Raw genomic sequence first — 47,485 nt, 5'->3', positions numbered from 1 at the left:
TTGAGTCATAATGTCAAAACCTCATAACTGGGCAATTTTCAAATTGGAATGTAGAAAATCAACTAATGATGTTATTTCTCTATAATGTTCACATTGCATAACTATGAATGCTCTTATAAGAGCATGGTGGGAATATCCTTTAGGACCTAATTTAGATTGTATGAATTCAGGAATATCTGATAAATCAATATTATCAAATAGATTTTCATAAAAATTAATTATTGGTTGTACAGTGAATAAATCAATTATGTTTAATAATTCTTATCTTATCATTTGTAAACCTCCGTTTAGTAAAACTAATTAGTATGTCCATTAATATTAGTATTATCCAAACGGACATAGATAATTCAGGAAAATTTGAGTGATAAAGAAATCTTGGCTCTGTAGAGCCTTGATATATAAGGGCTAAGAATTATGCTTAACCCTATTATAATTATATTGGGGGGAAGATTTATATGTATGACAGTTTTGATTCTGACATATACTTTTTTTCAAGCGAGGTTACTTTTTTACTAGAGAAAAAAGATCTAAATGGTCTTATTGAACTTACAAAGAAAAAACACCAAGAAGAACTCAAAGAAAATATTGATATTCAGGTAAAAAGAGATGATCTAATGATGTGGAATATTGTTTTTGCGCGAGAAACAATAAGGAATGGCTCTTTAAAAAAATATCTTCATCCTGTATACAATAAGTATTATACAAGTATTAAATCATGTGATACATTACAAAAACTTCAGACTATAGAGTTGGACATGATTAACTCATATATCGATATACTCATAAATGGAATTGAACTAACTGATAATTTAATTATTAATAAAGTCATAGGTTATCTTCATGTTCATACTGAAAATCAGGTAAAACTTAAAGAAGTCGCAGATAGATTCAATATATCTGTGGGATATCTTTCAACAATATTCAAAAAAGTTACAGGTATGTCTGTTATGCAATACTTGAAAAGAATAAAAATAGAGAGAGCAAAAACTCTTCTCACTACTACTGATATGAGTCTTATAGAAATCTCTACACTTTTATGTTTTTGTAATCAAGGTAATTTTACAAAAACATTTAAACGTATAACAGGTATGACTCCAACGGAATATCGAAATACTAACCCATAAATACATATTCAATATGTTGTATAGTTATCAACAATATCCACAAGATATTGTTGATAACTATTTTTTATATCGAATATATATCTGAAAATTCAATGGCACATTTCTCAACACTATTGTTTAGAATACCTGTATTCACCATGTCTTTATCATAATTTTTGTATATAGGAATTGTAAAAATAAATTCACAGTTCTTTTTTTCATTAGTATTAAACCACAAATCTCCATCCTGAAGCTGTGCAAGGGATCTAGCAAGACACAGACCAAGGCCACTTCCTTCAGCATCCCTACTTAGCACTGAACCTAACCTGGTAAATTTCTCAAATATAAATTCAGCATACTTTTCATCAATAGTTTTTCCATCATTTTTTACAGATACAACGATATTTTTATTATCGTTGCTCCTCTTTACAGTTACGCTTATAAGATTATTGGAATCTGTATTTTTTACTGCATTTGACAAAAGGTTAAGCATGACTTTTTCAATACTATCATAATCGCACATGCTAATTATCTCCTCTTCCTTTGTATCAAATACTATTTTTCGTCTTCCTCCAAGATATTTAACCACTGTCATAGTAATATTCTCAATTATGCTCACTACATTGTATAGTTGTAAATTCAATTCATAATAGCCCTTATCTATATTTGTAATATCAAATAGATTATTAACCATCTTTAATAATCTATATGAATTGCTTATTATATAATTATTATATTTATTTATGCTATCCTTGTATGTATCCTTATTATCAGCAAGCGTTGTATTAATCATCTTTGAAGCTGCTAATAGTATATTTATAGGTGTCTTAAATTCATGTGACAAATTTGCAAGAAAATCTGTTTTTAAATTCTCAAAAGCAATTATTTTTTCCAACTCTAACTTTTTATCTATTTCTGATTTTAATTGATTTGTTAACATCCTGTTTTTAATAAGTAGTCCTATTTTATAAGTTGCAGATTCTATGAAGTCATTTTGTAAAACTGTAGGATATTTCTCTTCTGCATAGTACACATTTAATAGTCCAATAAGTTCATTTCCATATTTAATACTTATTGAATTTATATATCCGCTAGCATCTGCTTTGACCCTCGCAATATTTTCAATATTATTTCGTACATCATTAATTCTCAAAAATTCTCTATATTTATCATTTAAAAAGTCATATTCCATCTTATCATCTATCTTTATTTGCAAATGTGAAGGAAGTTGTTCTTCATCAAAGCATGTCTTTAAAAATAGCTTAAGTTTCTTCTCTTGTTTTTCATATATAAATATATTAATTCCTGTTGCTTTAAGATTATTTTGAAGTTCTTTTATTATCATTAATATTCTATCATTGTAATCATCAATTGCCCCTACTTTATTTTTTCTATTTTGTTCTAAGTTATCTGCTGCATTAAATATCTTATTTGAAATATTATTAAATTCATACTCAATACTATCATCTAACCTTTTATATAAAGTGGTATTCCTTGCTATTGCCATAATCCATCCTGTATATTCTCCATTTATATAAAACTTCTGTTTAAATGTCTCAAAATATAAACATTTATTTATTGATTTTATTTCTACCTTATCTTCAGATAAAATTGGTAAACCGCTTTCGCGTACCCTATTATCACTTGTTTCAAACTGATTTGCTATTTTTTCATTGCCAAAATCAAAATCAGTCTTTCCGATAAAAAACTCCTTTTTTACATTCAATACATCTGCAAATGCCTTATTTACATATCTATATACACCATTACCATCCTTTATCCAAATATAATATGGAATTAAGTCTAACGCTTTTTCAATATCTTTTAAATTATACTGATTATCCATTTATTTGTCCTCCCATAAAAATACACATTTGTGCATACACCCCATATATAATTATAGTTTTAAATTTTTCAGTTATCAATATGTAAATACATATATTTTTTTACATAATTAACCTAAATTCACATGGTTCTTGCTTACAACTCAAAACAAACACCCCTCCAGACAGCAAAAAATCTACTTATCTAGAGAGGTGTTAAATCTATACTTTCTTATTTAATTTTTATATTGTAATTATGCTCAAGCGGTCCACTTCCTTTTCCTAAATTAAGCCCAGCTTTAAGCGCTCCCGTTATATAACTTTTAGCATTTCTTATACTATCTTCAATAGAATAACCATCTGCTAGATTACATGCTATAGCTGAAGATAAAGTGCATCCTGTTCCATGAGTGTTTTCGTTATATATCTTCTCCTGCTTATACCATACTTCTTTTCCATCTATATATAAAAGGTCATCAGCCGTATTACTAAAATGTCCTCCTTTTATAAGAACTCCGCCTTTAATACTTGTAGCTATTTTTTTTGCTGCCCTAAGCATATCATCTTGTTCATTTATTTTAAATCCACAAAGTATTTCAGCTTCAGGAATATTAGGTGTTATAACAGTTCCCATTGGAAGAAGTTCATTTATTAATGTACTCATTGCTTCTTTTTCTAACAGCGGGCTTCCACTTGTTGCAACCATAACAGGATCAACGACAATACTTTCAGCATTGTACTTCTTAAGCTTTTCTACAATCACCTTTATTATCTTGCTACTCGATACCATTCCTATTTTTACTGCGTCTGGCCTAATATCATTAAAAATACAGTCAATCTGCTGACCTACAAATTCCGGCGTTGCTTCCTGTACACCATAAACGCCTGTTGTATTTTGAGCTGTAAGTGCTGTTATAGCACTCATAGCATACATCTTATGACATGTTATAGTTTTTATATCAGCTTGAATCCCAGCTCCACCGCTGCTGTCAGAACCAGCTATTGTTAATACCTTTTTAATCATAATATTTTCCCACCTTTTAATACTTTAGCTCGAAACTCCCAAAAGGAGTTTAATCCGATTCTCTGCTCTCTTAGTTCCGATCTCTTATCTAACAGATAGCGTCATTTCTTCTGATAATTTGCGCAAGTCTTCAGTTGCTTTTCTTATGTCTTTTTGTGCAAATAATGCTGAAATTACAGCTACTCCGTCAACTCCTGTACCTTTAAGTTCTAATATGTTATCGTGGCTTATACCTCCTATTGCAACTACTGGGATTGATACAGCATTACATATTTCACTTAGTGTTTCTGCTGACACATCACATGCATCAAGCTTAGTTGTTGTAGAAAAGACAGCTCCTACCCCTAAGTAATCTGCTCCTCTCTTTTCTGCCCTCACTGCTTCCTCAACAGTATGTGCAGAAACTCCAAGTATCTTATCTGGCCCAATTTTTGCTCTTACATCTCCTGCTTCCATGTCGCTTTGTCCAACATGAATGCCATCAGCATCACATTTTATAGCTGCATCTACATCATCATCAATGACAAATGGAACATTATACTTTCTGCACAAATCCTTAATAATAAATGCTTCCTTAAGCAGACTTGCTTGGTCCATATTCTTTTCTCTAAGCTGGATGAATGTTGCTCCTCCCTTTAGGCATTCCTCAACATCATGTTCTAAAGTCCTACCGGTAAGCCATTTTCTATCAGTAACTGCATATAGTTGCATATATTTTTTATCTAATTTCATATCTAGCACACTCCTCTAAAGTTTTGCCATCAAGATTATAAATTTCATCTATTATATAATTTCTATAAGTTGAGTTTCCGCCATGTTTCTTCTGAATCTTATCAAAAGCTCTTTCTCCACAAACTCCCATAGCACATATGCTGGCAGCAACAGCTTCAAGTGAATTGTCCTGATTAGCTGCAATGTAGGCAGCAGTCATAGCAGTAAGCATACATCCGCTTCCTGTTATCTTGCCCATCATTGTGTTTCCATTACGTAAAACGTAAGCCTTTTTGTCATCTGCAACTATGTCTATAACACCTGTTATAGCGATAATAGCTCCTGTCTTCTTTGCAAACTCCTTTGTAAACTTGATAACTGAATCAAGGTTTTCTTCAGTAACCTTATCAGCCACATCAGCATCAACGCCTTTAGTTGTGCCATTTCCCCTAGCAAGAGTCTTTATTTCTGAAATGTTTCCTCTTATTACTGTAAACTTAATTTCATCTATTAATTTCTGTGCAGTTTCTGTTCTAAGTTTTGAAGCTCCAGCTCCAACTGGATCAAGAATTATTGGATGATGAAGCTCATTTGCTTTCTTTCCTGCTAAGAACATTGAAGGTATTGTATTCTTGTTAAGTGTTCCTATGTTAATGTTAAGAGCACTGCATATTGAAGTAATATCTTCAACTTCTTCACTATCATCAGCCATTATTGGTGATGCGCCACATGCTAAAAGTATATTGGCACAGTCATTTACTGTCACATAATTTGTTATGTTATGTACTAACGGCGTATTCTTCCTTAAATTTTCTAATCTTTCACTAAACATCTTTTTCTCCTCCAAAAATTTTATTAATTATGATACATACTATTATTACTACAGCCATATCAGGCAGTGTATTGCCTACTAGTATATCTACTTTCATTAAGCATCTGTATAAAGCAAATCCAGCTGCCCATATAATTAAATTTTTAATAATAAATTGTTTTTCTATATAACTTTTCTTAATAACAAAGTAATCTGTAATCTGAATTGCAATCATAGGAGCAAATACAGATCCTATTAGGTATAAGAAATCTTCAAACTTTGTTATTGGTGTAAAAATAGCAAGTGCTGTTCCTATAACAGTTACGATTATTGCTGCTTTCTTTTCGTCAATCTTCTTTGAGATACTTACAGAACTTACTCCTGCAGAATATGCATCAAGAAAAGTAGTTGTAACTGTGGAAAATACGATTATCACAAGTGCTACAATACCAAGACCTGCACTTACCATGATTTTTGCAACATCACTTTCTCCAGTGAAGATTGCAGCTCCCATTCCTATGACATACATATAGCAACTTGCAAAAAAGTAAACTATTGCGCTCACAAACGCTGTCTTCTTTTTCCTTTCTGCAGTTCTTGTATAATCTGATATAAGTGGCAGCCATGAAAGCGGCATTGCTACTGCAAGTTCAACTGCAGCTCCAAAGCTGATACCATCTCCAGAAACAGGTTTTGCAACATTTCCTTTAAAAACTACTACGCTTAATACTATTGTCAGAATAAATAATCCAGTCATAGCTACTGCGTTGACTTTGTCAAGATTCTTTATCCCAATCATTATCCAGACGATTATAAGTGCTCCTATTATGACACTCCATATCCATTCATTGCTGATACTAAAAGCAGTCTGTGCAGCAATTGCACCATTAAAAATCATCACTGCAGTCCAACCCACAAGCTGCAAGACATTAAGAAATGAAAATAAAAATGATCCTTTCTGTCCAAATGACATCTTTACAGTTTCCATAGAGCTTCTTTCAGTCTCAGCTCCGATTACTCCTGCAAAATATAAAAGTATACATCCGATAAGATGTCCAATTATAATTGCTGCAAGTCCTTTAGTAAATCCTAATGGTGCAAGTAGTGTACCTGTCAATATTTCAGCTATTGATACAGCTGCTCCAAACCAAATAAGGCCGTTAGATAATACTGATGTTTTTTTCTCTTCCAAAATGAAATCCCCCATATTCTAAGTATTTTTTATAATGATAAGGAAATTCCGCAGGATCTTTTTACTTAATTAAGTGAATATTATTCTACTAAGACTCTATATAATAATTATTTAATTTAAAATCTAAATTTTAAATTACATATAAGTCTTAGTAGAATAAAAAATAGCAGCCAAAACCAAATAGGTCATGCTGCTATAAACATCACTTTTACTTATTCCTACGTTGGCATTATCCAAATCAGGTATAAGGGTCGAAACTCTAGTTTCCTCTCAGCCTGTTCACATACAAGCTCCCCTGTTAATATTAACTTTTCTTTTTTTAAAATAACATAGTTTTACTTTTATGTCAATTTAATTTATGTAAATGTTTTATTGTATATTTACATGTGATAATAATACGAATAATAAACAACGCTATAAATACAATTAAATACTCTAACTTCGTTAAATCATTATATTTTTGTATGAAAAAAAGACTCCGGAAACTCCGAAGTCTTTAGCTTGGTACGACAGGAGGGATTCGAACCCCCGACCTACTGGTTCGTAGCCAGCCACTCTATCCAACTGAGCTACTATCGCATATTCTTTTACCATCAATATGATATCATACTTATTTTAATAAATCAACGTATACATTAACTTAATTTAAAAGAGTTATTACAATTATATTTTAAATGTCCTTAACTATTAGTTATTTATTAAATTAGTTATCACTACCATATATCATGCTATTTATAGTATAGTTTATACCATTTAACAAATACTATATTATAAATTGACTTTAGGAGGTTAAATATATGAAAAATTTGAAAGGAACAAAAACTGCTGAATGTCTTGCTAGAGCTTTTGCAGGTGAATCTCAGGCAAGAAACAGATATACTTTTTTCTATGAAATAGCAACTCAGCAAAAACAGGATTATATTGCTCATGTCTTTGATGAAACTGCAAAAAATGAAAAAGCTCATGCTAAAGTATTTTATGATTTTCTTATTAAAGGACTTGGTTCATGTGACATACATGTAGATGCTCATTATCCAATAGAACTTGGCACAATAGAAGAAAACTTAAAAGCTGCAGCCGACGGAGAACATGACGAGTGGAGTTCCGCTTATAAGGAATTCTCTGAAATAGCTGCCTCAGAAGGCTTTCCTGAAATTTCAACAGCTTTTAAAAATATAGCCTCAATAGAAAAAACTCATGAAGAAAGATTTTTAGATGTATATGACAAAATGAAGAGCAGTACACTTTTTACTTCAGATACACCAAAGCTGTGGAAGTGTAGAAACTGTGGCTACATATTAGAATCAAAATCAGCGCCAGCTGTGTGTCCAGTCTGCAAGTACCCACAAGGCTTTTACGAAGTACACTCTCAAGATAACTAAAAAACGGCTTAATAAGCCGTTTTTTAGTTATCTAATTTATAATTTAAAATGTATAATATATAATTCAGGACAAATCAGCCTGCTGATTTTTTCATTCTAATGGAGGCTCGAGCCTATAAATAATTTTGTGTAAAGTGAATAAAAACAACTTCTTCTTGTCAATAATTAAGATAACAAATTATTACAGAAGGAGTTGTTTTTTATGTCAAATTTGTCGAAGGATTTATTAAGAGAATACATTAAAGAGCAGGATTTTAAGAGTGCAGATGATATTTTAGCTGGTTTAAAAGATATGTTTAAGGATGTTTTACAGGAAGCATTAGAAGCAGAAATGGATGAAGCATTAGGCTATCAGAAGTCTGATTCCACTGAAAAAGGAACAACAAATAGAAGAAATGGCTATTCTAAAAAGACCGTAAAAACTGAATTAGGCCCAGTACAAATTGATGTCCCTAGAGATAGAAACGGTGAATTTGAACCTCAGATAATTCCTAAACATCAACGTACCGTTGATGGAATCGAAGATAAAATATTAAAGCTATATGCAACTGGCATGACAACAAGAGATATCTCTGAACAGGTAAAAGAACTTTACGGAGTTGATATTAGCGCAGATACAGTATCCAACATTACTAACAGAATTCTTCCGTTAGTTTACGACTGGCAGAATAGACCCTTAGAAAAAACTTATGCTTTTATGTTTATGGATGCTATTCATTACAAAGTAAGAGAAGATAAACAAATTGTAAAGAAGGCTGCTTATGTTGTTATTGGAGTTAATATGGATGGGCAGAAAGAAGTTTTAGGTATATGGATAGGTGTAAATGAAAGCAGTAAATTCTGGCTATCAGTATTAAATGATCTTAAGAATAGAGGCGTTCAAAATGTACTTATATTCTGTGTAGATGGCCTTAAAGGCTTTAAGGAAGCCATAGAAGCTGCTTATCCATCATCAAAGATACAAACTTGTATAATACATCAAATAAGAAATAGTATGAAATATATTCCGTACAAAGATCGTAAGGCTTTCGCCGCCGACCTTAAGACAGTATATGCTGCTGTAAATGAGGAAACTGCTATGAATAATTTGATAGATATGAAAGAACAATGGTCTGGTAAATATCCAAATGCAATTAAGAGCTGGGAGGATAATTGGGATACTATAAGTACTTTCTTTGCATTTCCTGATTATATAAGAAAGATAATTTATACTACTAACGCTATAGAAAGTCTTAACAGTCAATTTAGAAAAGTAACAAAGACAAAGCTAATCTTTCCGACTGATGAAAGTCTTTTGAAAATGCTATACCTAGCCGTTCAACGCATTTCGAAGAAATGGACCAGAAACTATCCTGATTGGGATTTAGTTGTAAATCAACTTAACATACTTTATGCTGATGTTCTCAAAAAAGAAGCATAAAAAAAGTTTTACTGCGAGTTAAGCAATAAAGCTTCAATAAATGTTCCTTAACTGCATATTATAACCACTTTATGGAGATAATATGCAGTATAGAATTAACAAATATACTACAGAATATCACAAAATATTCTATATTATTACATTATATTTTTAACTAGTGATATCTTAATATTTCAAGAAGAAATAGTAAATACACAAATTATTTTACAGCCTCAAGATTAAAAAATGTGTGTACTTTATTGACATAGGTTCAAAAGAGAAGATATGCACCTTTCCTTTTACTAGTAATTTAATCTATAAATATTATATTTAAGACTATTATTTTTACTTTGTTGTCTATACCATATTGACAACAGTTTCTCATCTAGTAAAGTCTTAATCATTTGTTTAACTATTTCTTGAACAACTCCAAGCTCTTTTGCCAGATTATTTTGATTTATCTGAAATGAGCTACCTATTAAAACTTATTCATTTTCTCGAAAGTTTATACTAGATTTCTTGTGCTATTTAAGTTTATAGTATTTTATTAATTTTATGGTTTTATCAAGTGCATCATTTGAATCAACTAATAAGTCTGGTTCAAAACCTTTGCCTTCAAAATCAATTCCAAACGGAGTCATATACAGTATGGTTCCAATATAAACATTTATTGATGAGTTTGATAGTTTATAATATTTGGGATCACCGCTTAGTAATGCACCCTTAGTATTTGTTCCTACTAACACAATGTTATCTATATTTGAAAGTGATTCGATAAATTTTTCTGAAGCTGATGCTGTAGCATTATCCATTAATATAAAAAGAATATTTTTATTTTTTACTATTTTAGATTTATGTCCAGGAAATTCCTTAAATAATTCATCATAAGACGTCTGATTTAGGGATTTTATCAAAGACGAATGAAGCTCCATGGTTGCTCCCCTAGAATAAATATTCTGCTTATCATTAAGAACTCCAAAATAATTAATTATCCATTGCTGGGCAATATCGTCATATCCACCTGTATTACCACGCAAATCTAAAATAGCAACAGGAGAACTTTTAATTTGTGAAGCAGAATCAATAAAATCGTTTAGGTCAGTTTCCGATTGAGACACATTATAAAACCTTGAAAGTTTTACTATAGGAATGCCTGATTGCTCTGTATATTCATATGAAGTGTTATAATTAGCAGTAAAAAATTTCAAGCTTAAATCTATGGTTTCACTTGTTTCCTGTCCATTTTTAGATTTTAACGTTATTTTACGTGAAAGTTTCATATCGTTAGTAAAGTCATTCATTATAGCAATATTATATATTATATTACCTTTCTTACCTATGGTTTTATGAATAAAGTCAGAGGTTTTATTGTTTCCGTCCATTGACTGTATATAGTATCTTTTTAAATGTTTAATTTCATAGTAGCCAGTTGAATCTTTATATATAGGCTCATCATAAATATAATAATATTTACCTTTAAAGCTTGGACGATTATTTTTATCAAGAATATCAAAATGTTGATCATTAATAAAAGATAAATTAGAAACAAGAATATTTCTGAAATTATCAACTGTAAATGATTTATCTTTTGGCAAGGAAGAAAGCACTTTTTCTTTTACATCATTAAATTTTGAATCTCCTCCGTAATATCCATATGCACTATAACCATATTTGAATAAATTAAAAAGCCTATCTGTATCTTTTTTTGCTTTATCATATGTTAGCAGCTTATTTTCATCGTATTCATCAGAATTACTTTTAATGATATTATTGTCAAAGGAATTTTGAAATTGATTTGCATAAACGCTTATGTCATCTAGTTCTTTCTCCGTAAAAGGTAATTTATCATCTTTTAACCAATTTTGGTATTCAGGTTTTAAGTTAGTGGTTGTATTTCTTACATCTGATTTAGAGTTATTCACATCACTTATAAATGAGTTAAAATCTTTTGTATTTTGTTTGCTTTTTGTTTTTAGTGATTTAGTAATTAAAATAGCTGTAGTAATAACTGTTATAACCCCAATTACAGCTAATATTCTAGAATTTTTTTTATTAATCATAAATATACATTCTCCTAATATTTATAATAGTTAAAAATAATTTACTTTACTAAAATGTTAACATATTATATAAAAAAATCAATATATGTTAAAAATTAATATAAAATTATTTTATATTAAAGTATTGACTTTATTTTTTAATATACCAATATATTCATTGTGAGGTAAATTTGCTTTAATATGTAAAAAGTAGGGAATGTTATGGCGGACGTAATAAATAAAAAGACTAATTTTGTCTGGAATACTAAGCCAATTACTGCTCAATATGGTATATCAGTTTCTAAACCTGATAGTGCTGTCAAAATTGGTGACGGTAGTGGTTATGGACAAGGCGGTTATGGCAATATACCTAGTTGCATGCCAACTTGTAATAATTGCAGTGCATGCTGTCTTTCTGGAAGCAGTAACTTAGTTCAAGATATTGAAGAAATCATACTTTAATAGTTACTATTCTATGAGAAACTGAACAATAAATTTTATTTCACAAATTCAGTATATATGAAAATATATACTGAATTTACTAGTTTAGGAGGGTTTAAATGTATAATTTATATCCATTTATAATTACTAATTATGAAGATACAAGTATTTTACAGAATTCATTTACGACAATAATACTAAAAGATAGAGAACTAATTAAGTTCTTAAATTGGATAGATATCAACGAAGTTTATGAAGTATCAAATGAAGAAATTGAGTCCCTTTTAGGAAAAAAGCATGAAGAAATACTAGATTTTATGATAAACAATAAAATAATACACGAATGCATTAAACCTAAGTTGGCATTTAAAGACATTATAGTAATATCAAATGATAAGCTATTTTTAGATAATATGCAGTATATTTCTCAGGGCATTGAATCTAAGTTAAAATCTATATTTTTTGATAAAAATTTAGATAATATAGAAATAAAGAAAGATAATTTATATCTTGTTTTTTTAAATCCATTTAATATCACATTGTATACTAATATTTCTGATATTTTACATAATAAAAATGTAATTTATAGAATTGCTTTTTATTACAATAATTATATTTTTGTATCAAATTACCATAAAAAAGAGTGGGTAAACCCATGCCCAATTTGTTTTTATCATAATGTTGAGTCTAGTTTAAAAGCTAAATATAATTCTATGGGTACAACTTCTTTTCAATCTATTCTTGATATTATTTATAAGAGACATCCAGATTTTAATGTTGAAAATAAGTTTACTAACTACAGTATAAAAGGTCTTGTTAATTTACTATTAGATCAAATAGATATTAAAAATAATGCTGTTATCAATAATGTCTATAGCATTGATTTTATAAATAATATAGTTTCAGTTGATGAGGCTATGCATTGGGAGTTATGTGATTGTTATGAATAGAAAATTTTTTTGCCAAATGCCATATAATGAATTAATTAAAAATCCAATAGAAGACGTTCTAAAATTTTATCAAACTACTGTTAAGATTAACGAATTTTTAGATACAAAAAAAAATGAATCAAATAATATTATAAACGAATATTGGGAACTGCCAGATGGGTATTTAAAATCTTATAAATTTAATGAATTTCCAGAAAATTTCAAGTTAATATTAGAAAATTTCAAACTATTTTTATGTGAAAAAGATGACATATATTTTTGTCCTATTTTTATATTTAAAGATATAACTAATATTGAAAATGGTATATATAGTCTAGACTTTATGTCTAATACTGCTTATAAGTTTAAGGAAATAGATTCCACTCTTGAAGAAACTATGTATCTAAAGTGTACTTATAATATGGGAATAGTGTATTTTCTTAAATTGGAATATTCAATTGGTAAAGAACTTCAACAAGGATTTATAGATGGTCTTTTACAAATTGGTGGAATTTATGATAGAGTCCAAAATTGTCTCGATAAAAGTTCTTTTACTTCAGAAAGCATAACCGTACCACAACAACAATTCACAAAGATGGTTGGAGTATCTTGTAGGGAACAACTGCTTATTGCAAATCAAATGATAAAGGAGAAATAATAATGTTTTCATATAATAATTATAGTTATACTGTAATAAAAAGTAGTTATCTTCATGATTTAAAAATGGGAGGTGGTCAATTTTCTACAATAAAAATTAAAGATAAAATTTCTCCTTATAAAAGTACCGCAATAGATTATAATAAAAGAATTTTATTTAAAAAAATACATCAAGAATTTCTAGAGAGATATAGAATCGCTGTTAATAATATAGCAATATCAAATGCAATCTTATGCCAAGATATAATTAATCAAAGAATTATTAAAACAGATAGGGACAATCTTGGATATGGGTATAATGATTTATACGGTAATATGGATACTACCGGAACTGCTTCAGGTTTAAATTCACAACGAATAATTAACAAGGCTATATTAGAATTAATTGAAAAAAATGATGCAATGCTTTTATGGTATAAAGGCTTAGGATATTCTCTTGCGATAGATAGTAATATAAGTAAATTAATAAAAAAAATAGGCTTTTCTTCTGATAAAATATTTATATTTGTTTCAAATAACTTATCAAACTGTAACACATTTACTGTAGTATGTTTTAAAAATAAAAAATTAGCTGCTAGTGGAGTTAATTCTGATATGAGTTCATATAAAGCATTATTTAATGCGTTAACTGAAGCAAAACTGATTGAAGCTCTATTTAATGATCAAGAAGCAAATGTTTATAAAAACTTTACATTAGCTGATCATATTCAAATCTATGAAAGAGTAAATAATTTTAAAAAACACATGAAAAAATATCATATGTGTAATTCACAAGTTACAACTATAAAATTTCCACAATGGCTAAAGTCATTAGAAATAGGTGTACTTAATACAAAATTATCACAAGATTTTATATCAATAAGATGTTTTTCTAAAGATTTGATAAATTCCATTCCTTTAAAGTCAAATATACTAAATGAGTTGGATAAAACTATATTTAATGTATTTAATATAGATTACAAAACTATTAAACAATTACCAGATTGCATTATTATTTAAATAGGGAGTTATACGATAATGAAAAAAGCAACTATTAATGAAATAAGTATAAATATAAAAAAATCAACATATCTAAATGATTATAGGTACTGTATTTTCAATGATGTTATTAATAATCTGACTATTGGTTCAGGAATAAGTAACCAATCAATTAAAAAAGCTATTTTAATAGCTTTGGGGGAATTTTTCGAAAGAGAGAGTCTTTTTTATATGTGTGATGAAGTTCCAATAATAAATTCAGAATTAATATTAGGATATTCATTGGCACAAAAAAAGATAATTAAAATAGATAAAAAATATAAAAACTATATTTTTTCAGATTCATGCGGAGATGCAAGCCATAGTAAATCTTCTTTTTGTGAAAAAAATGCTTTAAGGGAATTTATTGAGAGACAAAGTTTAATTTATAATTATTTATCAAAAGCTAAAGGAAAAAGAATTATTCTTAATAAAGATATTCAAATTAAAAATATTTTGAATGAATTCAAGAATGTATATATATATAATGTTTCTTTAATTGATAATTTCTACGTGATTTTAGCTACAGCTGATTATAATGATAAATTTTTAATTGGTGCTAATTCTTCAAGTAATAAAGATGAAGCTATAAATGGTGCTATAAAAGAAATGTATGCTTGTAAAATATCTTGTAACTCAAATATGGATACACAAAATAAAAAAAATCTTGATTATTGTGATTTATATACAAGCATTCCTACTGAAAAACTAAGAGCAGCCTATTCATATCTTAAAGAAAAATCTGATATATGCTATTATGATGAATTAAATTCATATGAATTTGATGTTAAATCTATGTGTAGAGAACTATATGATGAATATAAAATTAATCCAATATTATTTTATATGCCATCAACAAGAAATATAGGCAATCTAAAAGTGGCGAAATTTTTCGACTTTAATTGGTTCCCAAGTTTGAATCCAAATCAATTCACACCTGAAATATATGATTTTGTTGAGCAGGCAACCGACACTGAATTAGATAGAAAATGTAATTTTATTCCATTCCCGTAAAATGAATAGAATTCGAGGTATTATTATGATTGATAACAACCGAATAATAAAAATTAAAGATTACCTAGATATTATAGAATTAACTTCATCAAGAGTAGTATTATCTAATGCTACCAAAACTTTTACTGTTAAGGGGTATAATTACACAAAATATATTTATCCCATAATAGACTTATTATGTAAACCTGTATCTATTTCATTTTTAATTAAAAATATCCAAGAACGACAAATATTAAATGATATTAATATTGACGATTTTGTTAATATGCTTTTAACTCTAATTGATAAAGGAATCTTGGAAGATTATAAAAATATTGATTATGGTGAAAAAATAGTTACATCAAAAAATAAAAAGATTATAGTTCTCAGCTATCTAGATAAGTTAAGTTGCAAATATATTTTAGAGAATTTAATTACTTATAGAGAAATGAACATATCCTTAATTGATTTTGGATCAAATGTTAAGGTAACAGATTTTAACGATAACATACGATCAAAGATCAGTATAGTGAATATGTTATCGTTAAATTATGATAATTTAGAACAGTATGTTAATGGAGATTATTTTATAATTGTTATGCAATCTGCTAGAAATAAGAAATTAAATTTAACCCTCAATGCTTTCTTTTATAAACATAATAAATGTTGGATTAACTGTGTTATAAATGATTTAATTATAGAACTAGGTCCACTTATAATTCCTGGTAAAACAGCATGCCTACAATGTAGTGTACCTAATTTATATGATTATATGAATAAAACATTAGTAAGACAATATAAAATCACTAATATTGTCAACTTGATAATTTTTGTAGGTTTAATCTTAGAGGAAATTGATAATTATTTTAGTATGAAAAGTTCTTCTAGTTTGCCTAATACTATTAATAATATAATTAAATTTTCTTCTATAAACGATGAATTTGTAATAAAAAGAATATTGAAAAATCCTCAATGTAAAATATGTTCTAAATTCAAAAATGAAAGTAGGTGTACAAATGATTTCAGATGATTTTCGTGGCAAATATAAATATCATTACCTAAATGGCATACCATTATTTGAATTATATCATACTAATACTGAGTTGAATTGTATCAATTTTTTAACTTTAAATAGAATGGTAAATAATGCTGTATGTGATGATTGGTTTAATAAAAAAATAAAAAAAGGCGTAACCTTATATAATGAAATTGAGTGTATTAAACTTCCTGCACCTAATCCTACTCTTGAAAAATATAGTTTTTTTGAAACAGTTTCTAGAAGAAGAAGTATACGAAATTATTCAAAAATTCCGTTATCTTTAGAAGAACTATCTACTATATTGTTTTATAGTGCTGGTATAAGTGGTAAATATGATGAAACTGAACAACATCCACGTCAATTGCTTCGAACATACCCATCAGCAGGAGCATTGTTTCCTATAAATTTATACTTATTTATAAATAATGTTGAAGGACTTGATAAAGGTATTTATTATTATGATGCTATAAACAATAATATAAAATGTTTGAATAAGTACTGTAATATAGATACTTTATGTGAAGTATTAAGCTATGATGGAATTAGTCTTCAAGGAGCTTGCGCAATATTTATGTTGGCAAACATGGAGTTGGTTGGATACAAATATGGAGAACGAGGATATAGATTTATTAATATTGAAGCTGGACATATTGCTCAAAATTTCTATTTAGTATCTACAGCTATAGGCATAGGTACTGTCGCATTAGGAGGTTTTTTAGATGAAGAACTACTTGAGCTATTGCCATTGGATAGAGAAAAGTATTTTATGCTATATCAATTAGTAATTGGAAATATTAATTTTAATTCTGATTATTGGTTTCCACCTTCCAAATAATGAAATAAGGTGTGTGTTAATCTATGAAAGAGTACTATAAATATTTCAAAAATTATATAGGTTTACTAGTTATATTCTTTGCGCTTACGATATTTAACTGGATAATATCCTTTATACAACCCATCTTTTTAAATAAATTTATTGATGCTTTAATTGCTAAGGATTCCAAAGTACATATGTTCATTATTGATATAATTGTATTAGGAATATTCTCAATAATTATTGGTTATGTCTTAGAACAAGTGTCAGTTTATTTAATCAATAATATTTCTTTTAAGTATATTTTATTTATAATAGAACATTATCACAAATCTGTACTTGAAAAAGCAAATCAATTCAGTCCCGTATATCTTAGCCAAAGAATTAAAAATGATGTTGCTATACTTATACAATTTTATATAAAAGATGTGCTTAATTTAATACTTAATATAATATGTCTATTTGTCTCTTGTTTTTTGTTGATTCATATGGAAACTATTTTTATTTATTTAATTTTACTCTTTATACCGTTCTATTTCTTAATGTATGTGTTGATTAAAACGCCTTTATATAAAGCCAGTTATAATGCAAAAAATACTGATGATAAATTTACTGAAACATTAACAAATCAAGTATCATTAATAAAATTAATAAAGATTAAAGGTACATTTATTAATAGTAGTACTCATTTGAAAGAATCCTTTAATACTATGTATCAAGCTGTAAAGAAGTATTCAATAATAGCCTATTTATTTTCTTCAATAGATAATATTATAACCGTGTGTTTTCAAGCTATAGTTTTTTTTATATTATCAAACAAAGTAATAAATAATCAGTTGTCTGTTGGTAATTTTATTTTAATTAATACCTATTTTAATTTTATTATGAATTCTATCAAATATTTTATTGATTTCTATAGTACTTATCAAAATATGTATGTAAGTAAGAATAGAATTAATGAAATATTAGATATAAATTTGGAGAATAATGGATACAAAGTATTGGATTATATAGATAGCATACAACTTAAAAACTTGAGTTTTTCTTATAAAGATGCAATCGGAAAAAGGAAAGTCCTTGATAATGTAAATTTGAGTTTCTCAAAGAATAATTTATATGTTATTAAAGGAAGAAATGGTACAGGGAAGTCAACTTTATTTAATATAATATTAGGATTATATATTGATTCCATTGATTCAGGTGTCATCACGTATAATAATTATTCAATATCATTATTGGATATGTATAAAATAAGAAATGAATATATTGGATTCATTGAACAAAATAATATTAGTAGTAATCAAACAGTTTTTGAATATTTGTTAGGCAATTCTAACTATCATAACTATTGTAGAGAGGAGGTTTTAGGTATATTCAGTAAACTTATAGATAAATATGATTATGGTAATTTTTTCAAAGATGACGAGTTTAACTTAAACAATGTTATGAATAAAAAGGTAGCTACTTTATCAGGAGGACAACAGCAAAAAATAAAAATTTTTAGAGAACTAATCAAATGTCCTGAAGTAATGTTTTTTGATGAGCCTACGACAGCTTTAGATCAAAAAAGTATCCATCAATTCAAATCAATGATTAATAATATAAAAAAGGATAAAATAATACTACTTATAAGCCACAATAATTTTTTTGATGACATTACCGATGAAGAAATATTATTAGATTAAATGTAAACTATAAATAATGAGTATCTGTACAAAAAACTGCCATTTAGCAGTTTTTTGACCATGGCGGAAGTTCATCTAAAAATTCTAAGTTTTTTTATCATACATATGTTCTGGTATATCAATAAATAAAGATTCAAAATAATTATATGCTTTCCAATGCAGAAGCCATTGATGCTTCCTTCGGCTGCGTTATTATCCAGTGGAACATATCCATCCTGAAGAAATACTTTCAAATACTTCTCCTGATTGAGGCAATAATAAAATCCTCCCCTGTCTGTGATTTAGGAAGGACAGATTCTTTATACTTTTTTACCAACTCAAGAAAGCCTCAAATATAGACTTCATTTGCAAATTTTTCCGCATCTGACGTTCCTCTGGTGGGAGTTCACTTAAAGAACCTTCTATCTTATAGATAGCGGCTATTTGTTTTAAAGCATCATATGCAAGATTGCTTTTAGACTTTTCTTTGCCAAGAACTTTTACAATATTAGAAAATCTGTGTCTTGCATGATTCCAGCATCCTGCAGATTTCAAGTCTTTACGCTCATTTTCTAAAGTATGATAAACCTGATATCCATCTATAACTACGGTGCCCGAGAAGTCTTTTAAAAACTCGCGTGAATGACTGGAATTACGTGTTTTCTGATACTCATATAATACGATAGCAGCATCAGTATACATTTTACCAGTATGATAAACCCACATATAACTTTGCACGTCCCTTTACTTACCAAGACAGGTGATTCATCTTATGAATAGTTTTGAGTTATGTAAAGTAATCAAATATATTCCTTATTATTTAAAAGAATCTTATAGATTAAAAGCAACAAAAAAATGGATGAAGGAGGCTTGAACCACTTTTACAGATTTTCCACATTTTGATGGCTGATTTTTTAGTGATAATTTGGTCTCCTTCGTAAGTATAAAATACACTAGTACCATGTAATATAAGATAATATATGATATTAAAATATAATACTTTGTAATATAAAGTATTACTTTTTAATACAAAAATAAAGGTGCTAGAATTTAGCACCTACAACTATCTTAAGATAGTTGTTTTTTACTTATGGCAGCATTTAAAGATTATCATATTCTCCTGCTCTATACTTTTCAATTAAAATCTTTACAGCCTCGAGGCTCTGCCTCCAAACCTCTGAATTACTTAATTGATATTACAAGAAATTTTAAAAAGGATCTTGATTCCTCTTTTTTAAGCGAACATCCCAAATCTTTGATTTGGGATGTTCGCTTATGCATCGGCTGAAACCTCCGCAAGAAGTTTCATCCTTAATTTTTAATTTAAAATTATTGTAAAATCAACTTCAGTGAACTGCCTGTTACGTCTTTAGTTACTTCTATTCTTGTGCCTATCCTGTCTTTCAGTGATTGTACGTGTGAGATTATTCCTACAAGCCTTCCACCTGACTGCAAATCTAACAGACACTCGATTGCATTTTCAAGTGAATCATCATCAAGAGTTCCAAACCCTTCATCTACAAACATTGTATTCATTTCTACACCACCGGCATATGACTGGATAACATCTGATAATCCAAGTGCCAGTGCTAAAGATGCCTTGAAGCTTTCGCCGCCTGATAAAGTCTTTACTGGTCTCGATTTGCCTGTATAGTAATCATACACATTCATTTCAAGTCCTTCTTTTCTCTTTCTGCCATCTAAAGTTTCTTCACTTCTGCTTAGGAAGAATCTACCGTCAGCAAGCTTATCAAGTCTTACATTAGCTGCTTTTATAACATCATCAAAATAAGCTGCCAGTACATATCTTTCAAAACTAATCTTATTTGAATTATTACCAAGTGCCATATTAGAAACTTTTGCAAGAACCTTATATTTTTCTTCTTTGCTGCTTATCTTCGCTGTTATCTCAGTAATATTATCTAGAGTCTTTTTATTATTATTAACTCTATTATTCAATTTCATCTGGCTTTCTGCAAGAGCCTTTTCTTCTTCCCTTAATGCAGAAATCATTTCATCGAACTTACTTATATCCTGAACTTCAAAATCCTTAGTCTTCTTTGCAAGGTTATCAAAAAGATTAGAGATAACAGCAAGATCTTCATGAAACTTTCTGATTCTTCTATCAAGTTCATCTATCTGCTCTTCCTGCATTATTGAACTGCTGTAATCCTCATGGCTGGTGAAACCTTGTTCTGTAATAACATTATTCACCTGTACTTTAAGTTCTTCAGTATCCTTCTCAAACTTCTCAATATTGCTTATCTTAGTCAGCTTTGTAGTTTTCTCTGCTGTAAGCTTCATGTTAAGATCATTATTAACTTTTCTTGCACTTTCAAGTGCTTTTTTCATCTCTTCAAGGATATTCTCCTTCTCCTTAATCTTTGCCAGCAGTGATAAAGTTGAACGTATTTCCTCGGGAATATCTGCTTCAAGAGACTTAACTTCTGCCTCAAAGGCTGAAGTTACTCGCAGTAACTCTGTATATTTCTCATTTGCAGACTTAATTGTATTCTCATCTTTTTCACATTCATTCTTACTGTTTTCAAGGTTACTTTTGACATTCTGCTCTTTATCAATTTCCGCTTTAAGCTGCTTTCCATGATTTATGATTTTGGTCCTTATAGCCTTAAGCTCATATAATGATTCTTCCATATTTTTCTCTACATCAAATTTATATGATGCTTCTTCAAGCTGTTTTTTCAAATTAACTTTTATATCATTAAGCTGATCGTCAAACATCTTTATTTCAGCATTAAGCTTCTGCACTTCATTATATTTTTCATTTTTTGCTTTATCTGCTTCTTCATAAATTTTCTTCTGCTTCTTAATCTGATCCTCAGAATATATTGTTCCACCTACTTTAGCAGGTTGAGGATGACTTACTGATCCACATACAGGACATGGTGTTCCTTCTTCAAGGTTAAGTGCCAGAATTCCTGCCTGTTCCCTCTTATAGCATTCATCCATGTATTCATACTGATGCTTCTCACGTTCTGCTTCCTTCTGCTTTTCTATATATAATGCAGACTGTTCTTTATGAATAACGAACTTATCATTCTTAAGTTTAATCTTACTCTGATATTCTTCAATAACCTTTATAATGTTGTTTACTTCATTATATTGTTGAAGCTTCTTTTCTCTTTCAACTTTTGCCTTCTGAACTTCTTCATTTTCTTTTTCAAGTGCTAAGATATTCTTCTTAAGCTCTTCAACGCGCTTAGTGCATGTAATTCTTGAGTTATCAAGAGCTGTAAGTTGTTGCTTATTCTTAAGTATCTCATTCTTTTTTGCTTCATAACCTTTGATTCTATCAAGATATTTCTTTAAATCAGCTATTTCATTAGCAGTCTTTACTCTTAAATCCTCTTTAGATTCTTCAGACTTTAAGTCTTCTATACTCTTTTTAAACTGTTCTTCAGTTACAGCGATTTTTTTAGTTATTTCAGAAAGCTCATTTTTCTCATTTTCTACTAATTTAATTTTTTCATTAAGCTTTTCTTCAACAGGTAGAACCTTTAAAGCTTTCTTTGCTCTGTTTAAGTGATGTTCTTTTTCCTTAACTACAGAAATCTTAGACTCCATTTCTTTTTTCTGTTCTTCAACTTTATTCTTCTGCTCAATATTCTTGTTGACTTCTTCAGCCTTAGCTTTATCATTATTTACTTTTAGCATTTCTTCTTTTTTCTTATTAATGCTCTCAGTAATTTCTGCTAACTTCTGTTCCTCATCTCTTATCTGAATCTTTGCCTTTTCAATAATAAAATCTACATCTTTGTCTTCTCTGTTAATCAGCTCATAAAGCTTTGAATCTTCATCGCATTCAATATTACTGATGTTAGTATTACGCTGCTCAACCATAGATTTTATATCTACATACATACTCTTAGACTTATTCTTAAGATACTCCTGGATGTTGTTGAACTTTTCAGTGTTAAAGACTTTTCTGAATATCTTTTCCTTTTCTTCACTGCTTGATTCCAGCATCTTTTTAAATTCGCCCTGTGGTAGCATTACTATCTGCTTAAATTGGTCCTTATCTATGCCTAATATCTCTTTTATCTTGTTGTTAACATCAGTTTTCTTTGTAAAAACAGTTTTATCTGGCATTACAAGCTCAACCTTATCTCTTACCTTTAAAGTACCTTCACCCTTTAACTTTTTTCTTAAGTATTCTGGATTTCTCTTTATTCTATATCTTTGATTTTTCACTTCAAAAATAAGGTCCACATATGTGTCCATGGTTTCATCAGCATAATCACTTCTAACTGTCTTACTATCTCTTGAATTTCCACTTGCAGTATCAAATAAAGCATATGCAATAGCATCAAATATTGTTGTCTTACCAGCCCCAGTAGGTCCTGTAATAACAAATATATTTTTGCCATCAAGTTTTTCAAAATCTACTGCCTGCTTTTTTGCATATGCCCCAAAACCAGCCAATTCTAAATATATAGGTTTCACTTATACCACCTCATCTTTCAAAGCTTCTTTTACAGCTTCTTCAAGAATGTCACATTGTTCCTGTGTCATATCCTCTTCACACATACTCTTATAAAATTCCTTAAATAGCTCCACTTCAGACTTTTCTTTAAATCCTTTAGATGCAGCAGTCTTATTGTCATTAAGATTTAATCTTACTTCTCTTTCAAGCTCCATTATGTTTGGATAAATGGCTCTTAGCCTGCTTAATGGATCAATAAGTTCATCTTTATCTTGAAGAATTACTTTTATATAATCATCAGTATCTACACCATCACTATCATAGACTTCTTTCTTTATAAGGTCCTCTAAAGGTCCCTTGATTATTCTCATGTCATGAAGAAGCTGCACAGGAATAAGTTCAATGCTTACTTCTCCCTTATCATCTAAATCTACAAGAGTAAAAACCTTTTTCTGAGTCACCTCAGAAAAAGAGTATTTTATAAGTGAACCGCCATATCTCATCTTATCGCTGCCAACCTTCTGTGCTCCATGAAGATGGCCTAGAGCAGTATAATTAAATTCCTCAAAATATTTCGCTGATACAATATCAGTTCCACCTATAGATAAAGGTCTTTCTGAATCAGATACCTCTAGATGGCACCCATCTTCTCCATCCTTCATGTATGTTATAAATCCATGGGCTACTGCCACGTTTCTCTCATCAGAATTAAACTCTTTATTTATCTTAGAAATAATTAATTTCATAGCATCATCATGAGTCTTAATGCTATCATCACTATATAATTCACGTACTTCTGCTGGATCTGCATATGGGATCATATAAAAATTCACATTTCCACTGCTATCTTTAAGTGTTACTTTTTTAACTTTTTTTCTTAAGCTTCCTTCTATATATAATCCTTGTTTTTCAAGAAGTGAATTTGCAAAATCAAGCCTTATACCACTGTCATGATTTCCTGCAATAGCTATAACAGGAGTCTTTAATTCAAGTATGACTTTACTGAAAAATTCATTTACACAGCTTACAGCCTCAACTGGAGGTACAGACCTATCATATAAGTCACCAGCAATTACAACTACATCTGGCTTCCTTTCTTCAATAACCTGTACAGCCTGCTCAAGAACATATCTCTGATCTTCAATCAAATTAAATTCCTTTACTTTTTTACCAATATGCAAATCTGATAAATGTAATATCTTCAAAAAACCACTTCCTTTACTTTTATAATCCTTTATAAATTATAAACCAAAAAACTAATTATTAGTTACATGTTTATTTAAGAAGTTCTTTATTGTTCCCCAATATAAATCAGGATCTACTGAAGATGATTTTGCATGCCCAGCTCCCTTTACAACTAGTTTTTCTTTTTCACATGAAGCCGCATTATATACTTCATCAAGCATTGAAAAAGGAACAAATGTATCTTTATCACCATGAATGAATAATGCTGGTTTCTTAAGCTTCTTTACTTGATTTATTGCACTAGCTTCCTTAAAATTATATCCAGCTTTAATATCTGTAATAAGTGATGCTGCATTTAATAGTGGAAATGATGGCAGATTAAATGCAGTTTTAAGTTCTTTCTTAAATTCTGCTTCAACTGATGTATATCCACAATCCTCAATAATAGCCTTAACCTGTTGAGGCATTTTTTCTCCTGATGCCATCATTACCGTAGCAGCTCCCATAGATACTCCAAATAAAACAACCTTTGCATTTTCATTTTTTTCTATAATAGAGTTTGTCCATTTTAAAACATCAAGCCTGTCATGCCATCCCATGCCAATATAATTACCTTCACTTTTTCCATGAGCTCTTAAATCAGGTACAACTAAATTAAACCCCATATCATAAAATCTCTTTGCATATGATGACATTTTAAGTCCGTTACCTTTATATCCATGAACTATCACTGCATATAAATCAGACTTCTTTTTCTGTTGTACCTGATATGCATGAAGTTTTAAACCATCATTACTATTCATATATTCTTCTGTGGAATTCTCTTTTAACCAATCCGGATTTTCCTTTGCCTTACCACTTGTTTCACTTCTGCTTACAGCAGTTGAATCCTTAGTAAATACATCCTTCATATTTTTAGGATTAATAGCAAAATTATAAAGATATAATGCAACTAAAAATATCCCTGCAACTGCTAAAACTATAAATACTAAAACAGTTGAAATTATTATTTTCGTTCTTTTTTTCATATATATATCCCCTTATACATTTTACCTTTTTCAATGTAATTTCCTATACTATAAAAAAGGCGTAATTATCATCGACTAAGTATTACTCCTTAACTAATAATAATTACGCCCTATCTTTTTACTTTTATATCTTATTAGTTTTCTTCAGCGTAAGCTTTGATTATGTTTAAGATAACCTGAACAGTCTTCTTCATAGTATCTACTGAAACATACTCAAATTTACCGTGGAAGTTTTCTCCGCCTGTAAATAAGTTAGGTGTCGGAAGTCCCATAAATGAAAGCTTCGCTCCATCAGTACCTCCTCTTATTGGTACAATTGTTGGAGTAACTCCTGTATCTGCTATTGCCTTCTTAGCAACATCAACTATGTGCATTACAGGTTCAACTTTTGATTTCATATTTCTATACTGTTCCTTAAGTTCAACCTGAACAGTTCCCTCACCATATTTAGCATTAAGTTTATCAGCTATAGTCTGCATATTCTTCATTCTTGCATCATATCCATCATCGAAGAAATCTCTGATGATGTAAGCTAAAGTTGTTTCTTCAACTTCACCCTTCATATCTATTAAATGATAGAATCCTTCATACTTTTCAGTAGTTTCTGGTCTTTCATTTTCAGGAAGCATTGAAATATATTCGTTAGCTATTAGCATTGAATTAACCATTTTATCCTTTGCACTACCTGGATGAACATTTCTTCCATGGATAGTTATTTTAGCAGAACCTGCATTAAAGTTTTCATACTCTAATTCTCCTTCAGTACCACCATCAACTGTATATGCGAAGTCAGCATCAAAGCGCTTAACATCAAAATGATCTGCACCTTCTCCTATTTCTTCATCAGGAGTAAATCCTATCTTTATATCACCATGCTTAATTTCTGGATGTTCTATAATATATTCAACAGCTGTAACTATTTCAGCAATACCAGCCTTATCATCTGCTCCTAAAAGAGTAGTTCCATCGGTAGTTATAAGAGTATGTCCCTTATATCTTGCCATTCCTTCAAATGTCTTTGGAGATAAAACTAAATCTAGTTCTTTATTTAAAACTATATCTCCTCCATCATAATTTTCAACGATTTGAGGCTTAACATTTTCTCCACTCATATCTGGAGAAGTATCCATATGTGCTATAAAACCTATCTTAGGAACCTTTTTGTCAACATTTGATGGTACAACACCATAAACATATCCAAACTCACTTATTGTGACATCTTTAACTCCTATAGACTTTAATTCTTCAGCTAAAATCTTTCCAAGTTCAAGCTGTCCGTCAGTACTCGGAGTTTTTCTAGTTGTTTCATCAGATTTTGTGTTGATTTTTACATAATCTAAAAATCTATTTTTTACATCTTTCATAATCTTCAACCTCTTTTCTTTTATCACATATTAAAATTATATATTTTTCCTTATAATTTTCATAGTAGATACATTCAATGTTTGTAAAAAATATTTTCTTTCTCGTTTTATTTTTTTATTTATATCGTTTCTAATTTACATTATAATAGAAATTGGAGGGAATATGCTATGTATTTAAACAAATTGAGAAATTTTATTAAAAATATCTTTGAAAACTGCAACTATATTGTGTGTATTTTTGCTATTTTAATGTGCACTTCAATTATATATATATCAACGATAACTAACCACAAAAAGTATATATCAGATTTATCACAGCTTCTTTATAAAAACAACTTAAGTGCTTTCAATAGTATTATTGTGTCTGATAAGAAACTTACTAGTTCTGATTTAATTGATATTTATAATCATTATATTCGAAAAAACTATATAGACTTCACTAATAATAAAATTGATGAAAATACTTATATAAATAACTTAAAAAGAATAAAAGATTTAAAGAGCGTATCAAAAGATACTCTTATATCATACTTATTAAGAAGTAAAGAATATCAAAAATCGCAATTAGATTATAGTAAAGCTATAACTTTGATGGACAATAAGAATTATAAAGCTGCTTTCAACATTTTATCTTCAATCACAGATTTATCTGATGATTATGATAAAGCAAAAAAGAAAATATCAGACTGCTCAAGATTATTAAAAGATGAAACATCAAAAAATATTATTGAATTATGCAACAAAAACAGCTTTGATGATGCCGAAAAAAGTTTAAATGAAAATAAAAAGTACATTAACACTAACGACTATAATGATTTACAAAATAGCATAAATAAAAGTAAGGAAGCATACTTTAAATCTCTTCCTGACTACAATTCAATTAATGTTTCTATAAAAGATTTTGCTAATGCTTCATCAGTAACTGTTGATAACATTAATAAAATGGACGTGCCAAGTGAAACAAAATACGTTATTTATGTAAGTACTGCAAAACAGACTACTTATGTATTCTGTGGCAAGAAAAATTCATGGATTAAATATAAAGAATTTAAGTGCTCTACAGGTATAGCTGATAGTGCTACACCAAAAGGATTCTTTAAGGTCGGCATGAAAGGTACATGGTTCTTCTCACCTAAGTACGGGCAAGGTGGTAAGTACTGGACATCATTTAAGGGAAACAATTACTTATTCCATTCAGTTCCTTATGATAGCTCAGCAACAAAAATTCTTGATAATACTCTGGGAACAGCCGCTTCACATGGCTGTATAAGACTTGCAACTGAAGATTCAAAATTCATCCATGATGTTATACCTGCTGGGACAAGCGTTATAATTAATTAAGCAAAGAAGACTGCTAAGTAGATTTCGTTACTTTTGCAGTCTTCTTTTTATCTATTTTTTATCATTTTCTTTTTCCCACTGATTATAATAGTCCTCCATAACTTTAGGCAGGTTATCGGAATTTACTAACTTCCTATCAAAATCATAAACTCCTATAGATTGTGAGCTTGATTTATCTTCTTTATTATCAAGGACTACAGTATACTTATCTATATTTAAGTTTTCATCAGTAAGCATTTTATCAAGCTCAAGTTTTGAACCATCTTTATCTATTACATCAACATTCAGCATATTATAATCATACTTAAGCTTTGATTTTATCAGATTTTCAACATATTTTGAATACTCATCATTTACTCTTGCCCAAGTATTATATCCCTCTAAAACGTCTATTTCATAATTATCTCTTATTGCTCTGCCATAGCTATCGCAATGAACAGCAAAATGTATATGCAGCTGTAAAATATACTGCTCCTATAAGAGACTCCTGTATCGATACTGACTCCATAATGTTCTGTACAAAGTTTCCTATGTAAGATGTTACTGCTATAAATATGCTTACATAGTACCACTTTTTATTCAGCAGTATGTAGCCAATTCCACCAATTAAAGGCATGATAATAAAGTTGTAGAACATGCCCATACTGTTTGTAAGTACAACACCTGTTAAAGTTCCTATAACAACCATAATTACAGTAATTATAGAAATCCTCCTTTTTATTCTTTTTAATATTTCACTATCATTTATAGGTCTCTCTAGGGCCTCTCTATCCTCTTCAAATACTCTTCTGCATTCTTCACATTCGCTTATATGCTTATTCACAAGTTTTATGCTGTCATCACTTGCAGCATTATCTTTTACCAGCATCATAAGGTCAATGCAGACATCACACGAAATATTTTCCATGCCATTTATCCTCCTTCTCCAAAATATCACGTATCTTCTTCTTCATCCGAAAATCAATTACCCTTGCTGATCCTTCTGAAATACCATATTTCTCAGCGATTTCATAATATAATAACCAAACCATGTATACCTGGCTATAGAAAAAAGCCACGTCTTAATATCAGATTCTTTTTTAAAATTCCCTATAGAATTCATTGCATTAATATATGTTTCCGATAAAAGATCCTCTGAAAGGGAACCATTATGATTCATGCTTACAAGGTATCTGTATATATCTCGAATATATTGTTTGTACAATTCTTCAATCTTCTTCATAAAAATCCCCTTTCATAATATTAGTGTCATTAATAAAGTTAATGTTACAGGATTTTTAACAAATTTTATAGAAATATATTTTAACATAAAAAAAATAGCTGCTACATAGTCTTAATTCATACTAACGTAACAGCTATAATTTTAAATTTAGCAGTTTTCTATACTCACTTCATTGTATCCATTAAGTATCTCTTCTGTATTAACTGTATTTATATCTCCATCTGTAAGCATTTTAAATATCGTATTATTAACACACTCCTGATCCATGCCATATTTCTCATAATTTTCTGATGACACTGCATCCTTTACAACTAAAACTCTGAAGCCTCTGTCATAGCCCGATATAGCTGTAAACAAGATACTTCTATCAAGTTCTTCGCCACACAAAACAATTTCCCTTATGCCCATTATTCTTAACTTTTTCTCAAGTCCACTTAGGAAGAATGCATCTATATCTTTTCTGTATAATACATAATTACCGAACTCTATATCTTTTAAATAATTATTTTGGTCCTCAGTTTCCTTTAATATAAATACAGGCTCTTCAGCTTGTGTAAATTTTTTAATCAACACTAAAATGTTATTTTTTAATCCAGAAAAGCTTTCTTTTTGAAATCCTTTACATGAGCCTAAAACTAATAAAGCTCTCATTTGAATTCCTCCTTATTCATTCCTACTATATAGTTATGTTTACTATATATAAATAATAACTCTTTTTGTAACGAAATTGTTAACCTTTTTGTAACCTTTCACTTAATTTCTTATAATTTTTCTGTATTTTTCATATTCATAAATAGATTAACATAAAAATAGCACAAGTTAATGTAAAATGTATATTGTATAATTCATAATTAAGGAAAAACTCCCGTAAGGGAGTTTAATCCTAAATTATACGTTATACATTATAAAGGACTTTAGTTCTTTGTTTAGATTTCTCCGTGGTTGTAGATTCTTCTATTATCTAGTGACCATAATCTTTCTGAGAATTGCCCAGGTTCTGTTTCATTTACTGCTTTTCTCATATCATACATTCTTGCATCTAGTACATCTAGATAATGAAGAAGCTCTGCTTCTGGAATCATTGGTTTTATAGGACTTCCGTACTCTGGCTCATAGTGATGAGATAAAATCATATGCTGTAAGTACATAAGGATATTCTTATCTGTACCAAGCTTCTCACCTACTACTTCAAGTTTTTTGATGCCTTCAGTAATATGTCCAAGGAGACTTCCTTCTAGTGTATATTCATTAACTATACCAAGTTCATTTGAATCCATTTCATCCATTTTAGCAAGGTCGTGAAGGATAACTCCTGCATATAAAAGGTCCTTATTCATAAAGTCATATACATTTGATAAGTTTTCTGCATTTCTAAGCATTGTGTATACATGAAATAATAGTCCGCCTTTAAGTGCATGATGGTTCTTCTTTGCAGCTGGATAATAAAGAAGTTTTTCTTTTCTTTCCTCAAACATATATGCAGTAAGTTTTTTTATATCTTCATTTGTCATTTCATCTATATAAGCATGTATTGCATCATACATTATTTCGCTCTTAAGTGGTGCACTCTGTACATATTCGTCTATATCAACATGATCTTCGTCTGATGCTTTTCTAATTCTCTCTATCTTTAGCTGAAGAGCCCCTTGCCAGGCAACTACAGTTCCTCTTATCTTTACTATCAAATTTTTAGTTATTTCTTTTTCAACTTCTTCGCTTACTTCCCAAAGTTTTGCTGAAATATCACCTGTCTTATCTCCAATAGTAAAATCAAGATATTTCTTACCATTAGCATTAGCTGTCTTTAAATCAAGAGTTTTAATCAGGAAAAATCCCTGTACCCGTTCCCCCTGCTTGAATTCATTTATCTTTTTATTTAAAACTTCTGTACCGCTCATCTAATCTTCCTTTCAAAAATCACATTGCATTTTACTTATTACATTATAACACTATTATAATGATATAATATATTTATATTATATGGGAAGGATGAATATTTATGAAAATTCCTAGCGGTGTTAATACAATAATCAAAACTCTATACGAAAACGGCTTTGAAGGATTTCTTGTGGGTGGTTGTGTCCGTGACTCTATTTTGAACAGAAACCCTAATGACTATGATGTTACAACAAATGCACTGCCTGATGACATAATACGTATTTTTGAAAAAACTATTCCAACTGGTATTAAACATGGTACTGTTACTGTACTTTTAAATAAAGAACCTTTTGAAGTTACAACTTATAGGATAGACGGAGAATACTTAAATAACCGTAGCCCAGAAGAAGTAACTTTTGTAACTAATATAAAAGAAGACTTGGCAAGACGTGATTTCACTATTAATGCCATGGCTTACAATGATGAAAAAGGCCTTGTTGATTTCTTTAATGGACGTGACGATTTAAAAAATAAAATAATCAGATGTGTTGGCGATGCTGACAAGCGTTTCAATGAAGATGCTTTAAGAATGCTTCGTGCTATACGTTTTTGCACACAGCTTGATTTTGAAATAGAAGAAAAAACCTTAGCTGCAATCACCAACAATTCACATCTTATAAAAAATATAAGTGTTGAAAGAGTTGCTGATGAACTTAACAAGTGCCTTTTATGTAATAAACCTTCAAAAGCATTTTTACTTTTAGAGAAAACAGGACTATTAAAGTACATCCTTCCTGATCTTCAGGAAACAGTAGGCTTTGACCAGCATACAAAATATCACAATAAGGATGTTTTTATGCATACATTATGTGTAGTCGATAAAGTCAATCCAATACTACACTTAAGACTGGCAGCACTTCTTCATGATATTTCAAAACCAGAATGTTTTTTTATCGGCAAAGATAATGCCGGTCACTTTTATGGTCATGACAAAAAAGGCGCTGTAAAATCTACGTCAATACTACGAAAACTTCATTACGATAATGACACAGTAAAGAAAGTTCACATTCTTATAAAAGAACATATGAATGTTCTTAAGGATCCTACAGATGCAGCACTTAAAAGACTGATTAATAGAACATCAAAGGAACTTGTCTTTGATCTCTTAAATCTTATGAAAAGCGATATCCTGTCATGTGCTCCGCCATTCTTAGCACTTGATAATGTGGCTGTAATGACAGAAAGAATCACTAAAATTTTAAACAGTAACGAGCCGTTAAGTTCAAATGATTTAAAAATAAACGGTAATGACCTTATAAAAGAATTAGGAATGAAGCCAGGAAAAGAAATAGGCGAAATTTTAAAATACCTTTTAAATAAAACGCTGGAAGATCCTAAATTAAATAAACGTGAAACGCTTCTTGAATTGTCAAAACAGTATAATAAATAATTCCCTATTTCTATTTACATATATTTACTTTTAATATATATATGTGCTATAATAAGAATAAAAATAATTTTATTTTAGGGGATGAAATTATGGATTCTATATCAGCAATGTGGGCTCATTTAATCAGTACTGTATTTTTTATCATTGCAGTAATCTGCTTTATATTTGTCTTTATAAGTATCTATAAAAAATATAAGAAGAATAAGATGTTATCTAATAAGGATAGAGCAGGGTTAAGCATATGCATTGGCAGTTTAATAGCTACCATCGGGACTACTATTTTCCACAGAAATAACACTGGAGAAACACTATCAATTCTCCTAGGCGCTGTATTCTTTTTAATTATTCCAATTATTATGCTTTTTAATTCAGCTTACAGAACAGATAAAAAGAAAAGCTAAAGTTCTTCTATGAAAAAAGATAATACTTTTATTCTTCATAAGTCCAATTTTATTCATTATTAGTTTACTAACAGAGAAAAATAAATTTAAAAGAAAGGTTGTACTGTTATGTACTATTTAGAGCTTTTATTATTCAGTTTATTTTTCCTGCTTATATTTTATATACTAGAAATAATATCATATTATTTTTATTTACTTTGAATTCAAAAATAAGGCAGAATAATGTTAGTTATTCTGCCTCTAGTAGATTGGAGGCGAAGCCTCTATTTTTTTAGAAATTCATCAATTCTAAATTTCCACTTTAACTTCTTTATCTAACCTAAATAAATATAGATAAATTTCATCAACTTTTCTGCCGATCATCTTTTCCAGAGCTTCACTGTAGTACTCCATCTGAATCTTATATCTATCAACGATTTTTTCTTCATCGCCTTCTTCAACATAATCAGTCTTATAATCAAGCAGTATTAGTTTACCTCTTGATTCAAAGAAACAGTCGATGATTCCCTGAAGTCTTACTTTTTCTTCACTGTAATTACTGCTTAACTCTTCCTTTAAAAGCTTCTGTGCAGGAATTTCTGTAACAAAAGCAAGTTCTCTCTGCAATAAGCTCATACCTCTATGTGCCATCAGCATTTCTTTTCCTATCTTACTCTTGAAGAACTTAAAGACCTTAAATCTGTTAACAGAAGCAGCTTCCTCTTCACCTAAAAGTTCATCATGGGCCATAGATTTTATCTGTTCATCAATTTTTTCTGTTGTACTTACATTGTTAAGATCAAGATGTTGCATTACAAAGTGCATTGCAGTACCTCTTTCTGCTGCTGTAAGTCCCTTTTCTTCTGAAAGGAATTTAGATTTTCTTACATATTCGCTTTCATATAGCTTAAACACAGGCTCCTCGTCTTCAAATGCTGCCTTCTTTAAATCAGAAACAGAAACATTTGAGGGTAATGACACTATATCTCTGTAATCATACTTGAATTCAAGCCTGTTTCTTATTTCCTCATCAATTTTTGCTTCAGTATCCTTGAGGATATTTTCATCAATGTTATCCACAACATCATTTTTTTCATCCACAGTGAGATCTGATTTTATCCACAAATGCACATTCCATTTTGAATAATCATCCCTAAGCCTTATATCATTTCTGGCGTTTCTAAGTAGTGCACCATCTTTATGCCTTGCAACAGACATGGCAATCCAGTCAAGATAACATTTGCTGTTTAAAATTTCTCTAGGAGAAATAGTATTGTATTCAGTTACAGATGAAGCTGCTGAAGCGTACTTTTCCACCTGCTTTTCAAAATCATTAACTCTGCCTGTCATTATCAGCTTTTCTTTTGCTCTGGTAAGAGCAACATAAAGTATTCTTATTTCCTCAGAATATATTTCAAGCTTCTGCTTTTCCTTGATAGCAGTCTTAGCAATAGAAGGAGTCATCGTTCTATTCTCAAGATCAACATAATTAGGCCCATAACCAAGTTCATCATGAAGAAGAACATCATCATTTAAGTCCATAAGATTAAATTGTTTTCCACAGCCAGCTAAAATAACCACGGGGAACTCAAGCCCTTTACTCTTGTGTATACTCATAATTCTGACTACATCTTCATTTTCGCCTAAAATCTTAGCACTACCCATATCTCCACTTGATTTTCTAAGCTTGTTGATAAATGTTATGAAGTTAAACAAGCCTTTAAGAGAAGTACCTTCAAACTGCTTTGCTCTCTGGAACAGTATTCTTAAATTTGCCTGCCTCTTCACACCATTACTCATAGCACCTACAAAACCATAATATGAAGTGTCCATAATCAGATAATATATAAACTCATCTATAGGCATGTATTCAGATTTTTCTCTCCACATACTAATCTTCTCTATAACATAGCTACACTTTTCTTTAAGTTCTGTACTTGCTTCTCTTTGGCCAGATGCAACTTCCTTAACTATATCATAATAATACTTCTGATCTTCCATATCTTTTACAAGCAGTCTTAAATCACTTAACATATCCATGCTGAAAGCAAATATTGGTGAACGAAGCACTGCAATCATGTGAATATCCTGCAGTGGATTATCTATAACATGCAGTAATGACATCACTGTTCTTATCTCCACTGTATCAAAATACCCTGAACCTGTATCTGCATAAACTGGTATACCAGCCATTGAAAGTTCATCTACAAGAACCTCAGACCATGATTTTACTGTTCTTAAAAGGATGACGATATCTTTGTATCTTATCTTTCTATATTTCTGCAGATGCTTGTCATATATAAGATAAGGCTTTTCTCCATGTATAAGACTGTTGATTCTCTTTGCTACAAGTCTTGATTCATACTGCATAGCATCAAGGTTTTCTTCATCCTCTTCACTCTGCTCCTCGCCATCTCCCTCATTATCCTGAGACTCTTCTTTTGCTTCTCCTGCAAGATCAAGTATATGCAGTTCTACATCTCCAGCAGTTTCAAAATTACTGAACTCATTTTCTGAAAGCTCATAAACATTATCTTTGTTGACTTCTTTATAATCAGCACCTAAATTAAGAGCTTCTCTTTCTGTATAATCAAGTTCCCCTACTGATTCTGACATGATATTGTAGAAGATAAAGTTGGCAGCATCTAATATTTCTTTTCTGCTTCTAAAGTTCTTGAACAAAGTTATCTTTTCATTCTTTGTGCTGCTGTCAGCATCCTTACTGTCTGTATAAGTATTATACTTGTCAAGGAACAGCTCAGGCTTTGCCTGTCTGAATCTGTAGATACTCTGCTTTACATCACCAACCATGAATACATTAGGTTTTTCACAGTCTTTTCTAGATACCATATTGATAATTGTTTCCTGAACATTATTACTATCCTGATATTCATCAACAAAGACTTCCTCAAACTTCTCTCTGTAATTAAGCGCAACTTTAGAAGGTTTCAGCTCATAACCTGAACTTTTTTCAGTTAATATTTCAAGACAGATATGCTCCATATCATTAAAATCTAGCATGCTTCTTTCCTTTTTCTTTGCTTTATACTGTTCTTCAAACTGCAGCACAGTATTTGAAAGTTCCATCATTAAAGGATAAAGATTTCTGCACTGCTCAATAATATCGTCCACAGAACCAATGTTAAGTTCGCCCGCAATCTTAGCAATATCCTTCTTTGCCTTATCTCTTGCTGCTTTAAAAATATTCTGTGATTCTTCGTCAACAGTACCCTTTTTAATAGTTTTAAGTCTACCAAACTTAACACACTCAAAAGCTTCTGCTATATCATCAAGGTCACCTTCAAAGCTCTTCTGAATCTTATCTAAAACAGCTAAGTCCTCATCTACATTTTCTAGATACTTATCCATTCCCTCAACTATATGACAAAGCTCAGCTGCATTCTTGTAGGCATTATATATGCTCTCAACCTTCAGCGATACATTTTCTTTAATGATGTTTATCCATGCTGTTTTATATAATTCTTCCCTGCTATTTATATTAAAGGCTTCAGCTTTATCCTTAAGCCATTTTTCAGGCCATGGTCCGCTCATTGAGAAAGAGTATATCTTTAAGATAAGAGATTTTAATTTATCATCATTTTTGCTGCCGCCATAAGATTCAACTAGATCAAGAAATTCCTTTTTTGCTTCAATGTACTTTTCTTCAAAAAGATCATCAAGCACATCATTTTTAAGGATTTCACATTCAGTCTGATCACCAATTCTAAATCCAGGATCAAGATCTATCTCATGAAAGTTATTCTTGATAACTTCAAGACAGAATGAATGCATTGTCGTGATATTGGCTCCTCCAAGGAGAGTCAGCTGTCTTGCAAGTACACTTGAATTAGGATATTTTTCAAGTTCCTTTGATATGGCCTCGCCAATTCTTTCTCTCATTTCTGAAGCTGCTGCAGATGTAAAAGTAACAACAAGCAGCCTATCTATATCAACAGGCTTTTTAGGATCTGTTATCATCTTAATTATTCTTTCAACAAGAACAGCTGTCTTTCCTGATCCTGCAGCTGCAGCTACAAGAAGGTTTCTACCTCTAGTTTCTATCGCCCTTTTCTGTTCATCAGTCCACTTATTTGCCATTACTTTTCACCTCCAAGATTAATACCAGTTTCTTTTGATATTGCTTCCCATATCTCTTCTTTTGATTTTTTATAAATAAATCTATAACAGTTATCGCTCATAGAAGTATCAAATTGACATATTGATGTATACTCACAATAAGTACAAGGTACATTCAGCCCCTGTTTAATAGGCTCAATTGTAATCTTTCCGCTTATCATGTCTTCGCACAATTCAATCATCTTATCATTTACGTATTTTCTTAATGCCTCAAACTGCCTTTCAGTTACAACTGCACTTTTACTTGAGAAATCTCCATCCTTCTTAAATCCTGCAGGAATTATCAGTGAAGTTCCTTCTATATCATTATCCATGGCCTTTACTATCTTTGGATCTTTAAGCATAAGTCCATCAAGTTTCAGCTTCTTAAGTATTTCCTTTTTAACAGCCTCTTCTGACATCCTGCCCTTAACATTGATTATCGGATCATCAATTCTGAAGTAGAAAATTGCTCCTGGAACAGCTTGCGTTTTTAAAATGTATTCTGAATTCTTAAGCAGTGCATCTATATAAACAAGAAGCTGAATCTGAATTCCATAATAAAGTTCACTAAGATCAAACTTCTTATAACCTGACTTATAATCAATAATCCTTATATAAGTATTACCGTCTATCTCTGCGGTATCAATTCTATCAATTCTTCCTTTAAGAAATACTTCATCACCACTTGGAAGATCAAGCTTTATAGGTTCTCCATCTTTATAATTCCCAAATGAAAATTCATTTTTATAAACCTTAAAATCACTATGTTTCATCTGCTCTGAAATTATAGTCACTGATTTTGTCAGCATCCTCTTAAATCTGTCAGTAAAGTATCTATATCTCTTTGAACTATTGAAAATAGATCCTTTGTTTTCTAAAAGTTGCTTATCTACAAGCTCATTTATCCTACTCTTGCACTTTTCATAACTTAAATCACTCCAGCTCATATTTTCTTCTCTTATACTGTTAGTGAATTCATCTAATATTTCGTGCATGAAGTTTCCAAGGTCAGGTGCAGTAAGTTCGTAAATCTTTCTGTCCTTTGCCTTAAGTCCATATTTTATATAGTAGCTGAATGGGCACCTTGCATAATTTTCAATCATTGAAATGTTAAAAGTAAGTTTTCCATCCTTCTCGTACATCTCTTTAATTTTCTCTCTATCGATATCTTCAGCCTGATTAGTGTAATTTAGTGCCTTAAGCATATTTTCAGTTTTTATTTTCCACTCATCATTATTTTTAAACCATGTATAAACCTGTAGCCAGTACTTTTCATACTGCTTTTTCTCAGTTATATTTCTTGATTCACAGATAAACTCATTAAATGTAGGAAGTGGTGCAGAAACTCTCTTAAACTTGTCAAAATACATTTCACCACTGTATATATCACTTTCCTCTTCAAGTCTTGGAAAAATCTTTTTAATTCTTGGTATTACTATTGAAGGTCTTAACGCTTTTCCTTCAAAATCGGCTGCACAATATGAAAGAACAAGATATTCTCTTGCAGTAGATAGAATATTGTATACTATATGTTGTTCTTCCCTAGCCTTTGTCTTTGTATCTGAAGCAAGCACTACATCCTGTTCCTTAAGGAATTCTCTATCTCTATCTGAAAGGATTCCTTCTTCTTTATTTACTGCTGGAATAACTCCATCGTTAACTCCCACAACATATAACGCCTTTACATCCTTACTCTTTATTTTTGCTATATCACCAATAGTAACCTGATCAAGAGCTAATGGTATTAATGACATTTCATATTTCATGAATCCTGTATTAAGTATTTCAGCAAATTCATCAAGCGGAAGCTTCTCATCACCAAGCACATCAACAGCTTCATCAAGCACTTCCATGATTATATCAAGTACCTTTGAACATTCAGTAGCCATATCTACAATATTATTTTCCTGGAAATACTTCACCATGTTCTCCATTTTAGAAAGCACAGAAAATTCATTTAAAAATTCATATAAATATGTGCAGACTTCTCGCACATTCTTGGCTGACTTGCATTTTTCATAGAAGTTATTTATAGGCTGACTTATCATGTCCCTTATTTCATTTATTTCATTAATCAATTTAACTTCTTCTGGATCTCTTTCCTTCTCACCAAAAGATTTGTATATATCATAATCCCACATATCATCGCTGACCCATTTATTACGTCCCTTAATACCGTTAGAAAGCACGTAATTCTCAAGCAGGTCTATCTTATCATTATCTATATCAACAAGTCCTGTCTTAAGGTACTTGAATACAGATTCATAAGTCCAGTTTTTATTTATGATGTCAAATAATGAATTAATAAGGACAATTATAGGGTTACCCATTACATCCTTCTTCTTATCTATATAACTTGGAATACCATACTGATTGCAGATAACTGAAGCTATCTTTTCATATCCTTCAATATCCCTGCAGAGAACAGCAATATCTTTATATCTGTACTTGCCTTCTCTTACAAGTCTTAAAATATCCCTTGCTATAAACTCCATTTCTTCATAGCTATTGTTAGCTTTATATATTCTTAAATTTTTCACTTCATCTTTATACTGTTTAAATGGATATGAATAATAATTCTGCTCAAGATGAAGTAATTCTCTGCTTAAAAACTTATAATTTTTTTCTTTATTTAAGTTTATAGTTTCATCTACCCTTATATTATTTTCGCTGCATATATCTCTTAATTTGTTATAAGTATTAGCAGTTACAAGAAATGCATCTCCAAAATTACCAGACGTATCAAGATCAAGTGTAATAGTGGTACTTATACTCTGAGCAATAATCTTTTCAATTATTTCATACTGTATAGGTGTAAAGTTAGTAAACTCATCTATCCATACTTCTGCATCATTAAAAAAGCCACTTTCATCTATCTTCTGTGACAAATCTATAAGAATATCCTCTGAATCAACATGTGACTTATGAAGCTTTTCCTGAAATGATGAATATATCCTGCCAAGATCCGTAATCTTATTCTTAAGATCACTCCTGCTTTCATCCATATTACCTTTAACTTGATCAAGAACTTCGCTGTCTACATTGTACTTCTTAAACTCAGAAATTGTCTTAGATACAATATCAATAAAACCCTTCTGTTTAGAAGCTGTCTTAAATGATGTAAGGCTATCCTGAAGCTCGTTTAATACCTTTAGTACAAGCATACTTTTACCTGATTCCTGCATCCTTAATTTTGTTATTCCACCATGTTCAGAAAATACCTTATGCGCTAATCTCTGAAAACTTAAAACATAAGTGTTAAGCTGAAATTTCTCACCTACCTCATGAAGAAGCTTATTTTCAGTTTCAAAAGTATACTGCTCTGGAACAAGCATTATTATCTTTTTTGCAGAGCTACTTAAATCTCTTTTCTTTATCTCGCTTATGCATAAAGTGCTCTTGCCTGTACCTGACCTTCCTATGACTAATCTTAATGACATATTTTTTCTCCTAATTTCTTATAATATATTTCTATTATTAATCATAAATTCTATAACAATTCATGTTTTCCTTCATTTAAAAACTCTCTATATAACAAAAAAACATCTAGATAAAATCTAGATGTTCTGGCGGAGAAGGAGGGATTTGAACCCTCGCACCGGTTGCCCGATCTACGCCCTTAGCAGGGGCGCCTCTTCAGCCACTTGAGTACTTCTCCATGTGTCCTCTAATATATATAATATTTAAATGGCGGAGAGATAGGGATTCGAACCCTAGGTACCCGCAAAGGTACGCCGGTTTTCAAGACCGGTGCCTTAAACCAACTCGACCATCTCTCCATGTCTCGCGACAATTAGAATTATATCAATGTTTAAAAGTTATGTCAACAAGTTTTTTAAATGAGACTCCAAATTTTTAATTTGGTTAGTCGAATTTACCTCTCCGAGCGCAGTCGAGGAGAGATATCATCTATTTCTCTAAATATGTATTTCTTAGGTCTGCACTTACTATCTATTTAGTATTTATCGGTATAGTAAAATAATATGAATTGTAGAAAAGCACATGAATCTATATTTTTGAACAACAAGAAAGCAGTTGTTATTTCTAACAACTGCTTTTACTATCTGGCGGAGAGATAGGGATTCGAACCCTAGGTACCCGCAAAGGTACGCCGGTTTTCAAGACCGGTGCCTTAAACCAACTCGACCATCTCTCCACGTCTGACGACAATTAAGATTATATCAACGTTTGTTTTCTATGTCAATAATAATTTAAAAAAATATTAATTTTTTGATAGACTCTTGGTAGCAATAATATCTATACCAGTATTTGCAATATTCTTGCATAATACATCACCACTTTTTATTGGAAGGCTTACATATATAGTGCTTATTATTTTAGATAACTCAATCCACTTATCATATTCTACTGGTTCACTAGATTTAACAGATACTACATTATACTTAGCACTACCTTTTACTCTTATTACGCTTGTAAAAATTTCTTTATCCATTATAATAATCCTCCAATTAAAAATACTAAAATTCCTTTATTCTCGATGCTAATACCTTTGAATTCTTTGAATCCTCTACAATATCAGTGGGCTTCTTATTTAATTCTCTAGCAAGTATATAAATTATCTTGCTTATGCAATGTGCTCCATGGCAGCTACCGAATGTTGCTCCAGTTCTCCTCTTAACTCCTTCAACTGTTCTTGCCCCTAACGGCCTTCTTATACTATCAACAATTTCGCCTTCAGAAATAAGATTACATAAACATGTTATCTTGCCGTACTTTTTATCAATAGCGATAACTTCATTTCTTTCCTCATCGCTCATATCCTTAAATTTATAAAATTCTCTTCTCTTATCTATAAAATTCTTATTTTTTGAACATGTAAGATTTGATACTATTGTTTCACATATCATGCTTGCAATAGCAGGTGTCATAGTAACTGTTGCATAATGATCACCACATACTCTTATATATCCATTATAATTTTCATTATCATCTATAATAACAAGATTATTACGTGATTTTTCATGATATATACTGTTTACTGCATCCTTATCTATAGATGGAACTACCTTCTTCGCAAGCCTTACAGCATCATTAAACTTAAGAGTTCCCTTTTTATTGATAGCAATAAGCGATTCATTTCCTGCTGCTGGTATATATTTTATCATATCACCTTCATCTGATATTGCAGTAATAATACTGTTTGAAAATGGCTTTGACCTATCGTTAAGTATTAAATAATGTACATCGCTTTCTTTCTGCCCATTACTTTTTATATCACTATCTAAAGTATTGTATTCACCAGGAATAGTGTTAACTACAACTCTGCATGAAAATTTATTTTTATTAGTTGTAACCTTAAAACCATTAACTATCTTTTTTATATCTGTTACTTCTTCCTCAAGCCTGAATGTAGCACCATTATCAAAGGCAACCTCAGCATAAGCTATGGCAAGGTCATATGGAGCTATTACGCCAATATTAGGAGAGTATACAGCCTTCTTAAAGTCTAAGCTTATATTAGGCTCTATATCCTTAACATCATTTTTATCCATAAGATATATATCATTAATATTTCTCTCTTTAGCTCTTTTATATATTCCTTCTATAATATCAATAGCTTTATTTTCATTAGCTATCTTTATAGATCCGACCCTTTTAAATGGCACATTAAATTTAGATGTTATCTCATCAAGCATGCTGTTACCTTTATGCTCAATAGTACTCAAAAACTTATCTTCACATTCTGAACCATCATAAACTATCTCAGTATTAATAAGAGAAATATCATCTGCTATATCATAATCCTTTTCAATGACAGCTATATTAAGATTATACTTTGATAATTCATAGGCAACTGAACACCCGATTATTCCTCCGCCCAGTATCAAAACATCATAATCCATAATAAAACCTCCAATTTCATAAAAACTCCACTACCTATTTTACACTAAAAAGCAAATTACCGCATTAAAAAATAATCTTAATACCTACTTCAACCCCTCCATAAGTAACCTCTAAATGAGTTCTGCATAGGTATTAAGATTATTATACTTCTAAAATATTTTATATATGTGCAAAAAGCATACTCAATTATTCTTTAGCAGTATCTTGACCATTTAATTTATTGATAAGATTACCAAGCTCTTTAATATACTCTCCGTATTTAGCCCAGTCTCCTTCTTTCTGAGATTTAAGTGCATTATCATAAAGTTCTTTTGCCTTCTTAGCATCAGTACTGCTTATCTTATTATTAGTGCTGCCTTGTGTATTTCCTGTATTATTGTTTTCTACAGGAGCATTCTGGTCAGCTGTATAGTTAAACAGCTGCTGCAGAGCATCAGCAACATTATCTCCACTTACTATCTGATTACCGTCACTTAAAACAATCTTCTTAACTTCAGGAATAGCATTTTCAGTATTGGCCTTTAAGTATAAAGTCTTCAGATATAATAATGAATCATTTATAGGAAGTATTATTATATCTCCATCAACTACCTTTGAGCCTTTTCCTTCCCAAAGCTTGATTTCCTTAGTAAGCTCCTTATCCTGCATAATCTTATTGTTAAATAGCATAGGGCTGTATATAGTCTTTTGCTGAGGGAACTTATACATTACAAGTTTACCATAGTTATCTCCATCCATTCTTGCTCCAAGCATAGATACCATGTTCTGCTTACCCATAACATTAAAGTATTCGCATAGAACCATCTCTGTCTTGCTTTCTCCAGGAAGTCTTGTCATTAAGTACAGTGCTTCTTTTCCATTAGTTTTAGATTCACTGTTTACTTCTTCCTCTTTATTATCCTCATCCTTATTCTTTACCTGAGCTTCAGCAGTAGTACTACTGTTTGATAGTCCAGATGATATCTGCCATAAATCATCCTGTGTAAAGAAAGTAGTCGGATTAGTCATATGATACTTTTCTAATACTTCACATTGAAGTTTAAACAGTTCTTCAGGATATCTGAAGTGTTCCTTAAGTGTAGCAGGAATCTTATCATATGATTTAAATAATCCCTTAAATATCTTTGAATAGCTCTTAACTATAGGATCATTATCATCTGTAATATAGAAATCAGTATTTCCGTTATATGCATCAACAACAACCTTAACTGAATTTCTAATATAGTTTACATTATCATATGGCTGAGAGTATGGATACTTGTCACTTGTTGTATATGCATCTATTATCCAAAATAATCGGCCATTATCGACAACTATATAAGGATCATTGTCATATTTTAAGAATGGTGCAATAGTCTTCACTCTATTTATTATATTTTTATGTAAGATTATCTTACTGTTATTTGTGATATCCTTTGAAAATAATATTCTGCTATTACCTTCATTTATAGCAAATAGTATTCTGTTTAGTGGAGTCAATTTTATACCTGCTGTACCACTATACTTAGTTCCTTTATTTTCATCTCCATTAGGATAATCAAGTTCATTTATCTTTGTATTTACGATTATATAATCATTAGAACTTTCACCAAAATAGATTCTTGGATTATCAAGTTTTATGTCTGTTTTATTATTAGTAGGTAAATCACTCATTAAAAAGTCAGGCTGTCCTTCTGCTGTAACTGAATTTACCTTGCTCATTACAGAACCATAACCATGAGTATAAATTAAATGCTTATTCTGCCAAGATGTTATATTCTTGTTTTCTATTTCTCTTACTGACACAAATACCTGACTCTTCTGACCATCTATATTATATCTGTCCGTATCTATATCATGAAAATTATAATAATTCTTCATAGTCTGAACCTGATTATAGAATGAAAGAACAGGTTCTATTGAGTTAATCCTAAGATTGCTTATAATATCATTATTTTTCTTTATCTGTTCAGCATCAAGATTGTACTTGGGCTCAAATGATTTTTCTTCTATTGAGTCGATATTATATGCTTTTCTTGTACTTTCTATATGATAATTTATATACTTCTTTTCAAATTCAAGTTCGTTAGATTTTACAAAGAAGTTCTGAGTTATTACAGCTGCTATTGGCTCTAAGATTACAAGTCCCACAATAACAGCTGCAAATCCAGTCAGTATCTTTTTCTTATCCTTTAATATTAAGAATATTGATACAAAGGAAAAAACAGCAGCTACGATTGTTACAACCTTGTTGAATAATAAAGTTATATTATTATCTGTATATCCAGCTCCATAAACAACACCTCTAGGACTGTACAATAAATAATAAGATTTTAAGATAAATCCTACAGAAATCATCATGAAAATCACAAAACTTATTATTGCAAACTTTCTCTTTGACTTTTTAACATTAGTAATATCATTAATTTGAGTTATATTAAATTTAACTTTAAGCGCTATATAGGTAGCTATAGTTATTATTACAAGTACTGCTGCAAGTCCAAGCAAAGTATTATAAATAACCTGAATTAATGGCAGCTTAAAAACATAAAATGATATATCCTTATTAAATAATGGATCCTTTTCATTAAAAGAAATAGAATTAGTAAACTGTAATATCGTATACCAGTACTTAGATGCTATATTGAAAGCAAATACTACTGAAACAAAAACTACAATTATATTGTATATCTTCTTACCCTTTATTACTGAATCGCCTGCTAAAGTTCTTATATCATTAAACAAACTCCTTGAGTATAAATAAATAATTAAAAAGATAATCAGAAATATAGGTATGAATAATTTTAGTATTGAAAAAACTTTTGTAAAGTAAACTGATGTATAACCTACTTCTTTAAACCACTGATAGTCTATTATAAAACTTGAGCTCATAAAAAATACTGCAAATATAATAACTATTGTGGCTATAATAAATCCTAGTCTTTTTTTCATATAATCCTCCTATCAAAATTTATATTTATAAGGATAATATTATCATATTATCTTTAAAATATATATGCTTTTTACGGAACTTAACTTATATCATCAGCTCTTTTTAAAATTAAAAGTTCTTCATTTTTAATAGTGCCTTTATTGTGGTGATTTTTAATAGCTTCTATAAACTGATCTGTATATTGATTATTTAACTGACTTAGTAAATTAGCGCCCCTATCAGCATGATTATAATAGTTTCTTACAATTTTAAATTTAGTAAACTTCTTTATCTTAGACTTCGTAAGCTTATTTAGGATAACCATGATAGATTTTTCGATGCAATTTAGCTTACATTCGCTTTTACCTATATCATGTAGAAGTCCTAATCTTATCAATTCATTTATTTTCTGATCATCATATTTTATGTTGTATTCTTTATTTCCCAGAGAATACTCTATATTCTTTGCAACTCTTATACAATGCTGCATATCACTCTTTTTCATATTATTAAATAGGTGCTTCTCATCATCAGTAAGATATCTACTCACATATTTATAGTCTACTTTTTTAAATGAAGATGTTAACGCCCATATAAATTGTGTTATTCTATGTAACATTTATATTAATCTCCTTTTTTATATAAACGAAAAGACCATATTGCTTAAGCAATATGGTCTTCATTTTGGTGGAGATAAAGAGATTCGAACTCTTGACCCCCTGCGTGCAAGGCAGGTGCTCTCCCAGCTGAGCTATACCCCCATGGTGGACCTTCAGGGACTCGAACCCCGGACCTACCGGTTATGAGCCGGTTGCTCTAACCAACTGAGCTAAAGATCCATTACCTGGCTACCACCTACTCTCCCACACGGTCTCCCATGCAGTACCATCGGCTGTAATTGGCTTAACCATCCTGTTCGGAATGGGAAGGGGTGTAACCCAAAAACACATCATAACCAGATTCGTGTTACTCACATGATGTATTATATCATGTTATTTTGCATTTTGCAACACTTTTTTAAAAGAATTTTTTATTCTTTCAAAATTGCATATAAGTTTTAAGTGACACTCAAAATTTGTATTTTGTCAGTGGAACTTACTCCTCAGCTCTGCTGAGTGAGTTTCCTTTTTAATTTGGTCAAGCCCTCGATCTATTAGTATCAGTCAGCTAAATATGTTACCACACTTACACCTCTGACCTATCAACCTTGTGTTCTTCAAGGGATCTTACTAGCTTACGCTATGGGAAATCTAATCTTGA

At 30.3% G+C, this 47,485-nt stretch carries 37 protein-coding genes, 6 tRNA genes, 2 rRNA genes and 1 riboswitch; of the genes, 14 read left to right on the top strand and 31 right to left on the bottom strand.

Annotated features, from left to right (window positions below):
• The first annotated feature begins 455 nt into the window (after window positions 1-455).
• Complete coding sequence (locus FYJ33_RS11590; protein WP_154531890.1) at window positions 456-1,124, top strand: helix-turn-helix domain-containing protein; 669 nt, start codon at window positions 456-458, stop codon at window positions 1,122-1,124.
• A 64-nt stretch (window positions 1,125-1,188) separates the two neighbouring features.
• Here FYJ33_RS11590 and FYJ33_RS11585 read toward each other — a convergent pair whose 3' ends face one another.
• From FYJ33_RS11585 to FYJ33_RS11560, 6 genes are all read right to left on the bottom strand, one after another.
• Complete coding sequence (locus FYJ33_RS11585) at window positions 1,189-2,949, bottom strand: sensor histidine kinase (RefSeq protein ID WP_154531889.1); 1,761 nt, start codon at window positions 2,947-2,949, stop codon at window positions 1,189-1,191.
• Between the two features lie 209 nt (window positions 2,950-3,158).
• A complete protein-coding gene (gene thiD / locus FYJ33_RS11580; protein ID WP_154531888.1) occupies window positions 3,159-3,950 on the bottom strand; it encodes a bifunctional hydroxymethylpyrimidine kinase/phosphomethylpyrimidine kinase in 792 nt (263 codons plus the stop codon).
• Between the two features lie 84 nt (window positions 3,951-4,034).
• On the bottom strand, window positions 4,035-4,682 hold the full coding sequence (gene thiE / locus FYJ33_RS11575) for a thiamine phosphate synthase (RefSeq protein WP_154531887.1): 648 nt from the start codon (window positions 4,680-4,682) through the stop codon (window positions 4,035-4,037).
• Window positions 4,669-5,493 (bottom strand): hydroxyethylthiazole kinase, encoded by an 825-nt coding sequence (gene thiM / locus FYJ33_RS11570; protein ID WP_154531886.1) that lies wholly within the window; start codon window positions 5,491-5,493, stop codon window positions 4,669-4,671. The genes thiE and thiM overlap by 14 nt, the downstream gene beginning before the upstream one ends.
• Complete coding sequence (gene cytX / locus FYJ33_RS11565) at window positions 5,486-6,664, bottom strand: putative hydroxymethylpyrimidine transporter CytX (RefSeq protein WP_154531885.1); 1,179 nt, start codon at window positions 6,662-6,664, stop codon at window positions 5,486-5,488. Before cytX ends, thiM begins: the two co-directional genes overlap by 8 nt.
• A 196-nt stretch (window positions 6,665-6,860) precedes the next feature.
• A riboswitch (TPP riboswitch) is annotated at window positions 6,861-6,971 on the bottom strand.
• Between the two features lie 195 nt (window positions 6,972-7,166).
• A tRNA-Arg gene (locus FYJ33_RS11560) sits at window positions 7,167-7,243 on the bottom strand.
• Between the two features lie 218 nt (window positions 7,244-7,461).
• On the opposite strand from FYJ33_RS11560, the gene rbr reads away from it, so the two are divergent.
• Both rbr and FYJ33_RS11550 read left to right on the top strand, forming a co-directional pair.
• Window positions 7,462-8,046, top strand: a complete 585-nt coding sequence (gene rbr, locus FYJ33_RS11555) for a rubrerythrin (RefSeq protein ID WP_154531884.1) — start codon at window positions 7,462-7,464, stop codon at window positions 8,044-8,046.
• Between the two features lie 202 nt (window positions 8,047-8,248).
• Complete coding sequence (locus FYJ33_RS11550; protein ID WP_154531883.1) at window positions 8,249-9,466, top strand: IS256 family transposase; 1,218 nt, start codon at window positions 8,249-8,251, stop codon at window positions 9,464-9,466.
• 503 nt (window positions 9,467-9,969) lie between these two features.
• On the opposite strand, the gene FYJ33_RS11545 is transcribed toward FYJ33_RS11550, so the two are convergent.
• Window positions 9,970-11,505 (bottom strand): S41 family peptidase, encoded by a 1,536-nt coding sequence (locus FYJ33_RS11545; RefSeq protein WP_154531882.1) that lies wholly within the window; start codon window positions 11,503-11,505, stop codon window positions 9,970-9,972.
• A 201-nt stretch (window positions 11,506-11,706) separates the two neighbouring features.
• On the opposite strand from FYJ33_RS11545, the gene FYJ33_RS11540 reads away from it, so the two are divergent.
• The 8 genes from FYJ33_RS11540 to FYJ33_RS11505 all read left to right on the top strand — a co-directional run bounded on the left by FYJ33_RS11540 (window position 11,707) and on the right by FYJ33_RS11505 (window position 19,059).
• Window positions 11,707-11,946 (top strand): hypothetical protein, encoded by a 240-nt coding sequence (locus FYJ33_RS11540; protein WP_154531881.1) that lies wholly within the window; start codon window positions 11,707-11,709, stop codon window positions 11,944-11,946.
• Between the two features lie 98 nt (window positions 11,947-12,044).
• The gene (locus FYJ33_RS11535; RefSeq protein ID WP_154531880.1) at window positions 12,045-12,875 is read left to right on the top strand and encodes an McbB family protein; all 831 of its coding nucleotides are present in this window, start codon (window positions 12,045-12,047) and stop codon (window positions 12,873-12,875) included.
• Complete coding sequence (locus FYJ33_RS11530; protein ID WP_154531879.1) at window positions 12,868-13,512, top strand: hypothetical protein; 645 nt, start codon at window positions 12,868-12,870, stop codon at window positions 13,510-13,512. The genes FYJ33_RS11535 and FYJ33_RS11530 overlap by 8 nt, the downstream gene beginning before the upstream one ends.
• Window positions 13,513-13,514: 2 nt before the next feature.
• The gene (locus FYJ33_RS11525; protein WP_154531878.1) at window positions 13,515-14,510 is read left to right on the top strand and encodes a YcaO-like family protein; all 996 of its coding nucleotides are present in this window, start codon (window positions 13,515-13,517) and stop codon (window positions 14,508-14,510) included.
• Between the two features lie 18 nt (window positions 14,511-14,528).
• On the top strand, window positions 14,529-15,542 hold the full coding sequence (locus FYJ33_RS11520; RefSeq protein ID WP_154531877.1) for a YcaO-like family protein: 1,014 nt from the start codon (window positions 14,529-14,531) through the stop codon (window positions 15,540-15,542).
• Between the two features lie 25 nt (window positions 15,543-15,567).
• Window positions 15,568-16,551, top strand: coding sequence for a hypothetical protein (locus FYJ33_RS11515; protein WP_154531876.1), 984 nt, complete (start codon window positions 15,568-15,570; stop codon window positions 16,549-16,551).
• Window positions 16,538-17,395, top strand: coding sequence for a SagB/ThcOx family dehydrogenase (locus tag FYJ33_RS11510; protein ID WP_206046679.1), 858 nt, complete (start codon window positions 16,538-16,540; stop codon window positions 17,393-17,395). Before FYJ33_RS11515 ends, FYJ33_RS11510 begins: the two co-directional genes overlap by 14 nt.
• Before the next feature lie 23 nt (window positions 17,396-17,418).
• The gene (locus FYJ33_RS11505; RefSeq protein WP_154531874.1) at window positions 17,419-19,059 is read left to right on the top strand and encodes an ATP-binding cassette domain-containing protein; all 1,641 of its coding nucleotides are present in this window, start codon (window positions 17,419-17,421) and stop codon (window positions 19,057-19,059) included.
• Between the two features lie 71 nt (window positions 19,060-19,130).
• Here FYJ33_RS11505 and FYJ33_RS16695 read toward each other — a convergent pair whose 3' ends face one another.
• The 6 genes from FYJ33_RS16695 to pepT all read right to left on the bottom strand — a co-directional run bounded on the left by FYJ33_RS16695 (window position 19,131) and on the right by pepT (window position 27,059).
• Window positions 19,131-19,292, bottom strand: coding sequence for a hypothetical protein (locus FYJ33_RS16695; RefSeq protein ID WP_154531873.1), 162 nt, complete (start codon window positions 19,290-19,292; stop codon window positions 19,131-19,133).
• Window positions 19,293-19,368: 76 nt separating this feature from the next.
• Window positions 19,369-19,764 (bottom strand): IS66 family transposase, encoded by a 396-nt coding sequence (locus FYJ33_RS16690; RefSeq protein WP_154531872.1) that lies wholly within the window; start codon window positions 19,762-19,764, stop codon window positions 19,369-19,371.
• Window positions 19,765-20,367: 603 nt separating this feature from the next.
• Window positions 20,368-23,502, bottom strand: coding sequence for an AAA family ATPase (locus FYJ33_RS11490; protein WP_154531871.1), 3,135 nt, complete (start codon window positions 23,500-23,502; stop codon window positions 20,368-20,370).
• Window positions 23,503-24,687, bottom strand: coding sequence for an exonuclease SbcCD subunit D (locus FYJ33_RS11485; RefSeq protein ID WP_154531870.1), 1,185 nt, complete (start codon window positions 24,685-24,687; stop codon window positions 23,503-23,505).
• A 51-nt stretch (window positions 24,688-24,738) separates the two neighbouring features.
• Window positions 24,739-25,695, bottom strand: a complete 957-nt coding sequence (locus tag FYJ33_RS11480; RefSeq protein ID WP_154531869.1) for an alpha/beta hydrolase — start codon at window positions 25,693-25,695, stop codon at window positions 24,739-24,741.
• Between the two features lie 134 nt (window positions 25,696-25,829).
• Complete coding sequence (gene pepT / locus FYJ33_RS11475) at window positions 25,830-27,059, bottom strand: peptidase T (RefSeq protein ID WP_154531868.1); 1,230 nt, start codon at window positions 27,057-27,059, stop codon at window positions 25,830-25,832.
• 168 nt (window positions 27,060-27,227) lie between these two features.
• Here pepT and FYJ33_RS11470 point away from each other — a divergent pair, with 168 nt between their 5' ends.
• The gene (locus tag FYJ33_RS11470; RefSeq protein WP_154531867.1) at window positions 27,228-28,400 is read left to right on the top strand and encodes a L,D-transpeptidase; all 1,173 of its coding nucleotides are present in this window, start codon (window positions 27,228-27,230) and stop codon (window positions 28,398-28,400) included.
• A 51-nt stretch (window positions 28,401-28,451) separates the two neighbouring features.
• On the opposite strand, the gene FYJ33_RS11465 is transcribed toward FYJ33_RS11470, so the two are convergent.
• From FYJ33_RS11465 to FYJ33_RS11445, 5 genes are all read right to left on the bottom strand, one after another.
• Complete coding sequence (locus FYJ33_RS11465) at window positions 28,452-28,691, bottom strand: hypothetical protein (RefSeq protein WP_154531866.1); 240 nt, start codon at window positions 28,689-28,691, stop codon at window positions 28,452-28,454.
• Window positions 28,692-28,824: 133 nt separating this feature from the next.
• Entirely contained in the window at window positions 28,825-29,307 is a 483-nt protein-coding gene (locus FYJ33_RS11460) for a zf-HC2 domain-containing protein (protein WP_154531865.1), read from the bottom strand.
• A 57-nt stretch (window positions 29,308-29,364) separates the two neighbouring features.
• A complete protein-coding gene (locus FYJ33_RS11455; RefSeq protein WP_328598694.1) occupies window positions 29,365-29,622 on the bottom strand; it encodes an RNA polymerase sigma factor in 258 nt (85 codons plus the stop codon).
• Between the two features lie 147 nt (window positions 29,623-29,769).
• Complete coding sequence (locus FYJ33_RS11450; RefSeq protein WP_154531864.1) at window positions 29,770-30,273, bottom strand: isochorismatase family protein; 504 nt, start codon at window positions 30,271-30,273, stop codon at window positions 29,770-29,772.
• A gap of 275 nt (window positions 30,274-30,548) precedes the next feature.
• Window positions 30,549-31,520 (bottom strand): 3'-5' exoribonuclease YhaM family protein, encoded by a 972-nt coding sequence (locus FYJ33_RS11445; RefSeq protein ID WP_154531863.1) that lies wholly within the window; start codon window positions 31,518-31,520, stop codon window positions 30,549-30,551.
• A gap of 101 nt (window positions 31,521-31,621) precedes the next feature.
• Here FYJ33_RS11445 and FYJ33_RS11440 point away from each other — a divergent pair, with 101 nt between their 5' ends.
• Together FYJ33_RS11440 and FYJ33_RS11435 are read left to right on the top strand one after the other, a co-directional pair.
• Window positions 31,622-32,950, top strand: coding sequence for a CCA tRNA nucleotidyltransferase (locus FYJ33_RS11440; protein ID WP_154531862.1), 1,329 nt, complete (start codon window positions 31,622-31,624; stop codon window positions 32,948-32,950).
• A gap of 89 nt (window positions 32,951-33,039) precedes the next feature.
• A complete protein-coding gene (locus FYJ33_RS11435; RefSeq protein ID WP_154531861.1) occupies window positions 33,040-33,351 on the top strand; it encodes a hypothetical protein in 312 nt (103 codons plus the stop codon).
• A gap of 288 nt (window positions 33,352-33,639) precedes the next feature.
• Here FYJ33_RS11435 and addA read toward each other — a convergent pair whose 3' ends face one another.
• The 13 genes from addA to FYJ33_RS11370 form a co-directional block, all read right to left on the bottom strand.
• Window positions 33,640-37,428: a helicase-exonuclease AddAB subunit AddA gene (gene addA / locus FYJ33_RS11430; RefSeq protein WP_154531860.1), complete on the bottom strand. Its 3,789-nt coding sequence runs from the start codon at window positions 37,426-37,428 to the stop codon at window positions 33,640-33,642.
• Entirely contained in the window at window positions 37,428-40,889 is a 3,462-nt protein-coding gene (gene addB / locus FYJ33_RS11425; protein ID WP_154531859.1) for a helicase-exonuclease AddAB subunit AddB, read from the bottom strand. Before addB ends, addA begins: the two co-directional genes overlap by 1 nt.
• A 127-nt stretch (window positions 40,890-41,016) precedes the next feature.
• Window positions 41,017-41,107 (bottom strand) — tRNA-Ser (locus FYJ33_RS11420).
• A gap of 30 nt (window positions 41,108-41,137) precedes the next feature.
• Window positions 41,138-41,228: transfer RNA gene (locus tag FYJ33_RS11415), tRNA-Ser, on the bottom strand.
• Window positions 41,229-41,514: 286 nt separating this feature from the next.
• Window positions 41,515-41,605, bottom strand: a tRNA-Ser gene (locus tag FYJ33_RS11410).
• Window positions 41,606-41,671: 66 nt separating this feature from the next.
• Entirely contained in the window at window positions 41,672-41,902 is a 231-nt protein-coding gene (locus FYJ33_RS11405; RefSeq protein WP_154531858.1) for a DUF1667 domain-containing protein, read from the bottom strand.
• Between the two features lie 25 nt (window positions 41,903-41,927).
• Window positions 41,928-43,313, bottom strand: coding sequence for an NAD(P)/FAD-dependent oxidoreductase (locus tag FYJ33_RS11400; RefSeq protein ID WP_154531857.1), 1,386 nt, complete (start codon window positions 43,311-43,313; stop codon window positions 41,928-41,930).
• 187 nt (window positions 43,314-43,500) lie between these two features.
• A complete protein-coding gene (locus tag FYJ33_RS11395; RefSeq protein WP_154531856.1) occupies window positions 43,501-46,245 on the bottom strand; it encodes a UPF0182 family membrane protein in 2,745 nt (914 codons plus the stop codon).
• 80 nt (window positions 46,246-46,325) lie between these two features.
• Window positions 46,326-46,844, bottom strand: a complete 519-nt coding sequence (locus FYJ33_RS11390; RefSeq protein WP_154531855.1) for an HD domain-containing protein — start codon at window positions 46,842-46,844, stop codon at window positions 46,326-46,328.
• 66 nt (window positions 46,845-46,910) lie between these two features.
• Window positions 46,911-46,986: transfer RNA gene (locus FYJ33_RS11385), tRNA-Ala, on the bottom strand.
• Window position 46,987: 1 nt separating this feature from the next.
• Window positions 46,988-47,064: transfer RNA gene (locus FYJ33_RS11380), tRNA-Ile, on the bottom strand.
• Between the two features lie 3 nt (window positions 47,065-47,067).
• Window positions 47,068-47,185, bottom strand: a 5S ribosomal RNA gene (rrf, locus tag FYJ33_RS11375).
• A gap of 173 nt (window positions 47,186-47,358) precedes the next feature.
• A 23S ribosomal RNA gene (locus FYJ33_RS11370) occupies window positions 47,359-47,485 on the bottom strand; the annotation flags it as partial.

This window comes from Inconstantimicrobium porci (genome assembly GCF_009696465.1).
GTDB lineage: Bacteria > Bacillota > Clostridia > Clostridiales > Clostridiaceae > Inconstantimicrobium > Inconstantimicrobium porci.
The sequence above is the reverse complement of the archived record's forward strand: the minus strand, read 5'-3'. Positions and strand labels throughout refer to the sequence as shown.

What these genes read in the sequence shown, in the direction of transcription:
- FYJ33_RS11520 (WP_154531877.1), top strand. Translation starts at nt 14,529, where the DNA reads ATGAAAAAAGCAACTATTAATGAAATAAGTATAAATATAAAAAAATCA.
- FYJ33_RS11395 (WP_154531856.1), bottom strand. Translation starts at nt 46,245, where the DNA reads ATGAAAAAAAGACTAGGATTTATTATAGCCACAATAGTTATTATATTT.
- FYJ33_RS11450 (WP_154531864.1), bottom strand. Translation starts at nt 30,273, where the DNA reads ATGAGAGCTTTATTAGTTTTAGGCTCATGTAAAGGATTTCAAAAAGAA.
- FYJ33_RS11460 (WP_154531865.1), bottom strand. Translation starts at nt 29,307, where the DNA reads ATGGAAAATATTTCGTGTGATGTCTGCATTGACCTTATGATGCTGGTA.
- FYJ33_RS11465 (WP_154531866.1), bottom strand. Translation starts at nt 28,691, where the DNA reads ATGCTGAATGTTGATGTAATAGATAAAGATGGTTCAAAACTTGAGCTT.
- FYJ33_RS11505 (WP_154531874.1), top strand. Translation starts at nt 17,419, where the DNA reads ATGAAAGAGTACTATAAATATTTCAAAAATTATATAGGTTTACTAGTT.
- FYJ33_RS11515 (WP_154531876.1), top strand. Translation starts at nt 15,568, where the DNA reads ATGATTGATAACAACCGAATAATAAAAATTAAAGATTACCTAGATATT.
- FYJ33_RS11590 (WP_154531890.1), top strand. Translation starts at nt 456, where the DNA reads ATGTATGACAGTTTTGATTCTGACATATACTTTTTTTCAAGCGAGGTT.
- FYJ33_RS11550 (WP_154531883.1), top strand. Translation starts at nt 8,249, where the DNA reads ATGTCAAATTTGTCGAAGGATTTATTAAGAGAATACATTAAAGAGCAG.
- FYJ33_RS11440 (WP_154531862.1), top strand. Translation starts at nt 31,622, where the DNA reads ATGAAAATTCCTAGCGGTGTTAATACAATAATCAAAACTCTATACGAA.
- FYJ33_RS11585 (WP_154531889.1), bottom strand. Translation starts at nt 2,949, where the DNA reads ATGGATAATCAGTATAATTTAAAAGATATTGAAAAAGCGTTAGACTTA.
- FYJ33_RS11530 (WP_154531879.1), top strand. Translation starts at nt 12,868, where the DNA reads ATGAATAGAAAATTTTTTTGCCAAATGCCATATAATGAATTAATTAAA.
- FYJ33_RS11390 (WP_154531855.1), bottom strand. Translation starts at nt 46,844, where the DNA reads ATGTTACATAGAATAACACAATTTATATGGGCGTTAACATCTTCATTT.
- FYJ33_RS11525 (WP_154531878.1), top strand. Translation starts at nt 13,515, where the DNA reads ATGTTTTCATATAATAATTATAGTTATACTGTAATAAAAAGTAGTTAT.
- addA (WP_154531860.1), bottom strand. Translation starts at nt 37,428, where the DNA reads ATGGCAAATAAGTGGACTGATGAACAGAAAAGGGCGATAGAAACTAGA.
- FYJ33_RS11545 (WP_154531882.1), bottom strand. Translation starts at nt 11,505, where the DNA reads ATGATTAATAAAAAAAATTCTAGAATATTAGCTGTAATTGGGGTTATA.
- rbr (WP_154531884.1), top strand. Translation starts at nt 7,462, where the DNA reads ATGAAAAATTTGAAAGGAACAAAAACTGCTGAATGTCTTGCTAGAGCT.
- pepT (WP_154531868.1), bottom strand. Translation starts at nt 27,059, where the DNA reads ATGAAAGATGTAAAAAATAGATTTTTAGATTATGTAAAAATCAACACA.
- FYJ33_RS11540 (WP_154531881.1), top strand. Translation starts at nt 11,707, where the DNA reads ATGGCGGACGTAATAAATAAAAAGACTAATTTTGTCTGGAATACTAAG.
- addB (WP_154531859.1), bottom strand. Translation starts at nt 40,889, where the DNA reads ATGTCATTAAGATTAGTCATAGGAAGGTCAGGTACAGGCAAGAGCACT.
- thiE (WP_154531887.1), bottom strand. Translation starts at nt 4,682, where the DNA reads ATGAAATTAGATAAAAAATATATGCAACTATATGCAGTTACTGATAGA.
- FYJ33_RS11535 (WP_154531880.1), top strand. Translation starts at nt 12,045, where the DNA reads ATGTATAATTTATATCCATTTATAATTACTAATTATGAAGATACAAGT.
- thiM (WP_154531886.1), bottom strand. Translation starts at nt 5,493, where the DNA reads ATGTTTAGTGAAAGATTAGAAAATTTAAGGAAGAATACGCCGTTAGTA.
- FYJ33_RS11400 (WP_154531857.1), bottom strand. Translation starts at nt 43,313, where the DNA reads ATGGATTATGATGTTTTGATACTGGGCGGAGGAATAATCGGGTGTTCA.
- FYJ33_RS11445 (WP_154531863.1), bottom strand. Translation starts at nt 31,520, where the DNA reads ATGAGCGGTACAGAAGTTTTAAATAAAAAGATAAATGAATTCAAGCAG.
- FYJ33_RS11405 (WP_154531858.1), bottom strand. Translation starts at nt 41,902, where the DNA reads ATGGATAAAGAAATTTTTACAAGCGTAATAAGAGTAAAAGGTAGTGCT.
- FYJ33_RS16690 (WP_154531872.1), bottom strand. Translation starts at nt 19,764, where the DNA reads ATGTGGGTTTATCATACTGGTAAAATGTATACTGATGCTGCTATCGTA.
- FYJ33_RS11435 (WP_154531861.1), top strand. Translation starts at nt 33,040, where the DNA reads ATGGATTCTATATCAGCAATGTGGGCTCATTTAATCAGTACTGTATTT.
- FYJ33_RS11510 (WP_206046679.1), top strand. Translation starts at nt 16,538, where the DNA reads ATGATTTCAGATGATTTTCGTGGCAAATATAAATATCATTACCTAAAT.
- FYJ33_RS11470 (WP_154531867.1), top strand. Translation starts at nt 27,228, where the DNA reads ATGTATTTAAACAAATTGAGAAATTTTATTAAAAATATCTTTGAAAAC.
- thiD (WP_154531888.1), bottom strand. Translation starts at nt 3,950, where the DNA reads ATGATTAAAAAGGTATTAACAATAGCTGGTTCTGACAGCAGCGGTGGA.
- FYJ33_RS11455 (WP_328598694.1), bottom strand. Translation starts at nt 29,622, where the DNA reads ATGAAGAAGATTGAAGAATTGTACAAACAATATATTCGAGATATATAC.
- FYJ33_RS11480 (WP_154531869.1), bottom strand. Translation starts at nt 25,695, where the DNA reads ATGAAAAAAAGAACGAAAATAATAATTTCAACTGTTTTAGTATTTATA.